The organism is Xanthomonas sp. (assembly GCF_017163755.1).
GTDB lineage: Bacteria > Pseudomonadota > Gammaproteobacteria > Xanthomonadales > Xanthomonadaceae > Xanthomonas_A.
Genome location: NZ_JAFIWC010000004.1, coordinates 110,611 through 167,273, shown reverse-complemented (window position 1 = coordinate 167,273; position 56,663 = coordinate 110,611). Strand labels below are relative to the sequence as shown.

Annotated in this window: 49 protein-coding genes, 1 pseudogene and 1 riboswitch (2 of these 51 only partly in view); of the genes and pseudogenes, 24 read left to right on the top strand and 26 right to left on the bottom strand. The window is 71.3% G+C overall.

Going from position 1 to position 56,663, the window contains the following annotated elements:
• Both JR065_RS04465 and JR065_RS04460 read left to right on the top strand, forming a co-directional pair.
• A protein-coding gene (locus tag JR065_RS04465) for a glycosyltransferase family 2 protein (RefSeq protein ID WP_206232471.1) crosses the window boundary here: on the top strand, positions 1-888 show its 3' portion. Its footprint begins 141 nt before the window's first position; the window shows 888 of its 1,029 coding nt (coding positions 142-1,029); its start codon lies off the left edge, out of view; the stop codon is at positions 886-888.
• Positions 848-1,276, top strand: a complete 429-nt coding sequence (locus JR065_RS04460; protein ID WP_206232469.1) for a CBS domain-containing protein — start codon at positions 848-850, stop codon at positions 1,274-1,276. Before JR065_RS04465 ends, JR065_RS04460 begins: the two co-directional genes overlap by 41 nt.
• A 96-nt stretch (positions 1,277-1,372) precedes the next feature.
• Here JR065_RS04460 and JR065_RS04455 read toward each other — a convergent pair whose 3' ends face one another.
• The 4 genes from JR065_RS04455 to JR065_RS04440 all read right to left on the bottom strand — a co-directional run bounded on the left by JR065_RS04455 (position 1,373) and on the right by JR065_RS04440 (position 6,896).
• Positions 1,373-3,346, bottom strand: a complete 1,974-nt coding sequence (locus JR065_RS04455) for an AsmA family protein (protein WP_206232467.1) — start codon at positions 3,344-3,346, stop codon at positions 1,373-1,375.
• 62 nt (positions 3,347-3,408) lie between these two features.
• Positions 3,409-4,071, bottom strand: coding sequence for a PAQR family membrane homeostasis protein TrhA (gene trhA, locus JR065_RS04450; protein ID WP_206232465.1), 663 nt, complete (start codon positions 4,069-4,071; stop codon positions 3,409-3,411).
• A gap of 118 nt (positions 4,072-4,189) precedes the next feature.
• Entirely contained in the window at positions 4,190-5,794 is a 1,605-nt protein-coding gene (locus tag JR065_RS04445) for a peptide chain release factor 3 (RefSeq protein ID WP_206232463.1), read from the bottom strand.
• 73 nt (positions 5,795-5,867) lie between these two features.
• Positions 5,868-6,896: a peptidoglycan DD-metalloendopeptidase family protein gene (locus JR065_RS04440; protein ID WP_206232462.1), complete on the bottom strand. Its 1,029-nt coding sequence runs from the start codon at positions 6,894-6,896 to the stop codon at positions 5,868-5,870.
• Between the two features lie 139 nt (positions 6,897-7,035).
• Positions 7,036-7,154, top strand: a riboswitch (SAM riboswitch).
• A 69-nt stretch (positions 7,155-7,223) separates the two neighbouring features.
• Here JR065_RS04440 and metX point away from each other — a divergent pair.
• The 3 genes from metX to JR065_RS04425 are packed head-to-tail and all read left to right on the top strand — an operon-like array spanning position 7,224 to position 10,557.
• Positions 7,224-8,258: a homoserine O-succinyltransferase MetX gene (metX, locus tag JR065_RS04435; protein ID WP_206232460.1), complete on the top strand. Its 1,035-nt coding sequence runs from the start codon at positions 7,224-7,226 to the stop codon at positions 8,256-8,258.
• Positions 8,255-9,472 (top strand): O-succinylhomoserine (thiol)-lyase, encoded by a 1,218-nt coding sequence (locus JR065_RS04430; protein WP_206232459.1) that lies wholly within the window; start codon positions 8,255-8,257, stop codon positions 9,470-9,472. The genes metX and JR065_RS04430 overlap by 4 nt, the downstream gene beginning before the upstream one ends.
• A 26-nt stretch (positions 9,473-9,498) precedes the next feature.
• Complete coding sequence (locus JR065_RS04425) at positions 9,499-10,557, top strand: homoserine dehydrogenase (protein ID WP_241093384.1); 1,059 nt, start codon at positions 9,499-9,501, stop codon at positions 10,555-10,557.
• 105 nt (positions 10,558-10,662) lie between these two features.
• On the opposite strand, the gene JR065_RS21795 is transcribed toward JR065_RS04425, so the two are convergent.
• From JR065_RS21795 to JR065_RS04405, 5 genes and pseudogenes are all read right to left on the bottom strand, one after another.
• On the bottom strand, positions 10,663-12,246 hold the full coding sequence (locus JR065_RS21795) for a glycosyl hydrolase family 18 protein (RefSeq protein WP_429001838.1): 1,584 nt from the start codon (positions 12,244-12,246) through the stop codon (positions 10,663-10,665).
• Between the two features lie 12 nt (positions 12,247-12,258).
• Positions 12,259-12,717: pseudogene (locus tag JR065_RS21855) on the bottom strand (Ig-like domain-containing protein); the annotation flags it as partial.
• A gap of 364 nt (positions 12,718-13,081) precedes the next feature.
• Positions 13,082-14,077, bottom strand: coding sequence for an alpha/beta fold hydrolase (locus JR065_RS04415; protein ID WP_206232455.1), 996 nt, complete (start codon positions 14,075-14,077; stop codon positions 13,082-13,084).
• A 205-nt stretch (positions 14,078-14,282) separates the two neighbouring features.
• Entirely contained in the window at positions 14,283-17,276 is a 2,994-nt protein-coding gene (locus tag JR065_RS04410) for a ligand-binding sensor domain-containing diguanylate cyclase (protein ID WP_241093370.1), read from the bottom strand.
• Between the two features lie 214 nt (positions 17,277-17,490).
• Positions 17,491-18,873, bottom strand: coding sequence for an L-serine ammonia-lyase (locus JR065_RS04405; protein ID WP_206232451.1), 1,383 nt, complete (start codon positions 18,871-18,873; stop codon positions 17,491-17,493).
• Positions 18,874-18,962: 89 nt separating this feature from the next.
• On the opposite strand from JR065_RS04405, the gene JR065_RS04400 reads away from it, so the two are divergent.
• Positions 18,963-19,190 (top strand): glutaredoxin family protein, encoded by a 228-nt coding sequence (locus JR065_RS04400; protein WP_206232449.1) that lies wholly within the window; start codon positions 18,963-18,965, stop codon positions 19,188-19,190.
• Positions 19,191-19,415: 225 nt separating this feature from the next.
• Here the strand turns inward: JR065_RS04400 and JR065_RS04395 are convergent, their stop codons facing one another.
• Genes JR065_RS04395 through JR065_RS04385 form a run of 3 tightly spaced genes read right to left on the bottom strand, consistent with a single transcriptional unit; the run spans position 19,416 to position 21,207 of the window.
• The gene (locus JR065_RS04395; RefSeq protein WP_206232447.1) at positions 19,416-19,982 is read right to left on the bottom strand and encodes a YceI family protein; all 567 of its coding nucleotides are present in this window, start codon (positions 19,980-19,982) and stop codon (positions 19,416-19,418) included.
• A gap of 11 nt (positions 19,983-19,993) precedes the next feature.
• Positions 19,994-20,551, bottom strand: coding sequence for a cytochrome b (locus JR065_RS04390; RefSeq protein ID WP_206232445.1), 558 nt, complete (start codon positions 20,549-20,551; stop codon positions 19,994-19,996).
• Positions 20,548-21,207, bottom strand: a complete 660-nt coding sequence (locus tag JR065_RS04385) for a YceI family protein (RefSeq protein WP_206232443.1) — start codon at positions 21,205-21,207, stop codon at positions 20,548-20,550. The genes JR065_RS04390 and JR065_RS04385 overlap by 4 nt, the downstream gene beginning before the upstream one ends.
• Before the next feature lie 238 nt (positions 21,208-21,445).
• On the opposite strand from JR065_RS04385, the gene JR065_RS04380 reads away from it, so the two are divergent.
• Positions 21,446-25,036 (top strand): hybrid sensor histidine kinase/response regulator, encoded by a 3,591-nt coding sequence (locus JR065_RS04380; RefSeq protein WP_206232441.1) that lies wholly within the window; start codon positions 21,446-21,448, stop codon positions 25,034-25,036.
• 441 nt (positions 25,037-25,477) lie between these two features.
• The gene (locus tag JR065_RS04375; RefSeq protein WP_241093369.1) at positions 25,478-29,041 is read left to right on the top strand and encodes a hybrid sensor histidine kinase/response regulator; all 3,564 of its coding nucleotides are present in this window, start codon (positions 25,478-25,480) and stop codon (positions 29,039-29,041) included.
• A 77-nt stretch (positions 29,042-29,118) separates the two neighbouring features.
• On the opposite strand, the gene mdtD is transcribed toward JR065_RS04375, so the two are convergent.
• The 6 genes from mdtD to JR065_RS04345 form a co-directional block, all read right to left on the bottom strand.
• The gene (gene mdtD, locus JR065_RS04370; RefSeq protein ID WP_206232437.1) at positions 29,119-30,549 is read right to left on the bottom strand and encodes a multidrug transporter subunit MdtD; all 1,431 of its coding nucleotides are present in this window, start codon (positions 30,547-30,549) and stop codon (positions 29,119-29,121) included.
• Positions 30,550-31,022: 473 nt separating this feature from the next.
• Positions 31,023-32,093: a uroporphyrinogen decarboxylase gene (gene hemE, locus JR065_RS04365; RefSeq protein ID WP_206232436.1), complete on the bottom strand. Its 1,071-nt coding sequence runs from the start codon at positions 32,091-32,093 to the stop codon at positions 31,023-31,025.
• Positions 32,094-32,105: 12 nt separating this feature from the next.
• Entirely contained in the window at positions 32,106-32,360 is a 255-nt protein-coding gene (locus JR065_RS04360) for a WGR domain-containing protein (protein WP_206232539.1), read from the bottom strand.
• 538 nt (positions 32,361-32,898) lie between these two features.
• On the bottom strand, positions 32,899-34,005 hold the full coding sequence (gene aroB / locus JR065_RS04355) for a 3-dehydroquinate synthase (RefSeq protein WP_206232435.1): 1,107 nt from the start codon (positions 34,003-34,005) through the stop codon (positions 32,899-32,901).
• Positions 34,002-34,544 (bottom strand): shikimate kinase, encoded by a 543-nt coding sequence (locus JR065_RS04350; protein WP_206232433.1) that lies wholly within the window; start codon positions 34,542-34,544, stop codon positions 34,002-34,004. Before JR065_RS04350 ends, aroB begins: the two co-directional genes overlap by 4 nt.
• 93 nt (positions 34,545-34,637) lie before the next feature.
• Positions 34,638-35,462: a kinase gene (locus JR065_RS04345; protein WP_206232431.1), complete on the bottom strand. Its 825-nt coding sequence runs from the start codon at positions 35,460-35,462 to the stop codon at positions 34,638-34,640.
• Between the two features lie 41 nt (positions 35,463-35,503).
• On the opposite strand from JR065_RS04345, the gene pdxH reads away from it, so the two are divergent.
• The 9 genes from pdxH (at position 35,504) to JR065_RS04300 (ending at position 41,854) form a co-directional block, all read left to right on the top strand.
• Positions 35,504-36,103, top strand: coding sequence for a pyridoxamine 5'-phosphate oxidase (pdxH, locus tag JR065_RS04340; protein ID WP_206232429.1), 600 nt, complete (start codon positions 35,504-35,506; stop codon positions 36,101-36,103).
• The gene (gene aac(6'), locus JR065_RS04335; protein ID WP_206232427.1) at positions 36,100-36,546 is read left to right on the top strand and encodes an aminoglycoside 6'-N-acetyltransferase; all 447 of its coding nucleotides are present in this window, start codon (positions 36,100-36,102) and stop codon (positions 36,544-36,546) included. The genes pdxH and aac(6') overlap by 4 nt, the downstream gene beginning before the upstream one ends.
• A 1-nt stretch (position 36,547) precedes the next feature.
• Positions 36,548-37,336 (top strand): ABC transporter substrate-binding protein, encoded by a 789-nt coding sequence (locus tag JR065_RS04330; RefSeq protein WP_206232537.1) that lies wholly within the window; start codon positions 36,548-36,550, stop codon positions 37,334-37,336.
• A 295-nt stretch (positions 37,337-37,631) separates the two neighbouring features.
• Positions 37,632-38,048 carry a YjfI family protein gene (locus JR065_RS04325; protein ID WP_206232426.1) on the top strand — a complete coding sequence of 139 codons (417 nt, stop codon included), beginning with the start codon at positions 37,632-37,634 and terminating at the stop codon, positions 38,046-38,048.
• A 10-nt stretch (positions 38,049-38,058) separates the two neighbouring features.
• Positions 38,059-38,850, top strand: coding sequence for a PspA/IM30 family protein (locus JR065_RS04320; RefSeq protein ID WP_206232424.1), 792 nt, complete (start codon positions 38,059-38,061; stop codon positions 38,848-38,850).
• A 129-nt stretch (positions 38,851-38,979) separates the two neighbouring features.
• Positions 38,980-39,648, top strand: coding sequence for a YjfK family protein (locus tag JR065_RS04315; RefSeq protein ID WP_206232422.1), 669 nt, complete (start codon positions 38,980-38,982; stop codon positions 39,646-39,648).
• Positions 39,649-39,712: 64 nt separating this feature from the next.
• Positions 39,713-40,117 (top strand): DUF350 domain-containing protein, encoded by a 405-nt coding sequence (locus tag JR065_RS04310; protein WP_206232420.1) that lies wholly within the window; start codon positions 39,713-39,715, stop codon positions 40,115-40,117.
• Positions 40,118-40,128: 11 nt separating this feature from the next.
• Entirely contained in the window at positions 40,129-40,686 is a 558-nt protein-coding gene (locus JR065_RS04305) for a DUF1190 domain-containing protein (protein WP_206232418.1), read from the top strand.
• Between the two features lies 1 nt (position 40,687).
• Positions 40,688-41,854 carry a glutathionylspermidine synthase family protein gene (locus tag JR065_RS04300; RefSeq protein ID WP_206232417.1) on the top strand — a complete coding sequence of 389 codons (1,167 nt, stop codon included), beginning with the start codon at positions 40,688-40,690 and terminating at the stop codon, positions 41,852-41,854.
• A gap of 177 nt (positions 41,855-42,031) precedes the next feature.
• Here JR065_RS04300 and JR065_RS04295 read toward each other — a convergent pair whose 3' ends face one another.
• Positions 42,032-43,450: an MFS transporter gene (locus JR065_RS04295; RefSeq protein WP_206232415.1), complete on the bottom strand. Its 1,419-nt coding sequence runs from the start codon at positions 43,448-43,450 to the stop codon at positions 42,032-42,034.
• A gap of 95 nt (positions 43,451-43,545) precedes the next feature.
• Here JR065_RS04295 and soxR point away from each other — a divergent pair, with 95 nt between their 5' ends.
• A complete protein-coding gene (gene soxR / locus JR065_RS04290; protein ID WP_206232413.1) occupies positions 43,546-43,983 on the top strand; it encodes a redox-sensitive transcriptional activator SoxR in 438 nt (145 codons plus the stop codon).
• A gap of 43 nt (positions 43,984-44,026) precedes the next feature.
• A complete protein-coding gene (locus JR065_RS04285; RefSeq protein WP_206232412.1) occupies positions 44,027-45,034 on the top strand; it encodes a 2-hydroxyacid dehydrogenase in 1,008 nt (335 codons plus the stop codon).
• Between the two features lie 12 nt (positions 45,035-45,046).
• Here JR065_RS04285 and JR065_RS04280 read toward each other — a convergent pair whose 3' ends face one another.
• The 3 genes from JR065_RS04280 to JR065_RS04270 form a co-directional block, all read right to left on the bottom strand.
• Positions 45,047-45,499 carry a DUF4426 domain-containing protein gene (locus tag JR065_RS04280; RefSeq protein ID WP_206232410.1) on the bottom strand — a complete coding sequence of 151 codons (453 nt, stop codon included), beginning with the start codon at positions 45,497-45,499 and terminating at the stop codon, positions 45,047-45,049.
• A gap of 14 nt (positions 45,500-45,513) precedes the next feature.
• On the bottom strand, positions 45,514-46,404 hold the full coding sequence (gene proC / locus JR065_RS04275; RefSeq protein ID WP_206232408.1) for a pyrroline-5-carboxylate reductase: 891 nt from the start codon (positions 46,402-46,404) through the stop codon (positions 45,514-45,516).
• A gap of 74 nt (positions 46,405-46,478) precedes the next feature.
• Positions 46,479-47,186: a YggS family pyridoxal phosphate-dependent enzyme gene (locus JR065_RS04270; protein WP_206232406.1), complete on the bottom strand. Its 708-nt coding sequence runs from the start codon at positions 47,184-47,186 to the stop codon at positions 46,479-46,481.
• 86 nt (positions 47,187-47,272) lie between these two features.
• On the opposite strand from JR065_RS04270, the gene JR065_RS04265 reads away from it, so the two are divergent.
• The 4 genes from JR065_RS04265 to JR065_RS04250 all read left to right on the top strand — a co-directional run bounded on the left by JR065_RS04265 (position 47,273) and on the right by JR065_RS04250 (position 51,152).
• Positions 47,273-48,310, top strand: a complete 1,038-nt coding sequence (locus JR065_RS04265; protein WP_206232404.1) for a type IV pilus twitching motility protein PilT — start codon at positions 47,273-47,275, stop codon at positions 48,308-48,310.
• Between the two features lie 163 nt (positions 48,311-48,473).
• The gene (locus JR065_RS04260; protein WP_206232402.1) at positions 48,474-49,604 is read left to right on the top strand and encodes a PilT/PilU family type 4a pilus ATPase; all 1,131 of its coding nucleotides are present in this window, start codon (positions 48,474-48,476) and stop codon (positions 49,602-49,604) included.
• Between the two features lie 55 nt (positions 49,605-49,659).
• Positions 49,660-50,244 (top strand): hypothetical protein, encoded by a 585-nt coding sequence (locus JR065_RS04255; protein WP_206232400.1) that lies wholly within the window; start codon positions 49,660-49,662, stop codon positions 50,242-50,244.
• 197 nt (positions 50,245-50,441) lie between these two features.
• Entirely contained in the window at positions 50,442-51,152 is a 711-nt protein-coding gene (locus JR065_RS04250) for a YitT family protein (protein ID WP_206232399.1), read from the top strand.
• A 10-nt stretch (positions 51,153-51,162) separates the two neighbouring features.
• On the opposite strand, the gene JR065_RS04245 is transcribed toward JR065_RS04250, so the two are convergent.
• The 4 genes from JR065_RS04245 to JR065_RS04230 form a co-directional block, all read right to left on the bottom strand.
• A complete protein-coding gene (locus tag JR065_RS04245) occupies positions 51,163-52,092 on the bottom strand; it encodes a DUF72 domain-containing protein (protein WP_206232397.1) in 930 nt (309 codons plus the stop codon).
• Between the two features lie 462 nt (positions 52,093-52,554).
• On the bottom strand, positions 52,555-53,829 hold the full coding sequence (locus JR065_RS04240) for a hypothetical protein (RefSeq protein WP_241093367.1): 1,275 nt from the start codon (positions 53,827-53,829) through the stop codon (positions 52,555-52,557).
• Positions 53,826-54,365: a DNA-3-methyladenine glycosylase I gene (locus JR065_RS04235; protein WP_206232395.1), complete on the bottom strand. Its 540-nt coding sequence runs from the start codon at positions 54,363-54,365 to the stop codon at positions 53,826-53,828. Before JR065_RS04235 ends, JR065_RS04240 begins: the two co-directional genes overlap by 4 nt.
• Positions 54,362-56,185, bottom strand: a complete 1,824-nt coding sequence (locus tag JR065_RS04230; RefSeq protein ID WP_206232393.1) for a DUF4153 domain-containing protein — start codon at positions 56,183-56,185, stop codon at positions 54,362-54,364. The genes JR065_RS04235 and JR065_RS04230 overlap by 4 nt, the downstream gene beginning before the upstream one ends.
• A 75-nt stretch (positions 56,186-56,260) precedes the next feature.
• Between JR065_RS04230 and JR065_RS04225 the strand changes: the two genes are divergently transcribed.
• Positions 56,261-56,663, top strand: partial view of a YqgE/AlgH family protein gene (locus tag JR065_RS04225; RefSeq protein ID WP_206232391.1) — the 5' portion only. 164 nt of this gene lie beyond the right edge of the window; the window shows 403 of its 567 coding nt (coding positions 1-403); its start codon is at positions 56,261-56,263; the stop codon falls past the right edge of the window.

The window sequence follows — 56,663 nt, the reverse complement described above, 5'->3', positions numbered from 1 at the left end:
CGCGATGCGACCTGGGAGGTGATGCGCGCGCTCGCCGCGCAGGACGAGCGCGTCGGCGTGCTGCGGCTGTCGCGCAATTTCGGCAAGGAATCGGCGCTGACCGCCGGGCTGGATTTCGTCGAGCACGGCGCGGCGATGATCCTGGACGCCGACGGACAGGATCCGCCGGAGCTGATCCCGCAGTTCGTCGCGCGCTGGCGCGCCGGTTTCGACGACATCTACGGCACGCGCGTGGCGCGCGAAGGCGAGAGCTGGCTCAAGCGCAGCACCGCCTCGTTGTTCTACCGGGTGATCGGGCGGCTGTCCAAGACGCCGATCCCGGCCGATACCGGCGATTTCCGCCTGCTGTCGCCGCGCGCGTTGGGCGCGTTGAAGCAGCTGCGCGAACGCCACCGCTTCATGAAGGGCCTGTTCGGCTGGGTCGGTTTCCGCCAGGCCGCGCTGCCGTACCGGCGCGCGCCGCGGCTGGCCGGGCGCAGCAAGTTCAGCCTGTGGCGGTTGTGGAATTTCGCGCTGGAAGGCATCACCAGTTTCTCCACCGCGCCGCTGCGCGTGGCCACCTATCTGGGCCTGCTGACGGCACTGTGCGCGTTCGTGTTCGGCACCTGGGTGGTGGTCAAGGCCGCGCTGTGGGGCGATGCGGTTGCCGGCTGGCCGACGATGATGGCGGTGATCCTGTTCCTCGGCGGGGTGCAGCTGATGGCGCTGGGCCTGATCGGCGAGTACCTGGGCCGGCTGTACGAGGAGTCCAAGCAGCGCCCGTTGTACCTGGTAGACAGCTGGCACGCGCCGGCGTCGGCGGGAGGAGTATCCTCGGGCCTACGAACCAGCGAACCGGGAGGCAGTGATGCGTACGGTGAGACAGCTGTTGGGCGAGAAAGGGCGTGACGTGCATACGGTGCCGCCCGACGCGGCGGTGGTGGACGCGCTGCGGCTGATGGCCGACAAGGGCATCGGCGCGGTGCTGGTGATGGACGACGAGCGGCTGGTCGGCATCCTGTCCGAGCGCGACTACGCGCGCAAGGTGGTGCTGCAGGACCGCTCGTCGGCGACCACGCCGGTGCGCGACATCATGAGCGCGAAGGTGTTCACGGTGGACCCGTCGCAGACCGTGCAGCAGTGCATGGAGCTGATGACCGGCCAGCGCATCCGCCACCTGCCGGTGGTGCAGTCCGGCGCGGTGGTCGGGGTGATCTCGATCGGCGACCTGGTCAAGGCGGTGATCGAGGAGCAGCAGCAGGAACTGGATCAGCTGCAGCGCTACATCACGAGTTGACGGGGCCGGGACTGGGGACTCGGGACCCGGAAAAGCAAGGGCGCGACATGGGCTTTTGATTTTCCGGGTCCCGAGTCCCCGGTCCCGAGTCCCGGCTCATTTCGCGTATTTGCCGCCGCAGTCGCTGTCTTCGCCGGGGCCGGTTTCCAGGGTCGCCAGCAATGCCGCCGGCGGCGCGATGGCGCCCAGCGCCAGCGCCAGCGCGCCACGTGCGCCGAGCGCCTTGAAATCGGGACGGAACGAAGGATCCTTGAAACTGCCGCCGACGCGTAGCGGCGAACGCAGCGACAGGATGCTGCGGTCCTTCGGCCGCGGCCTGAGCAGCAGGTCCAGCTGCTCCTGCTTCAGATCGATGGTGCCGCTGCCGATGATCAGCGTATCGGTGCTGTCGAACGCCAGTGCGCGCGAGTTCATCACCCCGTCCCGGACCCCGAAATCGCCGAATGCGCAGCGCACCGGGATCTCGCGATCCTTGGTGATCAGGTATTTCAACGACTCGGCGATATCCAGGCCGGCCAGTTCCATGATCAGGTTGCCGACGTGGCCCTTGCCCATGCCGATGGCGATGTTGCCGTCGGCGGTGCCGAGCATCTGCGCGATCGAGTTGCCGGTGCCGGCGATGGCGATCTCGCCGCCGATCGCGCCGGACGCCTGGTTGGCCAGCTGGGAATCCGGGAACAGGCGGCCCAGCTGCATGCCGCGCACCGAGATCTTGGCGCGCGTGGCGATGGTCGGCGCGCGCGCGTCCATGCGGATGTCCGAGCGGATGTCGCCGCCGGCGACGCCGAAGTTCAACGGTTGCAACTGCACCACGCCGTCGTTGAGCTTCAGGTGCGCGTCCATGTCGTCCAGCGGCAGCTTCTGCGCGTTGATGCGCTTGGCCTTCCAGCGCACGTCCGCATCCATCGAGCGCAGCTTGCTCAGGTTGTAGGGCGTGTTCGGCAACACCTTGTCGCTGGCCGCCAGCTTCTGCGCCTGGGCCTTCTGCTCGGCGTTGGCGGTCTCGTTGCTGCCGGTGCGCGGCGGCGCGCCGACGAAGCCGGCCAGGTCGTCGAAGTCCAGGCGCTGCGAATACAGGTCGGCGCGCAGGAACGGACGCTGCCCGCCGACATCCACCTGCACGGTGCCGGACAGGTCGCTGTCGCCGGCGCGGCCGGTGAACTTCTCGTAGCGCCAGATCTCGCCGTTGCGCTTGAGCCGGCCGTCGAGCTGGTAGGGCGGCGTGGACGGCATGGCGATGCCCAACAGCGGATAGAGGTCTTCCATGTCCGCGCCGGACAGGGCCATCTGCAGGTCGAACACGCGCAGCTGGAACGGATTGGTCAGGGTGCCGCGCATGTGCGCGCGGGTCGCGCCGGCGCTGCCGCGCAGGTCGATGCGGAACGGGTGGTCGCTGTCGCTCAGTTCCAGCGGCGAGGCGGTGCTGCCCTTGAGCGTGAACGGATTGCCGCGCCAGCGGCCCTTGCCGGCCACTTCGATCGGCGGCGCGGCATCGCCGCGGGTGCGCCGCGAGGTCAGGCTGTCGACGCTGACGTCGATATCGGTGCGGCCGGGGGCGTCGGTGAACTTCAGCCTGCCGCGCTCCACCAGCAGGCGCCCGAGCGCCGGTGCGCTGCCGCCGTCGTTGCTGCCGAAGCTCCAGTTGCCGGGCTGGCCGTCGGGGCCGGTTTCCAGCAACAGGTTCGGCTGGGTGAGGCGGATTTCGGGAATGCGCACGTTGCCGCGCAGCAGCGGCCATACCGCGAGGTCGATTTCCGCGCGCTGCGCGGTGGCCATCTGCGGCTGCTTGGCCCACGGTGCGTTGGCGAAGCTCAGGCCATCGCCGCGGATGGTGGTGATGCGTCCCAGGTCCACGTCCAGGTTGCCGGCGATGTGGAACTCGCGTCCGGTCCTGGCCTGCACCGCGCGCTCCACCGGGCCCTTGAACCAGTTCCAGTCGAACAGCAGGATGACGATCAGCAGGATCAGGACCAGCGCGCCGAGCACCAACGGCCAGCGGCGCAGGCGGCCGTCGGCGCGGCGCCAGGGCCAGGAGCGTCGGGTGGGTGGCGTTTTGGGATCGTGATCCATGCCGGCCATACTTGGGCGTTGGCTGTGCACAGGGCGCGAAAAAGCGGCCGGCGACCGCGCCGCTACAGCACCTGCGCGGTCACCGAGACGAAGTGGCAGACGCTGCCGCCGAGCACGAACAGATGCCAGATCGCATGCGAATAGCGGATCGATTCGCGGTGATAGAAATAGGTGCCCAGGGTGTAGAACAGGCCGCCGGCGAGCAACCAGCCCAGCGTCCAGTAGTCCAGCGAGGCGAGCATCGGCTTGATCGCGACCACGACCGACCAGCCCATGCCGACGTAGATGACGGTGGACAGCAGCGGGAAGCGCCCGGTGTAGAACAGCTTGAAGATCACCCCGGCGATGGCCAGGGTCCAGATCATCGCGAACATGCCCCAGCCCCACGGGCCGCGCAGCGCGATCAGGGTGAACGGGGTATAGGTGCCGGCGATCAGCAGGTAGATCGCGCAATGGTCGAAGACCTTCAGCCGGCTCTTGGCCCGCGGATGCTGGATCGCGTGGTACAGCGTGGAGGCGGTGTACAGCAACAGCAGCGCCACGCCGAACACGATGGCGCCGGCCAGCTGCCAGCCGTCGCCGTAGATGGCCGCCAGGGTGATCAGGACCGCGCCGCCGGCGAGGGCGGCGATCGCGCCGAGCCCATGGGTCACCGCGCTGGCGACCTCGTCGCGCAGGTCCAGTGTCGAGGACGCGTTCGATGAAGGAGACGAGTCTGCGTTCATGGCGAGGACGACGGGTCTGCAGTCATCCCCGCAACTTACCCCAATTGCGAGACATTCGCATCCGCGGCGCGGGTGCCGGTTGGCGCGCCGTTCAAGCGCGCCGAGCGGAAGTGTGGCTTCAGTCCAGCGCCACGCTGTGCGCGTGCTCGCGGGTCGCGGCGAAGCGCACGTCCGGCGCGCGTTCCTGCGCCAGCTGCAGGTTGACCCGGGTCGGCGCCAGGTAGACCAGTTCGCCGGCGGCGTCGATGCCCAGGTTCATCGCGTTCTTCTCGCGGAACTCCTCCAGCTTCTTGGCGTTGTCGCAATGCACCCAGCGCGCGGTGACCACGCCCACCGGCTCGAAGCTGGCATCCACGCCGTACTCGTCCTTGAGCCGGTAGGCCACCACGTCGAACTGCAGGGTGCCGACCGCGCCCAGGATCAGGTCGTTGCTCATCAGCGGGCGGAAGAACTGGGTGGCGCCTTCCTCCGACAGCTGAGCCAGGCCCTTCTGCAGCTGCTTGAGCTTGAGCGGGTCGCGCAGCCGCGCGCGGCGGAACAGCTCCGGGGCGAAGTTGGGGATGCCGGTGAACGACAGCGCCTCGCCCTCGGTGAAGGTGTCGCCGATGGAGATGGTGCCGTGGTTGTGGATGCCGATCACGTCGCCCGGATACGCCTCGGCGGCGATCTCGCGGTCGCTGGCCATGAAGGTCAGCGCGTTGGCCAGCTTCACTTCCTTGCCGGTGCGCACGTGCAGGGTCTTCATGCCGGCGCTGAAGCGGCCCGAGCACACGCGCATGAACGCGACGCGGTCGCGGTGCTGCGGGTCCATGTTGGCCTGGATCTTGAACACGAAGCCGGTCAGCTTTTCCTCGGTCGCCTGCACCTGGCGGCCGGTGGTGGCATGCGGCTGCGGCGGCGGCGCGTGTTCGGCGAAGAAGTCCAGCAGCGGCTGCACGCCGAAGTTGTTGACGCCCGAACCGAAGAACACCGGGGTCTGCTTGCCGGCGCGGTAGGCGTCCAGGTCGAACGCGTGGCTGGCGCCCTGCACCAGTTCCAGTTCGCCGCGCAGCTCGGCCAGCATCTGCTCGCCGATCCGCTCGGCCAGCCCGGGCGCGTCCAACGACGGGAAGATGGTCGAATCCTGGCGGGTGAAGTTGCGGCCCTGCTCGTACAGGTGCACTTCGCCGCTGATCAGGTGCACCACGCCCTTCAGGCGCTGGCCCATGCCGATCGGCCAGGTCACCGGCGCGCACTGGATGCCGAGCACGGTCTCCACTTCGTCGAGCAGGTCGATCGGGTCCTTGCCCTCGCGGTCGAGCTTGTTGATGAAGGTCATGATCGGCGTGTCGCGCAGCCGGCACACCTCCATCAGCTTGATGGTGCGCTCTTCCACGCCCTTGGCCACGTCGATCACCATCAGCGCCGAGTCCACCGCGGTCAGCACCCGGTAGGTGTCCTCGCCGAAGTCGGCGTGGCCGGGGGTGTCGAGCAGGTTGATGATCTTGCCTTCGTACGGGAACTGCATCACCGACGAGGTCACCGAGATGCCGCGCTCCTTTTCCAGCGCCATCCAGTCGGAGGTCGCATGGCGCGCGGCCTTGCGGCCCTTGACCGAGCCGGCCATCTGGATCGCGCCGCCGAACAGCAGCAGCTTCTCGGTCAGCGTGGTCTTGCCGGCGTCGGGGTGGGAAATGATGGCGAAGGTGCGGCGGCGCGCAGCTTCCTGGACAACATCGGACATGGCAACGGCGCCCACTGGGCGATCACGGCTACAGGGAAGGGCGGAATTATAGCGCCGCGGCGGCGGGCGCGGGTCAGCGCGCGGCGTCGGCCGGCGCCGCGGCGGCGCCCTCGCGGGCGAACTTCAGCTCGCCCAGCGTGCCGAACATGCGGAACGGGATCGATTCCAGGCGCATGCCGCGGTTGACCTGGAGCACGAAATGCAGGTGCGGCGCGGTGCTGTAGCCGGTATTGCCGGACAGCGCGATGCGCTGCCCGGAGCGCACCCGCTGCCCGGTGCGCACCTGCACGCCGTCCCACTTCAGGTGCGCGTAGACCGCCATCGTGCCGTCGTCGTGGACGATGCGGATGAAGTTGGCGCGGCCGCCGAACTTCTCCCGGTTCAGCCCGGCCTTGTCGAAATCCGACTCCACCTGCATCACCCAGCCGTCGCGTACCGCCAGCACCGCGGTGCCCTCGGGCACGGCGAAGTCGAGCGCGTAGTAGTTCTGCGCGTCGTTGTGGCTGAAGCTGCCGCCGAAGCCCTGGTCCACGCGCACCCGGCCGTATTCGAACGGCAGCCGATAGGCGTAGTCCTGCGGCTTGGCCGCGGGGTCGCCCGGCAGCGCGTCCAGCACCAGGTCGAAATGGCTGCCGTGGCGCGGGTCGTTCACGTACAGGCGCGAGACCAGCGCGCTGCCGCGCGCGGGCAGCACCGCGCGCGCGGGCAGCGCCGGCACCGCGGTGACGTTGTCGGCGCGGCGGTAGCGCAGCTCCACCTGCACCGGGCCGTACAGGCGGTTCTCGGCCCAGGCCAGCTGGCGCGCGCCCTGGCTCTCCAGGCGCAGCTGCGCCAGCGCGCCGGGCGGGTTGCGGTAGGGCAGCACGCTCGCCTGCACCGGGCCGGCCAGCTGCGGGTCCGGCGGATGGTCGGCGTAGTGGGTCACGCCATCGGCGTCCTTCCAGGCGTACAGCTTGGCCGCGGTGGCGGGCGGCGCCAGCCACAGCAGCGCGCTCGCGCCGAGCAGCCAGCGCAGGGCATGCAAGGGGCGGGACGGGGCGGCAGCCCGGCGCGCGGTCGGGCCGCGGCCGGCGCTGGCCGGGGTCGGGGGCTGGCCGGGCATCGCGGGGCTCCTGGAGCGGTGGGGTCGGGCGACGGCGGTCGCGAGGCGGGATTATGCGTCAGCCGCGATCCGTGATCCTTTCATCGCTTTATCCGAATAAAGAGATTTGACATCGGCGAACAACGCTGGCATCGTGGGGTCACCATCGAGACCGGCGGAGGGACAGGCCCTTTGATGCCGGGGCAGCCAGCGGGCGCGCAAGCGCACGTGTAGGTGCCAAATCCTGCGGGGACCACCGCGTCCGCCGAAAGATGGTTCGATCAGTGCCTTCGCACGTCGAACGCGAGCTCCGCGAAGCTCGATGGCCGTTCCTCCCCGGATACCGCCATGAGCCTCGTGAACACGCCCAGCCGCCCTCCCGTCCCCGATCCGTACGTCGCTTCCGCCGCGCCCGACGACAGCGTGATCGCGTTGCGCGGCGAAACCGCGATTGCGCTGCCGCTGCGCCATGCCGGCGTGCAGTTGCTGCGCCTGCGCTACGAACTCACTGGCCCGGCCGAGGCGCCGGTGGTGTTCGTCGCCGGCGGCATCTCCGCGCACCGCCACCTGGCCGCCAACGCCGCCTTCCCCGAGAAGGGCTGGGCCGAGGGCCTGGTCGGCGGCGGCCGCGCGCTGGACCCGGCGCAGCGGCGGCTGCTCGCGTTCGACTTCGTCGGCGCCGACGGCAGCCTGGACGCGCCGATCGATACCGCCGACCAGGCCGATGCGATCGCTGCGCTGCTCGACGCGCTGGGTATCGCCCGGTTGCACGGTTTGGTCGGCTATTCCTACGGTGCGCTGGTCGGTTTGCAGCTGGCTGTCCGCCACCCGCAGCGGCTGGGCCGGCTGGTGGCGGTCAGCGGCGCGCACCGCGCGCATCCGTACGCGGCCGCCTGGCGCGCGCTGCAGCGCCGCGCGGTGGCGCTGGGCCAGCTGCAGTGCGCGGAAAGCCACGGGCTGTCGCTGGCGCGGCAGTTCGCGATGCTCAGCTACCGCACCCCGGAGGAATTCGGCGAGCGCTTCGACGCGCCGCCGGAAGTGATCAATGGCCGCGTCCGCGTCGCCGCCGAGGACTATCTCGACGCCGCCGGCGCGCAGTACGTGGCGCGCACCCAGGTCAACGCCTACCTGCGCCTGTCCGAATCGATCGACCTGCACCGCATCGACCCGGCGGCCGTCGCCGTGCCCACCGTGGTGGTCGCGGTCGAAGGCGACCGCCTGGTGCCGCTGTCCGACCTGGTCACCCTGGTCGAGGGCCTGGGCCCGCGCGGCAGCCTGCGCGTGCTGCGTTCGCCGTACGGCCACGATGCCTTCCTGAAAGAAACCGACCGCATCGACGCGATCCTCGCCACCGCCCTGCGCACCACCGGAGCTACCGCATGAGCACTGCCCACGACAACGAACTGCCCTGTAGCGCCGCCACCGCCGCGGTGCGCGCCGGCATCGACCGCGACAGCGCCTACGGCGCGGTGACCCCGCCGATCGTGCTGTCGTCAAATTTCAGCTTCGACGGCTTCGGCAACAAGCGCCAGTACGACTACACCCGCAGCGGCAACCCGACCCGCGACCTGCTCGGCGAAGCGCTGGCCGAGCTGGAAGGCGGCGCCGGCGGCGTGGTGACCGCGACCGGCATGGGCGCGATCAACCTGGTGCTCAACGCGCTGCTGCAGCCGGGCGACCGGCTGGTGGTGCCGCACGATGCGTACGGTGGCAGCTGGCGCCTGTTCAACGCGTTGGCCAACAAGGGCCACTTCGAGCTGATCACCGCCGACCTGACCGACCCGCGTTCGCTCGCCGACGCGCTGGCGCAGGCGCCGAAGCTGGTGCTGATCGAGACCCCGTCCAACCCGCTGCTGCGCATCACCGACCTGCGCTTCGTCATCGATGCCGCGCACAAGGCCGGCGCGCTGGCCGTGGTCGACAACACCTTCCTGTCGCCGGCACTGCAGAAGCCCATCGCCTTCGGCGCCGACATCGTCATCCATTCCACCACCAAGTACGTCAACGGCCACAGCGACGTGGTCGGCGGCGCGGTGATCGCCGCCGATCCGGAACTGCACCAGCAGCTGAGCTGGTGGGCCAACGCGCTGGGCCTGACCGGCTCGCCGTTCGACGCGTTCCTGACCCTGCGCGGGCTGCGCACCCTGGACGCGCGGCTGCGCGTGCACCAGGAGAACGCGCAGGCGGTGGTGGCGCTGCTCGACGGCCATGCGGCGGTCACCCAGGTCTACTACCCGGGCCTGGCCGCGCATCCGGGGCATGCGGTCGCCGCGCGCCAGCAGCGCGGCTTCGGCGCGATGATCAGCTTCGAACTGGCCGGCGGCGAGCCGGAAGTGCGCGCCTTCGTCGACGGCCTGCGCTATTTCACCCTGGCCGAGTCGCTGGGCGGGGTGGAGAGCCTGATCGCGCATCCGGCGACGATGACGCATGCGGCGATGAGCGCCGAGGCGCGCGCGCATGCGGGCATCTCCGATGGCCTGTTGCGGCTGTCGGTGGGCATCGAGTCCAGCGAGGACCTGCTGGCCGATCTGCGGGCGGGCCTGTTGCGCGCGCAGCAGGCCGGCGAGGCGGTGGCGCGCAAACGGGTGGACGCGTGAGCCGGCTCGCCGACGACGAACTCGCGTTGCCGGCGCGCGCTGCGCCGGCCGCGCACGCGCCGCGGCTGGCCCTGCTCGGCACCGGCACCGTCGGCCGGGCGTTCGTCGCCCGCTACCAGGCCTTGCAGCAACGGCGTGCGGGCTTGCCGGCCTTCGCCTGGCTGGCCAACTCGCGCACGCGCCAGGCATGCCTGGCGGTCCCGGCGCACGCGCTGGACGCGGCCAACGCCGCGCCGCGCGGCACGCAGGCGCAGGCCCTCGAACCGGACGACCTGCGCCGCGGCGACGTGCTGGTCGATGCCACCGCCAGCGACGCCGTCGCGCAGCGGCATGCGCAGTGGCTGGCGCGTGGCGTGCACGTGGTCACCGCCAACAAGCTCGGACGCGGCGCAGCGCTGGCGCGCGCGCAGCAGATCGAGGCGGCGCGGCACGCCGGCGCCACCCACTACGGCGACAGCGCCACCGTCGGCGCCGGCCTGCCGCTGCTGAGCAGCCTGCGCGCGCTGGTCGCCGGCGGCGACCGCATCCATGCGGTGGAAGGCGTGCTGTCGGGCTCGTTGGCGTGGCTGTTCCACCGTTACGACGGCGCCCGCGCGTTCTCCGACTGCGTGCGCGAGGCCGCGGCGGCCGGCTATACCGAGCCGGATCCGCGCGAGGACCTGTCCGGCGAGGACGTGCGCCGCAAGCTGCTGATCCTGGCGCGCGCCGCCGGGCTGCCGCTGAGCGCCGAACAGGTGCAGGTGGACTCGCTGCTGCCGGCGGCGCTGGCGGCGGCTGCGCCTGCCGGGGTGGACGCGGCGCTGTCGACGCTGGATGCGCCGCTGGCCGCGCGCCTGGCGCAGGCGCGCGGCAACGGCGCCTGCCTGCGTTTCGTGGGCCGTTTCGATGCCGACGGGGCGTCGGTGGCGTTGCGCGAACTGCCGCTGGGCCATCCGCTGGCCAGCGGCGCCGGCACCGACAACCGCGTCGCCCTGCACAGCGACCGCTATCTGCGCCAGCCGCTGTTGATCCAGGGGCCGGGCGCCGGCGCGGAAGTCACTGCCGCGGCGCTGCTCGACGACGTGTTGCGCATCGCCGCCGACTGAGCGGCCGCGTGCGCCGCGGCGCGCCCGACCTCGTGTCGGAACGGGCAAAGAGAAACGCCGGCTTGCGCCGGCGTTTCGTTTTGGTGGATGGCGTTGTCGCGCCGCCTATTGCAGGCCGTTGCTGACCGCCTTGACCAGTTCCGCCTGCGGCGCATCGCCGCTGAACTCCCAGAAGAAGGCGCCGCCCAGACCCTGCGCCTTCACGTAGCCCATCTTCTGGGTGATCACGCCGGGCGTGTCGTAGCTCCAGAAGGTGCTGCCGTTGTACTTCCAGTGCGCGCCGGCGGCGTTGTCGGTATGCGAGGTGCCGGCCGCGTTCTTGAGGATCTTGTAGTCCTCGATGCCGGCCTCGTAGGTGCCCGGCGCCGGGCTGCCGCTCTGGTACAGGCCGTTGTTGACGTTGGGCACGTTGGTCCAGCCGCGCCCGTAGAAGCCGATGCCCAGATTGAGCTTGGCCGCGGGCACGCCGGCATCCAGGAACGCCTGCATCGCATCGTTGCTGTTGTAGTAGCGCTGGTCGCCGGTGGAAGGATCGGCCGGCGAATCGAACAGCGCCGAATGGTGGTTGGTGATCGGCTCGAACGCGCCGTGGAAGTCGTAGGTCATGACGTTGATGTAGTCCAGGTACGGGTGGTACTGCGCCGGATCGGTCGCGCGGATCTTGTCCACGCCGGCGCCCACCGCCACGGTCAGCAGCAGGCCGGGACGGACCTCGTTGAGCTGGCGCCGGAACTCGGCCATCAGCGCGGTGAAGTTCTGCCGGTCCTCGGCGCTGCCGCAGCTGATGCCGCAGGCGTTGGGGTATTCCCAGTCGATGTCGATGCCGTCGAACACGCCGGCCGCGGCCGCCGCGCCGCCCGCGCCATCGGTGACCGGCAGGTTGCCGCGGATGTAGGCGTCGATGCACGAGGCCACGAAGGCCTGGCGGTTCTCCGGACGCGCGGCGCTGGAGAAACCGCGCGACCAGGTCCAGCCGCCCAGCGAGATCAGCACTTTCAGGCCGGGATGCTTGGCCTTGAGCTTCTTCAGCTGGTTCCAGTTGCCGCGCAGCGGCTGGTCCCAGGTGTCGGCCACGCCGTCGACGCTCTGCGCGGCCGCGAACGACTTGGTGTAGTCGGCGAACGCATCGCCGCCGGCGCCGGTGTTGGGGTCGGACGGCTGCACCACGCCCACTTCGCAGCGGTTGTTGCGCACGTTGCCGAAGGCGTAGTTGATGTGGGTCATGTAGTTGGCCGAGCCGCTCTTCTCGATGTCGGCGACCTGGTAGTTGCGGCCGTAGATGCCCCACTGCACGAAGTAGCCGATGACCCGCTTGCCGCCGCCGCCGCCGGACGGCCGGGTGCGCACGCTCAGCGCCGCGCTGCTGGCCGAGGCGTTGCCGGCGTTGTCGCGCGCGGCGACCTGGTAGCTGTAGCTGGTGTCGGCGGCCAGCGCCGAGTCGGTGTAGGCGGTCGCGGTCGGCGAGCCGACCAGCGCGCCGTTGCGGTAGACGCGGTAGCCGGCGATGCCGCTGCCGCCGGCGTTGTCGCTGGCCGCGTTCCACGACAGGGTGACGCTGCTGCTGGTCTGCGTGGCCGAGGCCAGGCCGGTGGGGACGCTCGGCGCGGTGGTGTCGGTGGGCGGGGTGCCGATGACGGTGATGCTGCGCGCCGCCGAGGTCGCGTTGGCGCCCTGGTTGTCGGTCGCCACGGCGGTCAGCTGATGGCTGCCGGCGCTGGCGTTGCTCCAGGTGACGCCGTAAGGCGCGCTGGTGTCGCTGCCCAGCGAAGTGGCGCCGCGGAAGAACTCGACCTTGGCGATGCTGCCGTCCGCATCCGCTGCGTTCGCCGACACGGTGATCGCCGCGCCGCTGGAGAAGCTCGCGCCGCTGGCCGGTGCGGTCAACGCCACGGTCGGGGGCTGGTTGCCGGTGGCGCTGCAGGTGCCCAGGTCCTGATACCAGCCGCAACTGGTGCAGTAGGTGGGCGCGGCGTTCCATATCTGCGTGGTGGCCTGGTACAGCTTGCCCTGGAAGACCAGCTTGTCGCCGCTCTGGTAGATCCTGGCGGCGTCCCATTGGGCGATGCCGCTGCAGGACACGGATTGCGCCCGTGCCTGGCTCGCGAATGCGACAAGGGCGGTACAGCACAACAACCACGGTAGAGCGAATTTCACGTTCATGGTGAAACCTCCTGTCCTGTGCGATGTGGCCAACGGATCTTCGGAAAGCAGCCGGAAAGCCCCGTACTGGCTGCATTCCAGCGCCACTGGTGGGTGGCCGGCGCCATGGGTGCGGGCCGCCTCCTCTGCGCTGGAGAGGGGACCGTCGACTGCGGTGATAACGTTGTCAATTGCCCGCGAGAAACAACCGGGGTTGCTATCACAGTAATAGTTGACAACGTTGGGTCCGGCGCGCCTGCACGGCGGCCGATGGCGCCATCAATGTTGCAGGGCGCAAGCGCAGCGCGCGCCCGGCAGGCGGCGCAGAGCCGCTCGGCGGGTCACCGGCGGGCACAGGCGGGCCTTGCCCTTCTGCGCAGGGACCTCAGCGCGACAGCGCGTCCAGCAGCGCGGCGTTGAACCGACGCGGGTCCTGCACCTGCGGCGAGTGGCCGAGTTCGGCGAATTCGACCAGCCGCGCGTTGGCGATCGCCGCCGCGGCGCGTTTGCCCAGCGCCGGGTAATCGCCGAGCCGCGCCTTCACCGCGTCCGGGGCCAGCGCCTTGCCGATCGCGGTGTTGTCCTTCTGGCCGATGAACAGCGTGGTGGCCACCTTCAGTTGCGGCAGCTCGTAGACCACCGGCTGGTTGAACACCATGTCGTAGGTCAGCGCCTGGTTCCAGGCCACGGCCTGCTTGCCGGGGCCGGCGTACATGCCGGCCTGCATGCGCGCCCAGCGCTCGAATGCGGGCGTCCACTGGCCCGCGTAGTAGGTGCGGAGCTGGTATTGCTTGATGCTGTCGAAGCTGGTCTTCAGTTCGCTCTGGTACCACGCGTCCACGCTTTGCCACGGCACGCCCAGCGCCTTCCAGTCCTCCAGCCCGATCGGATTGACCAGGGCCAGGTGTTCGGTCGCCTGCGGATACATCAGCGCATAGCGGATCGCCAGCATGCCGCCCATCGAATGGCCGACGACCGCCGCGCGCTCGATGCCGAGCTGTTGCAGCAACGCACGGGTGTTGGCGGCCAGCTGCGCGAACGAGAACTGGTAGGCCGCCGGCTTGCTCGACTTGCAGAAGCCGACCTGGTCCGGCGCGATCACCCGGTAGCCCTGCGCGTGCAGCGCGGCGATGGCGTCCTCCCAGGTCGCGGCGCAGAAGTTCTTGCCGTGCAGCAGCACCACCGTGCGTCCGTTGGGCCGCTGTGGGCGCACATCCATGTACGCCATCTGCAGCGTCTGCTGCTGCGAGGTGAAGCGGTATTGCTGCACCGGATGCGGATAGTCGAACCCTTCCAGTTGCGGACCGTAGGTGGCCGGCTGCGCCGCGGCCGACCACGGCAGCATGGCGAGGGCGGAGGCGAACAGGGCGTATGGGCGCATGGCGAAAAGGGGCGGTGTGAGGGGGGAGCCCGCACTCTAAGCCATCGGCGCCGGGCGCCGTCAATGCGCCGGCGTTTTCCTACGCAAGCGTTGCGGCCGGCGAAGCGGTGGGAGCAGTTTCGGTCGCGACCGGGCCACCGATGGGGCCCATCGCCACCGATGCCGCCGGCGACGAGCGCCATCTCGGACGTGCATCGCCTAGCGCCTAGCGGTGCATCAGGGTCAGGCAGGCATGGTGCTGCATGCGGTCGGCCGGTTCCTGCAGCGCCGCCAGCACCTGCTCGACCTGGGCGCCGAGCACCGGGCGGTACGCGGCCCAGCCGTTGCGTCCGTTGGCCTTGGCCTGGTACAGCGCGCGATCGGCGAGGATCAGCAACTGCTCCCAGCCCAGCTTGTGGTCCGGGTCGTGCACGAACGGGAACTCCGCCAGGCCGATCGAGCAGGTGACCTGGCCGATGCGACCGTGGTCGAATTCGAACGGATGCGCGGCGATCGCCCGGCACAGGCGCTCGGCGGCCACGCCGAGGTTCTCGCGCGGCGCCGAGCGCAGCACCAGCAGGAATTCCTCGCCGCCCCAGCGCACCACGTAGTCGCTTTCGCGGGTCAGGCTGACCAGCAGCCGGGCCATCTGCTGCAGTACCGCATCGCCGGTGTGGTGGCCGCCGCTGTCGTTGATCGCCTTGAAATGGTCGACGTCGATCAGCGCGAACACCATGCCCGCCGCCAGCGTGTCCTGGTCGTTGGCGGCCATGCGCCGGTACAGCGCGATGTCGCTGGGGATGTGCAGCGACAGGTAGCGTCGGTTGCGCAGCTGGGTCAGCTCGTCGGTGAAGCTGGCTTCCTGCAGGCGCTGGTTGGCTGCCTGCAGGGCTTCGGTGCGTTCGTGCACCAGCCGCTCCAGCCCTTCGCGCTGGCGCCGGTTGACGATGCGCGCCACGCGGACGCCGAGCAGCACCAGCGCAACCAGGCCCAGTCCGAGCAGCAGGCGCGAATACAGCGTCTCGTGGAAGCGCGGCCGGATCCGGAACGGCAGGCGCGCCGGGCTGTCCGCCCATACGCCGGCATTGTTGCTGCCGGTGACCTCGAACACGTAGTCGCCGCCGGGCAGGTTGGTGTAGCTGGCGCTGCGCTGGCGGATGTCCTCGGGCATGCGCCAGTCGGTGTCGTAGCCGAGCAGGCGGTATTTCAGCTCCACGTTCTCCGGCGCCTGGAACGAGGCGGCGGTGAACTCGAAATCCAGGTCGCGCGCGTCCACCGGCAGGGGCTGGCCGAGCAGCGCCTGCGGCAGCTGCCAGCGGCCCTGCACGCGCACCCGCTCCACCCGAGGCCGCGGAGGCACGGCGTTCTTGACGATGCTGGCGGTGTCCATCGCCACCACGCCGTCGCGGCTGGGCAGCCATAGCGTGCCGTTCTCGATGAAGCCCTTGCCGTTGCCGGCGCCGTTGCAGCACAGGCCCTGCACGCCGCCGTGGCGCTGGCCGCGCTCGTTGAGCAGCAGCTCGGCATGCAGTTCGGTCGCCGGTGCGCGGATGCGCGCGAGCAGGTTCTTCAGCGGCATCCGGTACACGCCGCGCATGCCGGCGACCCAGACGGTGCCGCGGCCATCGTCGGTGATGAAGAACGCGGTGTTGCCGGGCAGGCCGTCGGCGTCGTCGAACATGGTCCAGCGTTGGCCGTCGAACACCCACAGCTGCTCGGACAGGGTGCCGACCAGCAGCTGGCCGCCGGGCAGTTCGTGCAGGGCGGTGATGTCGGCGTCGGCCAGCGGCGAACCGGGCGCGCTCAACGCATGCATGCGCTCGCCGCGCAGTTCGTACAGGCCGGACTGCGAGCCGACCAGCAGGCGCCCGTCGCGGGTTTCGCGCAGCAGGCGCACGCGCGCGTCGCGCAGCCCGTCGGCGGTGCCGTAGCGGCGCAGCCGCGCGCCGTCGGCGCGGAACACCCCGTCGCTGGTGGCGAACCACAGGCGCTGCGCGCGGTCGCGGACGATGCCGTTGACCTGCAGTTCGCGCAGCGGCGCGAGCAGCGGCGGCGTAGTGGCCTTGCCGTCGCGGTACAGCAAGGCGCCGCGGCGGGTGCCGATCCACAGCTGCCCGCGCTCGGCCAGCAGCGTGTAGGCGTCCTCCTGCGGCAGCTGCTCGCGGCGCAGCACCTGCTCGAAGCGGCCGTCGCGCAGCCGCGCCACGCCGCTGGCGGTGCCCACCCACAGCGAGCCGTCGGGATCGCGCGCCAGCGACCACGCCAGCGCGTCGTGCAGGCCTTCGTAGCGGCTGTAGCGGCGGGTCCAGCCGTCCCACAGCCGGATCACGCCCTTCCAGCGGCTGCCCAGCCACAGGTTGCGCTCGCGGTCCTCGAAGATCGCGCTGACTCCCAGGCCGCGGTCGCTCTCGGCATAGCGTTCGACGATGCGGCCCTGGCGCAGGCGCAGCAGTTCTTCGGGCAGTCCCACCCACAGGTTGCCGTCGCGGTCCTGGAACAGGGCTTCCACCGGCCGGCGGTTGGCGTCGGCGGCGCCGGCCAGGCGCTGCCAGCGCTCGCCGTCGCGGAACAGCAGCCCGTCGCGGGTGCCGGCCCACAGCCGGCCCTGCGCATCGAGCAGCTGCCGCACCGGCGCCTGGCGCGCGTCCTCAGGCAACGGCAGCGACTGGCCCTGCCCGCCGCCGGCGGGGTAGCGCAGCACCGCGCCGCGGCTGCCCACCCACAGGCCGTCGGCGCGCGGCAGCAGCGCGTACGCGCCGTCGGCGAGCCGGTGGCGCAATTGCAGTTGCTCGCCGACCACCGCATAGACGCCCTGTTGCGCGGCGACCAGCACCGTGCCCTGGTCGTCGATGGCGATGGATTCGATGTTGAGCAAGGGCGCCTGCGGGTCCTGCGGGCGCAGCGTGCTGAAGCCGCCGTCGCGGTAGCGCGCCAGCCCGCGGTAGGTGCCGATCCAGAGGCTGCCGTCCGGGCCCACCCGCAGCGCCTTGATCATGGTGCCGGGCAGGTGCGCGGGCGCGCTTTCGCTGAACGAGGTCATGCGCACGCCGTCGAAGCGCGCCAGCCCGCCCATGGTGCCGATCCACAGATAGCCGTCCGCGTCCTGCGCCAGCGCCGCCACGCTCAGCTGCGGCAGGCCCTGCTCCAGGCTCCACTCGTCGCGCTCGTAGTGGTTGAACTGCTTGTCCGGCTGCAGTGCGGCGGCGGGCGCGGCGGCCAATAGTCCTGCGCCCAGGAACAAGCCTAGCTTGAGCGCGAGCGTGCACCAGAAAGCAGGACGAGGCGGCGAGGGCATTCCAGTGCCGGGTTGGCGAGTTGGCAAACCTGCTATCGGCACGGAACGGCGGATCTTTATCCGGAGCGGGCCGCGCAGGGTCGTCTGCGCGCCGCAACGCCGCCGTGAAGGCGGGCCGGGCGCCCGCGGCGGACGCCGGTCAGCATTCGATGACGTTGACCGCCAGCCCGCCGCGGCTGGTTTCCTTGTACTTGTCCTGCATGTCGCGGCCGGTGTCGCGCATGGTCTTGATCACCTTGTCCAGCGACACCTTGTGCTTGCCGTCGCCGCGCATCGCCATGCGGCTGGCGTTGATCGCCTTCACCGCGCCCATCGCGTTGCGCTCGATGCACGGGATCTGCACCAGCCCGCCGATCGGATCGCAGGTCAGGCCGAGGTTGTGCTCCATGCCGATCTCGGCGGCGTTCTCGATCTGCCCGGCGGCGCCGCCGAGCGCGGCGACCAGGCCGCCGGCGGCCATCGAGCAGGCCACGCCGACCTCGCCCTGGCAGCCGACCTCGGCGCCGGAGATCGAGGCGTTCTCCTTGTACAGGATGCCGATCGCCGCGGCGGTCAGCAGGAAGTCGAAGATGCGCTGCTCGCTGCTGCCCGGGCAGAAGCGGTCGAAGTAGTGCAGCACCGACGGGATGATGCCGGCCGCGCCGTTGGTCGGCGCGGTGACCACGCGGCCGCCGGCGGCGTTTTCCTCGTTGACCGCCAGCGCGTACAGGTTGACCCAGTCCAGCGTGGTCAGCGGATCGCGCATCGCCGCTTCCGGCTTGGACGACAGTTCGCGGTACAGCGCCGGCGCGCGCCGCGATACGTTCAGCCCGCCGGGCAGGGTGCCCTCTTCGCGGATGCCGCGCGCCACGCAGCTCTGCATCGCGTTCCAGAGCTCGCGCAGGCCGTCGCGGATCTCGTCCTCACTGCGCCAGCATTTCTCGTTCTCGAACATCAGTTCGGCGATGCTCAGGCCGCTGCGCGCGGCCTGCGCCAGCAGTTCGTCGCCGCTCTTGAACGGGTAGGGCAGCGGGGTCTCGTCGGCGACGATGCGGTCGTCGGCGGCGTCGTCCTGGTTGACCACGAAGCCGCCGCCGACCGAGTAGTAGTCGCGCGTGGCGATCACCGACTCGTCGGCGGCGTAGGCGGTGAAACGCATGCCGTTGGTGTGGTAGGGCAGCTTCTGCCGCTTGTTCATCGCCAGGTCGCGCTTCTCGTCGAAGGCGATCTCGTGCCGGCCGAGCAGGCGCAGGCGCCTGTCGGCGCGGATGCGCTGCAGCGCCGCAGGAATGATGTCCGGATCGATCTGGTTGGGCAGGTGCCCTTCCAGGCCCATCAGCAGGGCCTTGTCGGTGCCATGGCCGCGCCCGGTCAACGCCAGCGAGCCGAACACCTCCGCGCGCAGCCGCACCACCTCGTGCAGCCGCCCCGCATCGTCCAGCCAGCGCTGCACGAAGCGCGCCGCGGCGCGCATCGGTCCGACGGTATGCGAGGAACTCGGCCCGATGCCGATCTTGAACAGGTCGAACGTGCTGACTGCCATGCTTGCCGAAGGGTGAGCGTAAAGACCGCTATTCTAAGCTTCCGCTCGTTCGCACATGACCCGCAGTGCAGCATTGGGAGTCCACGTTCATGCTACTGACCCTGTTCCAGCGCGACGACTGCCATCTGTGCGACCTGGCGCTGGCGGTGCTGGCGCAGGCGCGCGCGCCGGAGTTCGACAGCGTGTTCATCGATGGCGATCCGGCGCTGGAAGTGCGCTACGGCGAGCGCGTGCCGGTGCTGCGCGATGCCGGCGGCCGCGAACTGGAATGGCCGTTCGATGTGGCGCGGCTGGGCCAATGGCTGGCGCCGCGATAGCGCAGCGCGGGCGCCTCGCCCGCGGCGCGACGCCCGCGTGGCTGCACGGACGCTTGCGCGGTGTGGTCGCGCCGGACCGTCGCCTGCATGCCGGGGCGCTCCGGTCCGGGTCGCTGCAATGCCCGCCGCGACGAATCCCTGCCTTCTGCGCGCATAAAAAAAGCGGCGGACCCGACGAGTGGTCCGCCGCCCAGCGGCCGGGCGTTCGCGCCGGCCAGTGGCGACTCACTTCGCCTTGAACACGACCTTGGTGCTGATCGCGGTTTCGTTCGGGATGGTGCCGGTGTCGGCCCAGTCGCCGCCGCCCACGCCGAAGTCCAGGCGCTTGACCACCGCCTTGCCGGCCAGCACCGGTTGCGCCCCCGGGGTCCAGGTGAAGGTCAGGGTCACCGGCTTGCTGACCCCGCGCAGTTCCAGGGTGCCATCAGCCGCGTACTGGTTGCCGCCCAGCGCGCGGAACTTGCTGGCGCTGTAGCGCGCGGTGGCGAACTTGGCCACGTTGAAGAAATCCGCGCCCTGCAGCGTGGAGTCGCGGTCGGCATTGCCGCTCTTGGCGCCGGCCAGCGGGATGGTGACGTCGAGCTTGGAGGCGGCCAGGTTGGCCGGGTCGAAGCTGAGCTTGGTGTCGAAGCCGGGGAATTGGCCGGTGAACACCTCGCCGTCGTACTTGCTGGCGAACACCAGGCTCGAGCCCGGCGCCTGCACGTAGTCGGCGGCCAGCGCCGGCGCGGTGGCGAACATCGCCACCAGGCTGGCGGCGACGGCGGCGGGGGAAGCGAAACGGGACGACATCGGACGACTCCTCAGGATTTGGGGGAAAGCCAGCCGCGCGGCAGCATCCGCGCCAGCGTGGCATCGCGTTGGAACAGGTGGTGGTAGAACGCGGCGGCCGCATGCGCCACCACCACCGCGATCAGCAGCCAGAAGCCCCATTCGTGCACGCCGTGCGCCAGGTCGCGCAGGCGTTCGTCGGGGGCGCTGAGCTTGGGCACGGCGACCAAGCCGAACCAGCGGAACGGGCGCAGCCCGCTGGCCGAGTCGTACAGCCAGCCGGACAGCGGCATGGCGAAGATCAGCACGTACAGCAGCACATGGGTGGCGCCGGCGATGCGCTCCTGCCAGCGCGGCGTGCCCGGCACCGGCTGCGGCGCGCCGGCGTACAGGCGCCAGCCCAGCCGCGCGATCACCAGCGCCAGCACCGACAGGCCCAGCGACTTGTGCGCGGTGTACACCCAGAAGTACTTCGGCGTCTTCGGCAGTTCGCCCATGACCAAGCCGACCACGCCCAGCAGCAGGATCAACAGGGCGATCAGCCAGTGCAGGGTCTGGCTGACGCCGCCCCAGCGTTCGGTGTTCTTCATGGCGACGGCTCCTGCGTGGGGTCCGGTGCAACCGGCGGATCGGTGGGGGCGGCTTGGGCCGGATCGTCGCGTTCGGCGCGGCCCTGGCGGGTGGCCTCGGCTTCGATACGCAGCTCCACGGTGGCGCCGATCATCGACGGCCAGGCATCGATGCCGAAGTCGGCGCGCTGCAGCGTGGCGGTGGCGGAGAAGCCCACGGTGCGCCGGAACGGCGGCAGCGGATGCCGCTTGAGCGCGTTGAGGGTCACCTCCAGCGCGATCTCGCGGCTGACCCCGTGCAGGCTCAGTTCGCCGAACACGCGCGCGTGGGTGGCGTCGATCGGCTCGATCCGGGTGGAGACGAACCGCGCCTCGGGGTAGCGCTCGCCGTCGAGCAGGTTGCGCGCCAGCGCGGCGCGGTTCCACTTCTCGTCGCCCAGGTCGAGCCGCTGCAGCGGCACCTGCGCCTGCAGGCGCGCGCTGGTCCAGTCGTCCGGATCGAACACCAGGGTGCCGCTGCTGCCGGAGACCGTGCCCAGCGCCTTGGAGAAACCGGCGTGCTCGATCGCGAACAGCACGCGGGTGTGCACCGGGTCCAGCGCGTACTGCGCCGGCGCGGCCAGCGCGGTGGCGGACGGCAGCGTCAGCAGCAGGGCGAGCGCATGGCGCTGAAGCATCGGAAGGGGCCGCGGAAGAGGTAGGCGGATTCTAGGCCCAGTCGGGGCGCTTGCGCCGGCGCGGGACGCAACGGTTCGTTGCGCGGCGCGCGGCGAGTGATTTTGCAGGCGCCTCCGCGGTATAAGGACGCTGCCGCGACAGGACGCCGGCGCGATCGGCGCGTGCGCGCGGTGCGTTGCCGGCGGTGTGCCGGCGTTCACCCGCGCCGACCGGCCAACGCCCCAGGAGTAGCTACCGATGCACACACCCCGTCCCCGGCGCCTGCGGCGCGGATGGACGCTCGCGCTCTGCCTGCTGGCCGGCTGGTATGCGCTGGCCGCCGCCGCGGTGCCGGAACTGCCGCGGTTCCGCGTGCTCGGCGCCGAGCAGGGCCTGCCGTCCAGCGAGATCTCGCGGCTGGGGCTGGATCGGGACGGCTACCTGTGGGTGGCCAGCGGCGACGGCCTGGCGCGCTACGACGGCCGCGAGTTCCGTACCTGGCGCCACGAGCCGGACGACCCGCAGTCGCTGCGCTGCAACTACGTGCAGGAACTGCACGTGGATGCGCGCAACCGGGTCTGGGTCGCCTGCGAAGGCGGCGGGCTGAGCGTGCTCGACGCCGAGCGGCGCGGCTTCCGCCATTTCAACATGGCCACGCAGCCGGCGATGCGCAGCGACGAGGTGTTCGCGATCGCCAGCCGCGGCGAGGACGTGTTCTTCGGCACCTACAGCGGCGGCCTGTACCGGGTACGGGACGGTGGCGGGCTGCAGCGCGTGCGCGCTGGCGAGCCGGCGGTCGATGCGATGCTCGACAGCGCGATCGTGACTCTGGCCTTCGATCGTGCCGGGGTGCTGTGGGTGGGCACGGTCAAGGGCCTGGTCCGCTACGACGGCAAGCGTGCGCTGGCGTACCGGCTCGCCGACGGCACCCAGGCGCGGCAGGCGATCATCTCGATCACCGCGTTGCACGACGGCCTGTGGGTCAGCGCCAACACCGGCCTGTTCCGGCTCGATCGCGCCGGCCGCTGGCACCGTGCGGACTGGATCGGCCCGCTGCAGCGGGCGGTGCTGACCATCGGCGAGGACGGCGCCGGCGGCTACTGGGCCGGCAACGGCGAAGGGCTGTGGCACAAGCCGGCCGATGCGGCGATCCGGCGGATCAGCGAAGGCGATGCGGCGGTGTCCGGCGCCAACGTGGTGGCCAGCCTGCTGCGCGACCGGGAAGGCGGGCTGTGGGTGCCGCTGCCCACGCGCGGCCTGGGCTACCTGCGCCCGGACTGGCGGCGGCTGGCGGTGCTCGGCCCGGCGCAAGGGCTGCCGGCCGACATCTATGGCGGGCTGGCGCCGGCGCAGGGCGGCGGGGTCTGGCTGGGCGGCGCCGGCGGTAGCGTCTACCGGCTGGACACGCGCAGCGGCGCGCTGACCGCGCCGGCCTGGGATGGCCCGATCGGCGACCGGCTGATGTCGCTGCTCGAGGACCGCAACCGGCAGCTGTGGCTGGGCGGCAGTTCGACGCTGGCGCGCGGGCCGGCCGCGGGCGGTGCGCTGCGGCGCTGGGGCCGCACCCCGGGCAGCCCCGATCCCACGCCCGAGCTCGGCAACAACGCCTGGCTGCGGCAGGGCGCCGACGGCACGCTGTGGGACGCCGCGCCGGGCTTCGGCGTGCAGCTGCGCGCCACCGGCGATGGCCGGGTGCTGGACAACATCCCCGCCGGCCAGCGTGGCCTGGCCGGCGCCGACATCGCCGCCTTCGAACTGAGTCCGGACGGCGTGCCGTGGCTGGCGGCCGAGCGTTTCCAGTACTGGGACGCCGGCGCCGGGCAGTTCCGCACCCCGGCCGAGTTCGGCCAGGAGCGGGTGCAGTCGTTCGCCTTCGCCGACGCGCGCACGCTGTGGCTGCACCGCCGCTCCGGACTGGAGCAATGGCGCCGCGACGGCGGGCGCTGGCAGCGCGTGCGCCGCTATGCCGGCGCCGACGGCGTGCCGGCCACCGAGTCCAGCGGCCTGGCCGTCGATGCGCAGGGGCGGGCCTGGCTGGCGATGCGCCGCGGCCTGTTCCGGGTGGATCCGCGGCAGGCGGTGCCGGTGCGCGGGTTCGGCACCCGCGACGGCCTGGGCAGCCAGGAACTGGTCAATCGCGGGCTGCTGCTGGGCGCCGACGGCGTGCTGGTCGCCGCCGCCGCCGACGGCACGGTGGCGCTGCTGGACACGCAGCAGCCCGATCCGCCGCCGGTGCCGCTGGCGCTGAGCGTGGAGAGCGTGCAGGTGCGGCGCGGCGAGACGCCGGTGACGCTGCCGCGCGATGGCGGCTTCGTGCTGCGGCCGCAGGACCGCGACCTGCGCGTGGTCGCGCGGCTGCTGTCGTTCGTCGATCCGGAAGGGCACGCGTACCGCTTCCGCCTGCACGGCTACGACCGCGACTGGGTGATGGTGGGCGCAAGCGGCGAGCGCACGCTGCCGCAGCTGCCCGCCGGCGACAACGTTTTGGAGATCCAGGCCCGGACCCGCGACGGTGCCTGGTCGCCGTCGCTGCGGATCGATTTCCGCATGCGCCCGCCGTGGTGGCGCAGCGCCTGGGGCGTGGCCGCGCTGGCGGTCCTGCTCGCGCTGTCGTTGCTCGGTTCGCTGCATGCCTACCGCCGGCGCCTGCGCCGGCAGCACGCCTGGCAGCTGGCGCTGCACAAGCAGGAAGTGGCCGAGCAGGCGTCGCTGGCCAAGACCCGCTTCCTGGCCATGCTCGGCCACGAGGTGCGCACGCCGATGACCGGGGTGCTGGGCATGAGCGAACTGCTGCTGACCACGCCGCTGGATGCGACCCAGCGCGGCTACACCGAATCGATCCGCCGCGCCGGCACGCACCTGCTGCATCTGGTCAACGACGCGCTGGACCTGGCGCGCATCGAAGCCGGCCGGCTGCAGCTGGACCCGCACCCGTTCGACCTGCAACTGCTGCTGGCCGAGGTGGTGAACCTGATGGCGCCGCTGGCGCAGGCGCGCGGGCTGCACTTCCAGTGCCAGGACGCGATGCCCGGCGCGTGCATGGCCACCGGCGACGTGGTGCGGGTGCGGCAGATCCTGCTCAACCTGCTCGGCAACGCGATCAAGTTCACCGACAGCGGCGGCGTGATGCTGCAGCTGGCGCCGCTGCACGCGCCACCGGCGCAGGGCCTGTGCTTCGAGGTGATCGACACCGGCCCGGGCATCAGCGCCGAGCAGCAGACGCGGCTGTTCAAGCGCTTCGAGCAGGGCGAAGGGCCGCGGACCGCCGCGCGCTATGGCGGCAGCGGACTGGGCCTGGCGATCAGCCAGGAGCTGGCGGCGGCGATGGGCGGGCGCATCCAGGTCGACAGCCGGCTCGGCCACGGCGCGCGTTTCCGCGTCGAGCTGCCGTTGCCGTGGCAGCCGCGCGACGGCGCCGAGGCCGGCGACGCCGTGCCCGCGCCGCGGCCGCAGGCGCCGCTGCAGATCCTGCTGGTCGAGGACGAGCCCACCGTCGCCGAGGTGATGAGCGCGCTGCTGCGCGCGCGCGGGCATCGCGTGGTGCACGCCGCGCACGGGCTGGCGGCGCTGACCGAGGCCACGCAGGCCACGTTCGACGTGGCGCTGCTGGACCTGGACCTGCCGGGCCTGGACGGCCTGGCGCTGGCGCGGCAGCTGCGCGGGCTCGGCCACGATTTCGCGCTGATCGCGGTGACCGCGCGCTCGGACGCCGAGGCCGAGGCGCAGACGCGCGCGGCGGGCTTCGTCGGCTTCGTGCGCAAGCCGGTGACCGGCGACATGCTCGCCGAGGCGATCTACGCCGGCCTGGCCGCCGCTTCGGCGCCGCCGGCATCCGCCGCCGATCGCTAGCGGAGCTGACGGCTTCGGACACCGTCGGGGCTGAAGCCCCTCCCACAGTGCACCCGGCCGGGCGCACCGCGAGTCCCTGTGGGAGCGACTTCAGTCGCGACGAACGCAGCGAGAGACCCGACGGCTTCGGACACCGTCGGGGCTGAAGCCCCTCCTACAGTGCACCCGGCCGGCGCACCGCGAGTCCCTGTGGGAGCGACTTCAGTCGCGACGAACGCAGCGAGAGACCTGACGGCTTCCGATACCGTCGGGGCTGAAGCCCCTCCTACAGTGCACCCCGGCCGGCGCACCGCAATCCCTGTGGAGCGACTCCAGTCGCGACGAACCCGGCGATAGACCGCTGCACGGCGCTCGCACGGCGGTTGCCAGCGGGCGCGGTTATCGCCGACGATGCCGCCTGGGCGCCGGGGTGGCTGACCCGGTACGCACAGGGAGATGACGATGCGGTCAGGGGGGATCTGGTTGTGGCTGCTGCTGCTGTGCGCCGGCAGCGCCGGGGCCACCGTGCCGCTGACGCCGCAGCCGCGCCAGCTCACCGTGGCCGACGGACTGCCGTCCAACAGCATCAACGGCTTCGCCGAAGACCAGCTCGGCTACCTGTGGCTGGCCAGCAGCGACGGGTTGGCGCGTTTCGACGGGCGCGGCTACCGCATCTGGCGGGTCGAGGACGGCCTGCGCGACAACAAGATCTGGACCGTGCACGTGGATGCGCAGAACCGGGTCTGGATCGGCACCCAGAACGCGGGCATGGCGATGCTGTCGGCGGACCGGCGCACGTTCCGCTTCTACGACCGCACCGACTATCCGCAGATCGGCGGCAGCACGGTCTGGGCGATCACCTCCACGCCCGACGGCAGCATCTGGTTCGGCACCTCCAGCGGCGGGCTGCACCGCCTGCTGCCCGATGGCCGCATGCAGCGCTTCATGCCGATGCCGGGCGACGAGCGCAGCCTGCCGTCGGCGATGGTCACCCATCTGGCGGTGACCAGCGACGGCACGCTGTGGGTCGGCACCCGCGGCGGCGCGGCGCGCTGGACCGGGCGCGATTTCCAGCGCCTGCCGGCATCGGCGCTGCCCGAGCAGAAGGTCAACGGGCTCACCCCCGAGCGCGAGGGCAACCTGTGGGTCTCCACGCTCAGCGGCGTGCGCCTGGTCCGCCGCGACGGCCACGTGATCGCCCCGTACTGGCACAACATGGCCAGCGAGAACGTGCTGGCGATGCTGGTGCACGACCGCAGCGGCAACCGCTGGTTCGACACCAACGACGGCCTGGGCCGCGAGAGCGAGGGCGCGCAGATCCGCAACGTGCCGCTGTACAGCGCTTCGGCGCACGGCCTGGTCAAGCCGAACTGGGCGCTGGCGTTCGAGGACCGCGAAGGCGGCCTGTGGTTCGCCAGCCCCAACACCGGGTTGTGGTACTTGCCGGCGAACTGGCGCCAGTTCTCGGTGCTGTCCTACCGCGTCGACGATCCCGGCACGGTGGCCAATCCCTACGTGCTGGCCACCGCGCCCTCGCGCGACGGCGGCATCTGGCTGGCCGGCACCCGCGGCGTGCTCGACAAGCTGGACCCGGCCACCGGCGCGGTGCGCCACCACATCATGGCGATGTTCGGGCGCAACTGGTCGCGCGCGCTCACCGAGGACCGCAACGGCCGGGTGTGGGCGGGCAGCCAGGGCGCGCTGCTGCGCTACGACCCGGTCAGCGGCGAGGTCCGGCGCTGGAACACCGGCGATGCGGTCGATGCGCCGATGCCCGGCGACGTCGATGCGGCGATGCTCAGCGGCGACGACCGGATCTGGTTGTTCAGCGATGTCGGCGGCGTGCAGGTGCGCGACCTGGAAGGGCGCGTGCTGCGTACCATCCCGCCTGGCGCCGATGGCCTGCCGCTGTCGACGACGATGGAGGAGGCCAAGGTCGGACCGCTCGGCCAGCCCTGGCTGCTGGGACTGCATGGGGTGCTGGCCTGGAATCCGGCCGCGCAGCGTTTCGAGCCGGTGCCCGGCGCGCCGGTGCGCCCGCTGAGCACCTTCACCATCACCGAGGGCAACGTGATCTGGCTGGGCAGCGTCGGCCAGCTGGAACGCTACCTGTGGGACGGCAAGCGCCTGAACCTGCTCGACCGCATCGACGGCGAACAGGAGTTCCCGGCGCTGGCGCCGAACAGCCTGGTCGTGGACGGCCACGGCGTGGCGTGGATGGGCAGCGTGCGCGGGCTGATCCGGCTGGAGCCGGCCAGCCGCGCGATCCGCCTGTACGGCGTGCACGACGGCCTGCCCAACCAGGAGTTCTATCCGCACACGCTGGCCCAGGCCAGCACCGGGCAGATCGTCGGCGGCACCCCGGACGGGCTGGTGCTGTTCGAGCCGTCGCAGGTGGTGCCGTCCAGGCGGCAGCCGCCGCTGGTGGTGGAACGGGTCGGGGTGCGGCGCGGCGAGCGCGCGCTGGACCTGACCCACACCAGCGAGATCGCGCTGCAGGAAGGCGACCGCGACCTGCACATCGTGGCGCGGCTGCTGTCCTTCTCCGACACCGAGGCCAATAACTACCGGTTCCGGCTCAGCGGCTACGATCCGGAATGGGTCGACGTCGGCGCCAGCGGCGAGCGCCTGTTCTCGCGCTTGCCGGCCGGACGCTACACGCTGGAGATGCAGGCGCGCACCGCCGACAAGGTGTGGTCGAAGGTGACCGTGCTGCGCTTCCGGGTGCTGCCGCCGTGGTGGCTCAGCCCCTGGGGCCTGGCCGGCCTGGCGCTGCTGGCGGCGCTGGCGCTGTGGCTGGCCTCGCACCTGTACCGGCGGCGCCTGCGCCGGCGCAACGCCTGGCAGCTGGCCTTGCACAAGCAGGAACTGGCCGAGCAGGCGTCGCTGGCCAAGACCCGCTTCCTGGCCACGCTCGGCCACGAGGTGCGCACGCCGATGACCGGGGTGCTGGGCATGAGCGAACTGCTGCTGGCCACGCCGCTGGATCCGAAGCAGCGCAGCTACACCGAATCGATCCGCCGCGCCGGCGCGCATCTGCTGCGGCTGGTCAACGACGCGCTGGACCTGGCGCGGATCGAGGCCGGACGCCTGGAGCTGGACCAGCAGCCGTTCGACCTGGGCCAGCTGATCGCCGAGCTGGAGGCGATGATGGGGCCGATGGCGCAAAGCCGCGGCCTGTACTTCGAACTGGACAACGCGATGCCGGCCGAGGTCTCGGCCAGCGGCGACGCGACCCGGGTGCGGCAGATCCTGCTGAACCTGCTGAGCAACGCGATCAAGTTCACCGACCATGGCGGGGTCACCTTGCGCATCGCGCCGCAGCACGAGGCCACCGGCGTGCGTTTCGAGGTCGCCGACACCGGCCCGGGCATCAACGCCGAGCAGCAGGCGCGCCTGTTCCAGCGTTTCGAGCAAGCCAATGGCCCGCGCACCGCGGCGCGCTACGGCGGCAGCGGCCTGGGCCTGGCGATCTGCCAGGAGCTGGCGGTGGCGATGGGCGGGCGCATCGACATCGAGAGCAAGCTCGGCGTCGGCACCCGCTTCGTGGTCGAGCTGCCGCTGCCGTGGGTGGAATCGGCGCCGGGCCGCGGCGCGCGCGCCGAGCGCGACGTGGTGGCGACGCGGCCGCTGCGGATCCTGCTGGTCGAGGACGACGCCACCGTGGCCGAGGTGATCAGCGGCCTGCTCAGCGCGCGCGGCCACCAGGTCACGCACGCGGTGCACGCGCTGGCGGCGCTGACCGAGGTCGCCGGCAGCCCGTTCGACGTGGCGCTGCTGGACCTGGACCTGCCGGGCCTGGACGGCCTGGCGCTGGCGCGGCAGCTGCGCGTGTTCGGCTACGAGATGCCGCTGATCGCGGTCACCGCGCGCGCCGACGCCGACGCCGAGCCGCACGCGCGCGCCGCCGGCTTCGACGGCTTCCTGCGCAAGCCGGTGACCGGGGACATGCTGGCCGAGGCGATCGAGGAGGCGCTGAAGGGGCCGGGACTCGGGACCGGGGACTCGGGACTCGAAAAAGCGTGATGTCGCGGCTGATCGTTTCGTGACTTCGTAGACCAGCCGGCGCGGCGCTCCTACGGGTCCCGAGTCCCGAGTCCCGGCTACTCCGCCACTTCCTCCACCTGCTTCGGATGCGGCCGGGTATCGGGCAACTGCCAGAAGATCAGCGTGGAGGTCAGGGTGATCGCGCCGACGCAGACGAAGGTGGCGTGCAGGGCGGCGGTGGCGCCGTGGCCGTCGCCCAGGTGGCTGTTGAACGCGGCCAGCAGGCTGCCGGCCGCGGCTGCGCCGAAGCCGGTGGCCAGCATCATCACCATCGACAGCAGGCTGTTGCCGGCGCTGGCCTGGTCGCGGTCCAGGTCGCGCAACGTCACCGTGTTCATCACGGTGAACTGCAGCGAGTTCACCGCGCCGAACAGCGCCAGTTGAAGCAGCCGCCAGCCCAGCGCCTGGCCGGCGTCGAACAGCATGAAGCTGGACATCGCCATCCCGACCAGCACCGTGTTGGTCATCAGCACCTGGCGATAGCCATAGCTTTCCACCAGCTTCACCGCCGCGCGCTTGGCGGCCATGCCGGCCAGCGCCACCGGGACCATCATCAGCCCGGCATGCATCGGGCTCATGCCCAGGCCGACCTGCAGCAGCAGCGGGATCAGGAACGGCATGCTGCCGCTGCCCACGCGCGCGAACAGGTTGCCGAGGATGCCGATGCGGAAGCTCACCACCTTGAACAGGTGCAGCGGGAACAGCGGCGCGGCGGCGTTGGCCGCGTGCAGCCAGTAGCCGATCAGCGCGGCCAGGCCGGCGATCGCCAGCAGCATCACGAACGCGTGGCGCAGGCCCAGCTCGGAGATGCCGTCCAGCGCCAGCGACAGCGCGACCATGCCGAAGGCCAGCATCGCGTAGCCGACCAGGTCGAAGCGCACGCGCTGCTCGCCGTGGAAATCCGGCATCACCTTCAGCGCGGCGACGAAGCCGATCGCGCCGATCGGCAGGTTGATCAGGAACACCCAGTGCCACGACGCCACCTGCACCAGCCAGCCGCCCAGGGTCGGCCCGACCAGCGGCCCGATCAGCGCCGGGATCGCGATGAAGCTCATCGCGCGCAGGAACTGCTCGCGCGACACCGAGCGCAGCACCGCCAGCCGCCCGACCGGCAGCAGCATCGCCCCGCCAATGCCCTGCAGCACGCGCGCGGCGACCAGGTAGGGCAGGCGCGGCGCCGCCGCGCACAGCAGCGAGCCGAGGGTGAACAGCACGATCGCGGCCAGGAAGGTGCGGCGCGTGCCGTAGCGGTCGGCGATCCAGCCCGAGGCGGGGATGAACATCGCCACCGCCAGCGCGTAGCTGAACACCACCGACTGCATCTGCAGCGGGCTCTCGCCCAGGCTGCGCGCCATCGCCGGCAGCGCGGTGTTGACGATGGTCGCATCCAGCATCTGCATGAAGATGGCCAGCGACACCAGCCACAGCAGCGGGCGGAAGCTGCGGTAGTTCGGAACGGACAACGGATCGGGGGAGGGCGCGGACATCGGCACGCACGGCAACGCGGGGGCGCCCAGGATCGCGCATATCGCGTCGCGGTGTCGTGCAGCAGCGAGCGGTTGTGGCGCGTGGTGAACAGCGCAACTCCGCTGCGATGGCGGATCGACGCGCATTGCGCACTTCCTGTAGGAGGGACTTCAGCCCCGACCGCGTCCGGAGTGTGGAGGCTATCCGTCTTCGCTCGTCGCGACTGAAGTCGCTCCCACAGGGATTTGCGGTGCGCCCGGCTGGGTGCACTGTAGGAGGGGCTTCAGCCCCGACGGGTATCCGAAGCCGTCGGGTCCACTACTTCGTTCGTCGAGGTTGAAACCGCTCCTACAGAGAGCTTTCGGCACGGCGACCGGGTGCACGGTGGGAGGGACTTCAGTCCCGACTGCAAGATGGCGGAAGCGCGCGTTGCCTCGCTCCGCGCATCCGATGAGCGAAAGGCGCCCATCGCTTGCGACGGCTCGGTACGCGGCTATGCCTGCGCGCGGCGGCTGTGCCGCTGCACCGCGGCGACCAGCGCGCCGACGTGCTCGGGCTGCATGTCCGGCGACAGGCCGTGGCCGAGGTTGAACACATGCCCTTCCGGCGAGCCGTTGCCGTCGGCGTAGCTTTGCAGCACGCGCTGCACCTGCGCGTCGATCGCCTGCGGCGAGCCGTACAGCATCGCCGGGTCCAGGTTGCCCTGCAGCGCGACGCGCCCGCCGGTGCGGCGCGCGGCCTCGGCCAGGTCGACGGTCCAGTCCACGCCGAGGCCTTCGGCACCGGAGGCGGCCAGTTCCTCCAGATACGGCGCGTTGCCCTTGCCGAACAGGATCAGCGGGGTGCGCTCGGCGCCTTCGCCGCGCGGCAGTTCCCGGGCGATGCGCTGCAGGTAGGGCAGCGAGAACTCGCGGTACATCGCCGGGCTGAGCACGCCGCCCCAGGTGTCGAACACCTGCAACGCCTGCGCGCCGGCCGCGCGCTGCGCGGCCAGGTAGGCGATCACCGCGTCGGTGTTGACCGACAGCAACCGGTGCAGCGCCGCCGGCTCGTTCAGGGCCAGCGCCTTGATCCGCGAATAGTTGTCGCTGCCGCCGCCTTCGACCATGTAGCAGGCCAGCGTCCACGGGCTGCCGGAGAAGCCGATCAGCGGCACGCGGCCGTCCAGTTCGCGGCGGATCACCCGCACCGCGTCCATCACGTAGCGCAGCTCGGTCTCCATGTCCGGCACGCCGAGCCGGGCGATCGCCGCCGCATCGCGCACCGGGTGCTTGAACTTGGGGCCTTCGCCTTCGACGAAGTACAGCTCCAGCCCCATCGCGTCGGGGATGGTCAGGATGTCGGAGAACAGGATCGCCGCGTCCAGCGGGAACCGCGCCAGCGGCTGCAGGGTGACCTCGCAGGCCAGCTCCGGGGTCTTGGCCATCGCCAGGAAGCTGCCGGCGCGCGCGCGCGTGGCGCGGTATTCGGGCAGGTAGCGCCCGGCCTGGCGCATCAGCCATACGGGGGTCTGGTCCACGGGCTCGCGGCGCAGCGCGCGCAGCAGACGGTCGTTCTTCAGCATCGGGGGGTTTCCTCAGCGCGGCGCGTCGGCACCGCGGGTGAACATGACCTGGAAGCCGCGCTTGAGTTGCGCGTCGCGGGCTTTCTCGAAGGCGGCGTGGGCTTCGTCCTGCAGCAGGTATTGCTCGCGCTTGAGCTGCGCGCGGCCGCCGATCTGGCCGGTTTCGCGCAGCAGTTCCCAGCCGCCGAACAAGTCCGGTTGCAGGGTCAGCTGGATGTAGCGAGGCGGCTCGTTGCCGCCGGGACGTTGCTGCAGGAAGACGCGCATGGGCCGATTGTACCGATTGCCGGGCGCGGCGACGTCGACGCGGCGTGCGCCGTTCGGGCGCGGGCAGGGCAGCGGCGGGGTGTGGCAGGGCGGTGGCAGGGTGGCGGCGTTCGCCAGGGCCGCTTCGACGAGCGTGCAGGGGGTGGCGAACCATGAAGCTACTACCCACTGCAACGCGGCCGCCGGAGCGGGGCTGAAGTCCTCCACGGTGCATCCGGCCGGCGCCCATGCAGGAGCGACTTCGGTCGCGACCGGCAAACTGCAAGACATCCGGCTTCGGAAGCGGTCGGGGCTGAAGCCCCTCCTACAGTGCCGTCCGTAACTCCTGCAGGAGCGACTTCGGTCGCGACCGGCGAAGCGGCGAGGCATGGGGCCTCCGAAGCCGTCGGGGGCCGAAGCCTCGCCATGTACCGGCCGGGGCAATGCAGGAACGACCCTCGAAGACCTCGGCATCAGCGCACGCATGGCGCGCCGTGCAATCGCATGGCCCGCCAGTGCACGGCCCGCCACGGCCGGCCCGCGCCCAGCGCCGTCGCCGTCAGCTTCCCAGGATCGCCAGCACCTGCGCCTCGTCCACGTCCGGCACCACCACGGCCTGGCCGATGCCGTGCCACAGCACCAGGCGCAGCCGGCCGGCGACGTTCTTCTTGTCCAGGCGCATCCGCGCCAGCAGCGCCTGCGGCGCCAGCCCGGCCGGCATGGCGGTGGGCAGGCCGTAGCTGTCCAGCAGGTCCTTCAGCGCCGCGGTGTCGGCGTCGGTCGCCATGCCCAGCGCCGCCGACAGCCGCGCGGCCAGCACCATGCCCACCGCCACCGCCTCGCCATGGTTGAGGTTGTCGTTGCCCGGCGCGCCGTAGCCCTGCTCGGTCTCGATCGCGTGGCCGAAGGTATGGCCCAGGTTCAGCAGGGCGCGCTCGCCCTTCTCCAGCGGGTCGCGCGCCACGATCTCGGCCTTGTGCTCGCAACTGCGCGCGATCGCCTGCGCCAGCGCGCCGGCATCGGCGTCCAGCAGCGCGCGGCGCTCGGCGTGCAGCCATTGGAAGAACAGCGGGTCGCGGATCGCGCCGTACTTGATCACCTCGGCCAGCCCGGCGCGCAGCTCGCGCGGCGGCAGGCTGTGCAGCGCGGACGTGTCGGCGAGCACGGCGCGCGGCGGGTGGAACGCGCCGACCAGGTTCTTGCCCTGGGCGATGTCCACCGCGGTCTTGCCGCCGACCGACGAGTCGACCATCGCCAGCAGCGTGGTCGGCAGCTGCACGCAGTCCACGCCGCGCATCCAGCAGGCGGCGGCGAAGCCGGCCAGGTCGCCGACCACGCCGCCGCCCAGCGCCAGCACGCAGGCGTCGCGGGTGGCGCCGAGTTCGGCCAGCGCGTCGATCGCGCCGCCGAAGCTGGCCAGCGTCTTGGACGCCTCGCCGGCGGCGATGACGAATTCGCCGATGCGCAGCTCCGGCCGCGCGGCCAGCAGCGCCTGGCGCACCCGCGCCGCGTACAGCGGGGCGACGCGGCTGTCGCTGAGCAGCAGCACGTGGCGGCCGCGCACGTGCGCGGCCAGGCGCGCGCCGTCGCCGAGCAGGCCGGGGCCGATGTGGATGGTGTAGGCGGGGTCGCCGCCGACGTCGACGGTGCGCAACGCAGCATTCATGCAGAGGGTTCCGGAAGCTTCCATAGCGAGGCCAGGCGCACGACCAGCTGCGCGGTGGCTTCGGCGGGGGTGAGGTGGTCGGTGTCCAGGGTCAGGTCGGCGACCTCGCGGTACAACGGCTCGCGCCGGGCGTTGAGTTCGCGCAGCACCTGCTCGCGGTCGCCGCGTTGCAGCAGCGGACGGCTGCGGTCGCGCTGCAGCCGCTGCAGCTGCGATTCCACGCCCACGCGCAGGTACACCACGAAACTGTGTTCGCGCATCTGCCGGCGGCTGTCGGCGTCGAGCACCGCGCCGCCGCCGGTGGAGATCAGGTGCCCGGGCGCGGCGAGCAGGGTCTGCAGCACCGCGCGCTCGTGCTCGCGGAAGCCGGCTTCGCCGGAATGCTCGAAGATCGAGGCGATGGTCGCCCCGGCGCGCTCGACGATGGCCTGGTCGGCATCGACGAAGGCCAGGCTGAAGCGCTCGGCCAGGCGGCGGCCGATCACGCTCTTGCCGGCTCCCATCGGGCCGACCAGCACGAGATTGGAGGCGGGATTCATCCGCCGATGCTAGCAGACGGGTACCGGACGAACGCCGGCGGCCGATAGCGGCCGCGCACATGCGTGCGCCGGCAGCCGGGTTGGACGCGCGCGCTACTGCGGCGGCAGCAGGCGCCGCTGCGCGTCCAGCGCGACGACCCGGTCGGCGATCGCCGGCAGGGTGCGCAGCGCCTGGCGGCTGACCCGCTCGAAGTGCTGCACGAAGCGCTCGAGCCGGGCCCGGTCCATGCCCGGGCGCTGCGGATCGTCGGCCTGCAGCGCCTGTTCCTGCTGCCAGCGCCACTGCGGCACGATGTCGAAGCCGGGCGGCTGCAACAGCCACAGCTGGTCGATGCGCTGCCACAGCGGCGGATAGTCGCGGCGCAGCGCGGCATTGCACCAGCGGCGCCAGCGGCCGTCGGCGTCCTCGTCGCGCTCCAGCGCGTTCAGCGGCGCGGCCAGCGCCGCGTCCGCTTCGGCCGGCGTGCCCAGGCACCAGCCTTCGAACACCAGCAGGTCCAGGCGCGCGGCCACCGTCGGCCAGTCGCGCACCGGCCGGCGGTCGTCGCCGAGCTTGTCGAAGCGCGGCAGCGCGGCGCGGCGGCCGGCGCGCAGCGCATCGAGGGTCTGCAGCGCCAGCGCCAGGTCGTGGGTGCCGGGCGGGCCGCGCGTGGCCAGCAGCGGATGCACCTGCTGCGCCAGCGCCTGGCGCTGGCCGCGGGTGAGGTAGACATCGTCCAGCGACAGCAGCGCCGCGTTCAGTCCGCGCGCCTGCGCCGCGGCCACCAGTTGCGCGGCCAGGGTCGATTTGCCGCTGCCCTGCACGCCGCTGATGCCGAGCACCGGCGTGGCCTGCGGCAGCGCCAGGGCCTGTTCCAGCGCGGCATCGACCCAGGCGGCGGGGAAGCCGTGCGGCGGCGCGTGCGTCGCGTCGTTCATGGCGCGACAATAGCGCATCGTCCGCCGAGTGCCTTGCCGCCATGCCCGATCTCCACGCCGAAGCCCTGTCCACGTTCGCCGCGTTGTTCGCCGAGGCCAGGACCAGCGACGAGGCCGAGTACAACGCGATGGTGGTCTCCACCGCCGGGCTCGACGCGCGGCCGTCGTCGCGGGTGGTGCTGCTGAAGGACTTCGACGAGCGCGGCTTCGTGTTCTACACCCACCTGGACAGCCAGAAGGGCCGCGAACTGCAGGCCAATCCGCAGGCGGCGCTGCTGTTCCTGTGGCGGCGAATGCGCCAGGACGGGGTGCAGGTGCGCATCGACGGCGACGTGCAGCTGGTCGCCGCGGCCGAGGCCGACGCCTATTTCGCTTCGCGCCCGCGCATGAGCCAGATCGGCGCGTGGGCCTCGGCGCAGTCGCAGACCCTGGCCTCGCGCGAGGAATTTGCCGAGCGCGTGGCCAAGGTAGAAGCCAGCTTCGAAGGCCGCGAGGTGCCGCGGCCGGAAGGTTGGGGCGGCTTCCGCGTGGTGCCGCGCACGTTCGAGTTCTGGTACGGCGCGCAGTACCGCCTGCACGAGCGCTGGCGCTACGACGCCGATGCCGCCGGTCACTGGTCCAAGCGGATGCTGTTCCCGTGAGCGAGGCGTTTTCGGTGCGCGCCGCCGCGGCCGCCGACCTGGACGCATGGAGCGCGCTGCGCGCGGCGTTGTGGCCGGACCAGGACGAGGACGAGGACCTCGCCGCCGAGCTGCAGCGCGACGACGCGGCCAGCTTCCTCGCCTTCGCCGACGGCGTCGCGGTCGGTTTCGCCGATGCGGCGCTGCGCCGCGACTACGTCAACGGCACTGACAGTTCGCCGGTCGGCTTCCTCGAGGGCTGGTACGTGCGGCCGGCATGGCGCGGTCGCGGCGTCGGCCGCGCGCTGCTGCGCCAGGTGCTGGACTGGACCGGCGCGCGGGGATGCAGCGAGTTGGCCTCCGACGCGCTGCTCGACGATTTGCCGGCGCAGGCCGCGCACCGCGCCTGCGGCTTCGAGGAGACCGAGCGCGTGGTGTATTTCCGCATGCCGGTGCGTGGCTGACGTGGGCCCACGGCGCATCGTCTGCCTGACCGAGGAGCCGACCGAGACGCTGTACGCGCTCGGCGAGCAGGACCGCATCGTCGGCATCAGCGGCTTCACCGTGCGCCCGCCGCAGGCGCGCCGCGACAAGCCCAAGGTCAGCGCCTTCACCAGCGCCAAGATCGGCGAGATCCTCAAGCTGCAGCCGGACCTGGCGATCGGCTTTTCCGACATCCAGGCCGACATCGCCGCCGAGCTGGTGCGCAACGGGGTGGAGGTGTGGATCGCCAACCACCGCAGCGTCGAAGGCATCGTCGACTACATCCGCCGGCTCGGCGCGCTGGTCGGCGCGGCCGCGCGCGCCGACGCCTACGCCGATGCGCTGCAGCGCGGGCTGGACGCGGTCGCGGCGCAGGCGGCGGCGTTGCCGCAGCGGCCGCGGGTGTATTTCGAGGAGTGGGACGAGCCGATCATCACCGGCATCCGCTGGGTCGCCGAACTGGTGCGCATCGCCGGCGGCGACGACGTGTTTCCCGAGCTGTCGGCCGAACCGCTGGCCAGGGCGCGGATCCTGGCCGATGGCGACGAAGTGGTGCGGCGCGCGCCGGACATCATCCTGGGCTCGTGGTGCGGCAAGCGCTTCCGTCCCGAGCGCGTGGCCGCGCGGCCCGGCTGGGCGGCGATCCCGGCGGTGCGCGACGGCCAGCTGTTCGAGATCAAGTCGCCGCTGATCCTGCAGCCGGGCCCGGCCGCGCTGAGCGACGGCGTGCGCGCGATCGCCGACATCGTGCAGGCCTGGGCGCGGCGCTGAGCGGTTGGCCGCAGCCCGCATCCGGCAGCGCAGACGTGCCGCCTGCATGAACGGTGGGTAATCGCGCCCTCCGCCGCAACCTGCAGCGGCAATGGGCCGTAAAGCGCGTGCCCGACGGTCGATGCACGAGTCCCCTGCATCCGCCGCTGCCGGCACAGCGCCTTGCTTTAACCAATCCCCATCCCCACCGTCCAATCCAGGCGTCCCGCCGCTGACGAGCGTAACGCGCAGTCTGTACTATGGCGCCTCGCGGTTCGCGCCGCCCTCTGCCGAGTTCTAAGGACCAGGAGTCTGCATGTCCCCGTTGACCACCACCGCACTGTACGCCCTGCTGGCCGAACGCTACCGCGATGCGCCGATCGATATCGAGCTGTTCGAGGGCGTCGAGCCGGCGATCAACCTGACCCTGCACGACTATGGCGACATGGAGATCCAGGTGGCCGCGTCCGGTTCGCAGATCTTCGTGTCCACGGTGCTGGCGCCGGCCGACCAGGTCGCCGACCGCCACGGCCTCAACGACGCATGCATGCGCCTGAACCCGCTCAACCCCCTGTCCAACCTCGGGCTGATCCAGCACGAGGGCAAGGACACCTACATCATCTTCGGCGAACTGTCGGCGTCCTCGTCGATCGACGAGGTCGACGAGGAAATCCAAGTGCTGGCGGCCAATACCCTGGACGCCGCCGAATCCCTGAAGCCGTTCTTTGCCTGAGGCGTTTCCTGTGAGCATATTCTCCAAACTGCTGACCCTGTTCCGCGGCACCGCCCACGAAGTGGGGCAGAAGGCCGTGGACGCCAACGCGCTGCGCATCCTCGACCAGGAAGTGCGCGACGCCGGCGCCGAGCTGACCCGCTCGCGCGAGGAGCTGACCAAGCTGATGGCGCAGAGCAAGCTGGCGCAGCAGAAGATCGACGCGCGCAGCGGCAAGATGGCCGAGTACGTGCGTTACATCGAAGGCGCGCTGGCCAAGGGCGACGAGGCGCTGGCGCACGACGTGGCGGCCAAGCTGGCCGCGCTGGAGACCGAGGACAAGGCCGACCAGGCCACCAAGGTGCAACTGGACCAGTCGATCGTGTCGCTGAAGGCGGCGATCCACAAGGCCGAAGGCCAGCTGCGCGGCATGCGCCAGCAGATCGACACGGTCAAGGCCACCGATGCGGTGCAGCGCGCGCAGGCCACCATCGCCGCGCGCCACGCCGGCGCCAACAGCCGCATGGGCTCGGCGCTGGAGTCGCTGGACCGGATCAAGGCGCGCCAGGCTGAAACCTCGGCACGGATCGAATCGGCCGAGGAACTGGAAAGCAGCAGCGGCGACGGCGACCTGAACAAGCGTCTGGCCGCCGCCGGCCTGCTGGCCGGCGATGCGGACGCGGCCTCGGTGCTGGCGCGGTTCAAGAAGCCGCTGCAGCTGAGCGCGGACAGCGCGCCGCCCGCGCTGGCGCCGCCGACCCCGCCCACCGCCACCCTGAGCGATGTGCACGAAGTCGGTGTGCGGCGCGACTCCAACAGCTAGGCGCGCACGGCACACGATGCCCATGCCGTTCGCCGCTGTGTTCCGGCGCGTGGGCCGCGCCGCGATCGCCCGCGCTGACGTGGCGCCGGCCGACGCGTTCCCTTCCAATGCCTGCGTGGAGCTGTGCGGATGAGCCTGTTGGGAAAGCTGTTCGGTAGCAAGCCCGCCGCGCCGGCGCCCTCGGCCGGCGGCCAGATCCCGCATGCGCTGCCGCTGGGGCTGCGCATCGGCGGCCAGGTGCAGTTCGACACCACGATGTTCCGCGTCGCGCCGGGCGCGATGACCGCCGAACTGCCCGGCGGCTACCAGGGCATTCCCTGCTACGGCCATATCGACCTGGGCGACGGCTACGCGCTGCACCGCTTCTACGTCGACGACGACGCCTACATCCAGGTCAGCACCTGCGCCGGCGACGTGGAGGCGATGAAGGGCTTCGTGTTCGTGGAGACGGTCAATCCGCCGACCAAGGACGCGTTCCAGCAGTTCGTCCTGCACAACGACCACCTCGGCGCGCCGAGCATCGACTACGCCGGCCGGCGCTGGTCGCGCAGCACCCAGTCCACCGAGCAGGGCGGGCGCATTCCCGCCATCGCCTACGACGAGGTGCTGTACCGGCACATGCCGCCGCGCCGCGACGGCGACCTGACCCACTACGCGATGCTGTACAGCCGCCACGTGCCGGAACTGGACCGGGACGAGTTCCTGCTGGTCACCGGCGAGGACTCCGGCCCGAACGAATTCTGCATCACCTACGCGATCGGCGTGGACCTGAGCATCGCCGATCTGGACATCACCTGACCGCCGGCGCTGCGCCGGACGGCGCGGCACGGTTCGCTCCCTTCGCCATTGCCGAGGCTTTCGCATGCATGCCATCACGCTCCAGAGTTTCATCGCGTTCCTGTCCTACGTCGGCGTCGGCCTGGGCGTGCTGATCGCCGCGGTGGTGGTGGTGGCGCTGATCACCCCGCACCGCGACTTCACCCTGATCCGCAACGGCAACGCCGCCGCGGCGACCGCGATGAGCGGCACCCTGATCGGCATCGCGCTGCCGCTGCACGCGGCGATCAGCTACTCGGTGAGCCTGCTGGACGCGCTGATCTGGGGCGCGGTGGCGGCCGCGATCCAGGTGGTCGCCTACCTGCTGGCGCGCCTGGTCACCGGCCGCATCTCGCACCAGATCACCGACAACGTGGCCGCGGCCGGCATCTTCTCCGCGGGCGTATCGATCGCGGTGGGCCTGATCAACGCCGCGGCGATCACGCCGTAAGGGGAGGGCAGATGAAGCGATCGACCAATCTCAAGCTGAGCCTGATGGCGGCGACGCTGTCGGTGCCGCTGCTGGCCTGCGATTCAGGAGAACCGACTGGGCAGGTGCTTGCTTCGCCCGACCAGTGCGCGGCGCAGAAGGAAGTCAGCGTCGAGGAATGCAACGCGGCCTACCAGAAGGCGCAGCTGGACCACCAGAAGGTGGCGCCGCGGTTCCAGGACCAGGCGCAGTGCAACGAGCAGTTCGGCAGCTGCACGCAGGCGCACGACGAGCGCGGCCAGGTCAGCTGGATCCCGCCGATGGCCGGGTTCCTGATCGGCTACGCGCTGGGCAACGCCGGCGGGCGCTCGGTGATGGGCGCCTCGCCGCTGTACCGCGACTACCGCGACGGCGGCTACTACAAGCCCAACGGCGACCTGGCCGGGCGCAACCCCGGCACGGTGACCGGCAAGGCCGGCCTGCCGCCGCCGCCGAGCCGCGCGATCACCGTCTCGCGCTCGGGCTTCGGCTCCAGCGCCGCGGCGCGCAGTTCGTTCGGCGGCGGCCGCAGCAGCGGCTTCGGCGGCTGACGTGCGCCGCATCCGCATCGACGAGCGCCCGGACTGGCGCGCGCAGGCCGAGCAGCTCGGTTTCCACTTCCACACCATCGACGGCGAGCCCTACTGGGACGAGACCGCGTACTACGCCTTCGACCTGCGCCAGGTCGAGGACGATATCGAGGCGCCGACGCAGGACCTGCACGACATGGCGATGCAGCTGGCCGGCGAGGTGGTCGAGTCGGAGGAATTGCTTTCGCGGCTGGGCATTCCCGCGCATTACTGGGACTGGGTGCGCGAATCGTGGCGCAACCGCGACGCGCATCTGTACGGGCGCATGGACCTGGCCTACGCCGGCGACGGCCCGGCCAAGCTCTACGAGCTGAACTACGACACCCCCACCTCGCTGTACGAATCGGCGTACTTCCAGTGGCTGTGGCTGGAGCAGCAGCTCGCCGCCGGCCGCCTGCCCGCGGGCGCGGACCAGTACAACCGCATCCAGGAACTGCTGTGCGAAGCGCTGGCGTCGCTGGTGCAGGCCGGACGCCTGGTCACGCCGATGCATTTCTCGGCGGTGCGCGAATCGGTGGAGGACCGCGCCACCGTGCAGTACCTGCGCGACTGCGCGCACCAGGTGGGCATCGCCACCGAGGAGGTGGCGATCGAGGACATCGGCATCAGCGCCGAGGGCTGGTTCACCGATGCGCAGGACCGGGTGATCCGCAGCATCTTCAAGCTGTATCCGCTCGAATTCATGATGCAGGAGGAGTTCGGCCCGCACCTGGTGTCGAACAAGATGCAGCTGCTGGAGCCGGCGTGGAAGTCGGTGCTCAGCAACAAGGGCATCCTGCCGCTGCTGTGGGAGCGCCACCGCGGCCATCCGAACCTGCTGGAAGCGCATTTCCAGGCGCCGGGGCAGGCGCTGGCGCCCGGCTGGGTGCGCAAGCCGCTGTTCTCGCGCGAGGGCGCGAACATCGACGTGCTGACCGCGCAGGGCGAGCTGATCCAGTCGCCCGGTCCCTACGGCGACGGCCCGGCGATCGTCCAGGCCTACCATCCGCTGCCGCGGTTCGAGGGCAATTATCCGCTGGTCGGCAGCTGGGTGGTCGCCGACCAGGCCGCCGGCATGGGCCTGCGCGAGGACGCCGGGGTCATCACCCGCGATACCTCGCGCTTCGTGCCGCACGCGATCGTCGGCTAGCGCCGCTTCTCGCCTGCCCGCGGCAACGGATGCCCGCGCGCGGGAGCGACGCCGGGCGGCCGCCGGCCGTCGGTCGCGACGGGCGTTGCCGACGGGCCTGGTGCGACTGCGAAGCGCCCGTACGTCCGTGGCCCGGCGCGCTCGCCGGAACGCCTCCATGCGTATCCGCGCGCCGCCTCACGCCGGCGCACGCGTGCGCCCGGCGATCGCCAGGCCGAGCAGCGCCAGCAGCGAGGCGACCGCGAAGGTCGACAGGTAGGCCAGCGTCGCCGAGCGCGCCAGCAGCGCCGCGAACAGCGAGCCGCCCACCGCCAGCGTGGTCGCCACCGCGATCGCCTCGCTCAGCTGCAGCGCCGAACTGTTCTCGCCCTGCTGCGCCGGCGGCGACAGGGTCAGCGTCAGCACCGACAAGGTGGGGTAGATCAGGCCCATGCCCAGCCCGGCGGCGGTCCAGCCGAGCATCGCCAGCGCCGGCGGCACCGACGGATGCAGGGCCAGAGCGGTGCCGGCGATGCCCGACAGCATCAGCGCGCCGCCGATGCGCAGGCGGCGCAGGCGCGAGCCGCGCTGGCCGTAGTGGCCCTGGTACCACGAGCCGGCGAACCAGCCCAGCGCGCCGATGCTCAGCGCCACGCCGGCCCAGGTCGGCGACAGCCCGCGTTCGCGCGACAGCAGCAGCGGCAGGAACGCCTCGCAACCGAAGAACGCCGAACCGGCCAGCCCGCGCAGGGCGATCACGCTGGGCAGGCCGCGCGCGGCGCGCAGCGTGCCGGCCGGCAGCAACCGCCACGCGCACAGCGCCAGCAGCGCCAGCGCGGGCACTACCATGGCCAGCGCCAGCGCGCCGCGTTGCTGGCCGCCCAGGTACAGCAGGCACACGCCGGCCGCGGCGCCGGCCGACCACAGGACCGGCCCCGGCCGGCCGCGTCCCGGCGCCGGACGCGGCGGCAGCCTGCGCAGCGCCGGTTGCAGCAGCAGCGCCGCCGGTAGCGCCAGCAGCGGCACCGCCAGGAACACCCAGCGCCAGCCCACGTGCTCGACGATCAGCCCGCTGATGCTCGGCCCGATCAGCGACGGCACCACCCAGCCGGCGGAGAACGCGGCGAAGATGCGCGGCCGCATCGGCTCCGGATACAGCCGCGCGACCAGCACGTACAGCGCCACCGAGATCGCGCCGGCACCCAGCCCCTGCACCAGGCGGCCGGCCAGCAGCATCGGCATGTGGGTGGCCCAGCCGGCCAGCAGCAGGCCGCAGACGAAGCACGCCAGCCCGCTCCACAGCGGCGCGGCCGGGCCGCGCGCGTCGCTCCAGCGCCCGGCCACGCTCATGCCGATCACGCTGGTGGCCAGGGTGCCGCCGAACGCCAGCGCGTACAGCCGCAGCCCGTCCAGTTCGCGCGCCACGGTCGGCATCGCCGCGGCCACCGCCAGCGCCTCGAAGGCGATCAGCGAAACCAGCGCGACCATGCCCAGCGTGGTCGCGCGGTAGCGCGGCGCGAGCACGGATTCGGCGGGAGCGGGGGCAACGGCGGGCGATGGCATCGCCGCCAGCGTGGCATCGCCGCGGTCTGGCGAAGGTGAAGCGTCGTAGTTCATCCAATCGACCTTTGTGCACGCGCGCGCCGACGCGGGCTTGCGCGGTGCTGGACGCCGGTGCAGCATTCGACCTCAACCACAGTTGAGGTCAACCGATGCGCGAGGAGTTGAGCGTGGGCCAGGTCGCGCAGCGCAGCGGCGTGGCGGTGTCGGCGCTGCATTTCTACGAGAAGAAGGGCCTGATCCGCAGCCTGCGCACCGCCGGCAACCAGCGCCGCTATTCGCGCGACGTGCTGCGCCGGCTGGCGGTGATCCGCGTCGCGCAGCGCGTGGGCGTGCCGCTGGACAGCGTCAAGGCCGCGTTCGCGCAGTTGCCCGATGCGCGCACGCCCACGCGCGGCGAATGGGCGCGCATGTCCGCCGCCTGGCGCGAGGAACTGGACGCGCGCATCGTCCAGCTGAGCCAACTGCGCGACCAGCTCACCGACTGCATCGGCTGCGGCTGCCTGTCGCTGCGCCGCTGCCGCCTGAGCAATCCCGCCGATGCGCTGGGCGCGCAAGGCGAAGGAGCGCGGCGCTGGACATCGCCCTGAGCGGCGCCGATGCTGGGCGCCACGTGACGGCGGAAGCGATGCGATGAAGGTGGCGGTGTACAGCGCGCGGCGCTACGACATGAAACTGCTGGCGCAGGCCAATGCCGCCCATGGCCACGAGCTGGTGTTCGTGCAGGACGCGCTGAGCGCGGCGACGGTACCGCTGGCCGTGGGCTGCGGCGCGGTGTGCGTGTTCGTCAACGACCGGGTCGACGAGGACGTGCTCGCGCCGCTCGCCGCGCTGGGCGTGGGCCTGGTCACCACCCGTTCCACCGGCTTCAACCACATCGACGCGCTCGCCGCGCAGCGCCACGGCATCGCCGCCACGCGGGTCAGCGACTATTCGCCGTATTCGGTGGCCGAATTCGCGGTCGGGCTGCTGATCGCGGTCAACCGCCGCATCGCGCGCGCCAGCCAGCGCACCCGCGACGGCAACTTCGAACTGGACGGGCTGATGGGCTTCGACCTGCATGGGCGCAGCGTCGGGGTGATCGGCACCGGCAAGATCGGCCGCATCTTCGGCCGCATCATGGCCGGCTTCGGCTGCCGCATCCTCGGCTACGATCCGTACCCGCACGCCGAGTTCCAGGCGCAGGGCGGGGCCTATGTGGACCTGCAGACGCTGCTGGCCGAAAGCGACGTGGTCTCGCTGCATTGCCCGCTCACGCCCGCCACCCAGCACCTGATCGACGCGGCCGCGTTGCAGCGGATCAAGCCCGGCGCGCTGCTGGTCAACACCAGCCGCGGCGGCCTGGTCGATACCGAGGCGGCGATCGGCGCGCTCAAGTCCGGGCGCCTGAGCGGGCTGGCGATCGACGTGTACGAACAGGAAGCGGACCTGTTCTTCCAGGATCTTTCGGCCACGGTCATCACCGACGACGTGATCCAGCGCCTGGTGTCGTTCCCCAACGTCATCGTCACCGGCCACCAGGCGTTCTTCACCGAAGAGGCGATCGGCCAGATCATGGCCGCCACCGTGGACAACATCAGCGCGTTCGAACGCGGCGAGCCGTTGCCGAACCGGATCCCGCTGCCGCAGGCGCAGGCCTAGCGGATTTTCCGGCTAGAAGGTGCGGCTGAAGCGCACCGTGCCGGCGCCGTCGGCGCTGCGCACCGCCAGTTCGAAGTTCAGCTGGTCGTGCGCGCTGATGCGCACCGTGCCGACGTGGTCGGTGTAGTCGCCGGTGACCGCGTCGCGCAACGCGATGTGCTGGCGGCGGCCGCTGAGGTCGCTGGCGCTGGCGTCGACGCGGCCGCTGGCCGGCAGTTCGTCGCCGGCCTGCACGCGGCGCAGCGCGACCATCACCAGCGCGGTGTCGGCGGAACGTTCGATGCCGTAGCTGCGCGCCACCGCCTCGCTCATCGCCAGCGTCGGCAGCGCGTTGTAGTGCACGCGCAGCGCGCCGAAATCGGCCTGCGCCGGGGCCGGCGCCAGCGGCGCGGCCGGGCGCGGGGCTTCCTGCGCCGAACAGGCGGCCAGGGCCAGGCACAGCAGGAGGGTGGGCAGGCGACGCATCGGCGGCTCCGGAGTCAGTCGTTGGCGGCGGACAGTTCGCGGCCGCGCTGCGCCGCCGCGGCGACGGCGCGCGCGGTCAGCGCTTCGAAGCCTCCCGCCTGGAAGGTCTCGATCGCCGCCTGGGTGGTGCCGTTGGGCGAGGTCACCCGGCGGCGCAGTTCGGCCGGCGCCTCGCCGGCCTCGGTGAGCATGCGCGCCGCGCCGAGCACGGTCTGCAGCACCAGGGTGCGCGCGGTGTCGGCGGGCAGGCCCTGGACGATGCCGGCCGCCTCCATCGCCTCGGCGAGCAGGAACACGTAGGCCGGGCCGCTGCCGGACACGGCGGTGACCGCGTCGATCAGGCCCTCGTCGTCGACCCAGACGGTGCGGCCGGCGGCGGCCAGCAGCTGCTCGGCCTGGGCGCGTTGCGCGGCGCTGGCGCCGGCGCTGGCGAACAGGCCGGTGACGCCGGCGCCGAGCAGCGCCGGGGTGTTGGGCATCGCCCGGATCACCGCGCAGTTCCCGCCGAGCCAGCGGTCCAGCTGCGGCACGGTGATGCCGGCGGCGATCGACAGCACCAGCGGCGGCCGCGCCTGCGCCAGCGCGCCCAGGTCGGCGCAGACGCTGCGCATCACCTGCGGCTTGACCGCGAACACCCACACCGCCGCGCCCTGGGCCGCATGCGCCGCCTCGGCGAACGCGCTGATGCCGTACTCGGCCTGCAGCGCCTCGCGCAGCGCCGGCACCGGCTCGGCGACGCGGATCGACGCCGGCGGCGTGCCCTTGGCGACCAGCCCGGCGATCAGGCTGCGCGCCATGTTGCCGCCGCCGATGAAGGCGATCGCAAGGCCGGGACTCGGGACTGGGGACTCGGGACTCGGAGGGCCGGGACTCGGGACTCGGGACTCGGGACTCGGAGAGGTCATGGCGGTCGGCCGTTGCGGGGGAAGGAAAGTGTAAAGATAGCAACTGTGCAGGTCGCGGACGCCCAGGCCCGCTTTTACCGAGTCCCGAGTCCCGAGTCCCGAGTCCCGGCCGCATCGCGGCTTCCGAACAACGCCGTACCGATCCGCACCATCGTCGCGCCCTCGGCGATGGCCGCGGCGAAGTCTCCGCTCATGCCCATCGACAGGGTGTCGGCGCCGGGATGCTGCGCGGCCAGGCGCTCCAGCAGTGCGCGCATGCGCTGGAACGCGGCGCGGCGAAGCGCCGGGTCCGGGAACGGCGCCGGGATCGCCATCAGCCCGCGCAGCTTCAGCGCCGGCTGCGCGGCGACGGCCGCGGCCAGCGCGTCCACGTCCTGCGGCGCGCAGCCGTGCTTGCTGGCCTCGTCGTCGATGTTCACTTGGATCAACACGTTCAGCGGCGGGCGCGGCGGCGCGCGGTGGCGCGCCAGCGCGGCGACCAGCTTGGGCCGGTCCACGGTCTGCACCCAGTCGAACAGGTTCGCCGCCGCCTCGGCCTTGTTCGACTGCAGGTGGCCGATCAGATGCCATTGCAGTCCCAATGCCGCCAGTTCGGCGATCTTCGGCGCCGCCTCCTGCACGTAGTTCTCGCCGAACGCGCGCTGCCCCTGCGCGGCCAGCGCGGCGATCGCCGCCGCCGGCTGGGTCTTGGACACGGCCAGCAACTGCGCCGGCGCGCGCCCGGCGGCGCTGGCGGCGCGGTCCATGTCCAGGCGGATCTGTTGCAGCGGAGAGAGCGTCACGGCGGGCTTCTGGCAGGGGGGAAGGGCGTTATACTGCCGCCCGGGGCATCATCCTTCCAGTCGCAGCCTAAGGGGAAAAGCAGCGTATGGATATCGCTGAACTATTGGCGTTTTCGGTCAAGAACAAGGCGTCCGACCTGCACCTGTCGGCCGGCCTGCCGCCGATGATCCGGGTCGATGGCGACGTGCGCCGCATCAACATCCCGGCGCTGGACCACAAGCAGGTGCACGCGCTGGTGTACGACATCATGTCGGACAAGCAGCGCCGCGACTACGAGGAATTCCTCGAGGTCGACTTCTCGTTCGAAATCCCCAGCCTGGCGCGCTTCCGCGTCAACGCGTTCAACCAGAACCGCGGCGCCGGCGCGGTGTTCCGCACCATCCCCTCGGAAGTGCTGACGCTGGAAGACTTGGGCTGCCCGCCGATCTTCCGCCAGCTGATCGACCAGCCGCAGGGCCTGATCCTGGTCACCGGGCCGACCGGCTCGGGCAAGTCGACCACGCTGGCCGGCATGATCGACTACATCAACAAGAACGAATACGGCCACATCCTCACCGTCGAGGATCCGATCGAATTCGTGCACACCTCGCAGAAGTGCCTGATCAACCAGCGCGAAGTGCACCGCGACACGCACGGCTTCAACGAGGCGCTGCGCTCGGCGCTGCGCGAGGACCCGGACATCATCCTGGTCGGCGAGTTGCGCGACCTGGAAACCATCCGCCTGGCGCTGACCGCCGCGGAAACCGGCCACCTGGTGTTCGGCACCCTGCACACCAGCTCGGCGGCCAAGACCATCGACCGCATCATCGACGTGTTCCCGGCCGGCGAAAAGCCGATGGTGCGCTCGATGCTGTCCGAATCGCTGCGCGCGGTGATCTCGCAGGCGCTGCTGAAGAAGGTCGGCGGCGGCCGCACCGCGGCGTGGGAGATCATGGTCGGCACCCCGGCAATCCGCAACCTGATCCGCGAGGACAAGGTGGCGCAGATGTACTCGGCGATCCAGACCGGCCAGCAGAACGGCATGCAGACCCTGGACCAGCACCTGCAAGACCTGGTCAAGCGCAGCCTGATCACCCGCCAGCAGGCGCGCGAGTACGCCAAGGACAAGCGGGTCTTCGAGTGAAGCCGGGACCGGGGACCAGGGACCGGGGACCCGGGAAGAACAACAGCGACGCTACGTGATTTTCCACATGAGTGGGCCGCGCACGGCCTGGGACAACGGGAACGGAGTCAGCGGTGGCTGATCCCGGTCCCCGGTCCCCGGTCCCCGGTCCCGGAGCCTGCAAATGAGCACCATCGACTTCACCTCGTTCCTGAAACTGATGGCGCACCAGAAGGCGTCGGACCTGTTCATCACCTCGGGCATGCCGCCGGCGATCAAGGTGCACGGCAAGATCACGCCGATCACGCAGACGCCGCTGACCGCGCAGCAGAGCCGCGACCTGGTGCTGAACGTGATGACCCCGGCGCAGCGCGAGGAGTTCGAGAAGACCCACGAGTGCAACTTCGCCATCGGCGTGGCCGGGGTCGGGCGCTTCCGCGTCAGCTGCTTCTACCAGCGCAACCAGGTCGGCATGGTGCTGCGCCGGATCGAGACCCGCATCCCCACCGTCGACGAGCTGAACCTGCCGCCGGTGATCAAGACCCTGGCGATGACCAAGCGCGGCATCATCATCTTCGTCGGCGCCACCGGCACCGGCAAGTCGACCTCGCTGGCGGCGATGATCGGCTACCGCAACCAGAACTCCACCGGGCACATCATCACCATCGAGGACCCGATCGAGTTCGTGCACAAGCACGAGGGCTGCATCATCACCCAGCGCGAGGTCGGCATCGACACCGACAGCTGGGAGAACGCGCTGAAGAACACCCTGCGCCAGGCGCCGGACGTGATCATGATCGGCGAGGTACGCACCCGCGAAGGCATGGACCACGCCATCTCCTTCGCCGAGACCGGCCATCTGGTGCTGTGCACGCTGCACGCCAACAACGCCAACCAGGCGATGGACCGCATCATCAACTTCTTCCCCGAGGACCGCCGCGGCCAGCTGCTGATGGACCTGTCGCTGAACCTGCGCGGCGTGGTCGCCCAGCAGCTGATCCCCACGCCCGACGGCAAGGGCCGGCGCGTGGCGATGGAGATCATGCTCGGCACGCCGCTGGTGCAGGACTACATCCGCGAAGGCGAGATCCACAAGCTCAAGGACGTGATGAAGGAATCCACCAACCTGGGCATGAAGACCTTCGACCAGAGCCTGTTCGAGCTGTACCAGGCCGGCGAGATCAGCTACGAGGACGCGCTGCGCCATGCCGACTCGCAGAACGAGGTGCGCCTGCGCATCAAGCTGGCCCAGGGCGGCGACGCGCGCACCCTGGCGCAGGGCATGGACGGGGTGGAGATCGCCGAGGTCCGCTGAGCAGTTCCGCGCCACTACCACCACCACCGCCGTTCGTCACCGACAGGAGTCATGCATGGAAATGGAATCCCACAACCCGTATCAGGCCCCCGCCGCGGCCATCGCCGACAGCGTCGCGGCGCCGGTGCCGGCGGCAGCGCGGGTATCCGGCAACGCGCATGCCGAGCTGCTGTTCGCCCCGTCCGGGGTGAAGCTCATCGTGATGTCGCTGTGCACCCTCAACCTGTATGCGGTGTACTGGTTCTATCGCAACTGGAAGGCGATCAGGATCGCCGACGGCGCGAACCTGATGCCGTTCTGGCGCGCGTTCTTCTCCCCGCTGTGGGCATACAGCTGCTTCAAGCGGCTGCGCGAGCTGGCGCAGACGCGCCGGCGCCAGCTGGCGTTCTCGCCCGGCACGCTGGCGTTGGCGTTCTTCCTGCTCAACGTGGTTTCGCGCGCGCCGGTGCCGTACGCGTTGTTGAGCTTCCTGTCGTTCATGCCGCTGCTGCCGGTCAATTCGCTGGTGCGCGACTTCCGGCGCGCCGAAGGCGCCGACCACGAGCGCGACGACCGCTTCGGCGTGGCCAACTGGCTGGCCATCGTGCTGGGCGGCGGGATCGTCCTGCTCGCCCTGTTCGGGCTCATGCTGGAGGGGTAGCCGGCGCTCGGGCGGCGGTCGCTGCAACGCCGACCACGGTAGCCACAGCAACGGCAACACATCCCAGGCGCCGAGGTGGCCGTGCGCGCGGTGGCGACGGCGAAACCCGTGCCGGCTCCGCGCCGGATCGGCGAAATCGCAGGCGCGCGCGGGCGCGATCGTGTCTAATACCGCGCCCCGCTTGCGATGCCGCCGCCGTGACCGCCCCCGACGCCGATCTGCACAACGAGAACGAAGCCGACGACGGCTCGGTGGTCACCGCCGGGCCGCTGACGCCGCCACCGGATTCGGCCGGCACCGCGCAGGACGCGCGGGCGCTGCGGCATACCGTGGCCGAGGACGTCCAGGGCATGGTCCTGGCCACGCTGGTGGCGTCGCTGGGCCTGGCGGTGTTCGCCTACGGCGGGCTGATGATCGGCGGCATGGCCGGGGTGGCGTTCCTGCTGCACTACGCGCTGGGCTGGAATTTCGGGCTGATGTTCGTGCTGGTGAACCTGCCGTTCTACTGGCTGTCGGTGCGGCGCATGGGCTGGGAGTTCACCCTGAAGACCTTCGCCGCGGTCGCCGCCTGCGGCGTGCTGACCGACCTGCTGCCGCGCTGGGCGCAGTACGCGTCGATGACGCCGCTGTACTCGGCGCTGGTCGGCGGCTCGCTGGTGGGGCTGGCGATTCTGTTCTTCATCCGCCACCGCGCCAGCCTCGGCGGCGTGGGTATCCTGGCGGTGTACCTGCAGCGCAGCCGCGGCTGGAGCGCAGGCAAGGTGCAGATGGGCTTCGACAGCGCGCTGATGCTCGCCGCGTGCTTCGTGCTGGCGCCGCAGAAGGTGCTGTATTCGGCGATCGGCGCGGTGATGCTGAGCCTGGTGCTGATGTTCAACCACCGCTCTGGGCGCTACATGGGCGTGTGAGCCGCGCCGCTCATTCTTCCTCGCCGCTGCCGGCGCCAGCATCGCCGCCCTGGCCGCGAGGCGGGCACGGCGTCGGCAGGCCGAGCCGGTGCGCCAGGCTGCGCGCGTCGAACGGCGCGTGCACCTTCATGTCGTTGTCGAAATAGCAGTACACGTCGCGCCGCGCGCGCCGCGGCGCGGCCGGGCCCACGCGCTGTGCGGCCCGCGGCTCGCCGCCTGCGTGCCAGGCATCGATGCGTGCGGCCCAGCTGTCCAGCGCGGCGTCGCCGTAGCCGCTGGCGTACAGCTGCGCGTCGCCGTGCAGGCGCAGGTACAGGAAATCGGCCGTCACGTCTTCCAGGTAGGGCCACTTGCCCGCGGTGTCGGCCTGCACCAGCGCCACGCGGTGGCGGCGCAGCAGCGCGATCGCCTCGGGCGAGGCGAAGCTGTCGTGGCGCACTTCCAGCGCATGGCGCAGGCGCCGGTTGCGGTCGATCCGCAGCCGGCTGCGGCCTTGCATGCGTTCGGCGTCGCAGCGTTCGGCCAGCGCCAGCGCCGCCTGGCTGCTGTGCGGCAGTTGCCCGAGGAAGTGGTCGAGCAGGTCGTGGTCGAACTTCAGCGACGGCGGCAGCTGCCACAGCAACGGACCGAGCTTGGGGCCGAGCGCGAGCAGGCCGGAGGCGAAGAAGTTCGCCAGCGGCTGCTCGCAATCGCGCAGGCGCTTGAGGTGGGTGATGAAGCGCGGGCCCTTGACCGCGAACACGAAGCCGCGCGGAGTCACGTCGTGCCACTGCGCGTAGCTTTCCGGGCGCTGCAGCGAGTAGAACGAGCCGTTGAGCTCGACCGTGCGGAAGCAGCGCGAGGCGTATTCCAGCTCGCGCCGCTGCGCCAAGCCCTTCGGGTAGAACTCGCCTCGCCAGCGCGGGTAGCGCCAGCCGGAGATGCCGATGCGCACTGTCATGCGGCCACGATGCCGGCCACGGCGTGGTGGTGTTGTGCAGGGCGTGCGCAGGCGGGGTGTAGGGACTCGGGACCGGGGACCGGGGACCCGGGACTCGAAGGCGCGGCTGCGATGTTGGAGTGCTTTGACGCATCGGCGCGCCCGTCGGTGGGTCTGCCGCCTGCAGCTGGTCCTTGATCCCTGGCTCTGCTTTGCCAGGTCTCCATTGTCGCCTGGATGCCGTCCCACTCGATGCGAATGCGGCCAGGTCCGGTTGCACGCGCCGGTCGGCGAGCAGGGACTTCAACTCAGTTCGTAGCTGGTCGGCATCGAGGCGTCCACCTTGGGCCTATGCCCGGAAGCGCCGCGTTCGGCCCGCTTGGTTGCGGTGGCCGAGGGGCCAACCGGCGCGGACGTGCGCGACGTGGCGGCGGCTCGCTGCGACCGCGCGCCAGCGGCCCAGGCTGGGGCCAGGGCCGGGCGTCACTGCTCGGCCGGCGGCGTGGCGACGATCGCCACGCCGTCGCGCTCGCGCCTGGAGCGCAGCGGCAGCTCGAACGCCTGCTGGCCGGGACCGTCGTAGGCCCACAGCACGCAACAGGTGTCGTAGGACGTGGTGTAGCTGCTGCGGAACGCGACGATGCTGGCGCCGTAGCAGCCGTGCCGGGTGCGCAGGCGCAGGTCGGCGACGTAGTCGAAGGTGTAGTGCCCGGCATCGCGCCACGGCCAGCGCTCACGCTCCTCCGCATCGTCGACGGCGGCCGGCGCCGGGCAGCGCGCAGCCGGGTCGGGCCGCCGCTGGCGGCCCTGCGCATCGAACTCCAGCGCCTGCAACTGCTGCTGCAGCGCCTGGCGCAGCGACGGATCCTGCGCCAGCAGGCGCGCGGCGGCCTGCGCCTGCGGCTCATCCTGGCTGCCGTCCTGCGGCGCATCGGCCAGCGTATGCCGATGGCGATAGCGCACCTGCAGCGCGTTCGGCCAGACGCGTTCGGCGGCGATCGCCGACAACGGCCTCGACAGGGTCAACGTATCCTGGAAATAGTCGCCGTCACGGTAGGCCGCATAACTGCGCCCGTCGATGCGCAGCCAGTACAGCGCCTGGTCGCCGCCGCGCCCGTTGATGCTGAACACGCCGGGCAACCCGGCGTCGGCCGGCGCTTCGGCGTCCGTCGCGCTGAAGCCGTGCGCCGGGTCGCGCCGGTACACCGCGATCTCGGTGAACAGCCCGGTGCCGCCCACGTAGGTGTCGGTGACCAGGTCGCGTTGCCCGTCCTCGTCCAGGTCGATCAGGGTGTGTTCGCGGCTGCCGCTTTCCGGCGGGTCGTCCTGCGCGCGTGCCGGTTCGGCCCAGTAGCGCTGCAACGCGCGCCATTCCCCGTCGGAGACGCCGGCCGGCCGGGTCGGCGCGGGTGCCGGCGCGTCGTCGTCGCGATCTGCGGATTCGACGGAGAAACTCGTGCCGGTGCGGTCGGCGTGGCGCTCGAGCACGGTGTCGATCGGGGTGGGATTGGAGGCCGGCTCGGCGGCGATCTCGCTGCGCAGCCGCTCCAGGACCTGGGCCATCGCCGAGGCGCCCGCCGGGTCCGCGCCGGTCGCGGCCGGCGCGGCTGCGGCGGGCAGGCAGGCCGCGGCCACCCACAGCAGTGCCGCCGCGCGCGATCGTGCCGCGGCCGGCCGCCTGCGCACGCTGCCGGACACCCCCGCTGCGGGGGCGATGGCCGGCGCGATGCGCTGCAGGCGCGGCGCGGCGGCGGTCATGCGCCGCGCATCCAGGCCGGGTCGAGCCGGGCGATGCGCGCGTACGCCGGGCAATCGGCATGATGCGCACCGGGCAAGTAGCCCAGGCTCATCAGGAACTCGCCGGTGATCTCGCCGCCGGTGAAGCGGAAGGTGCGCTTGAACAGCTTGATCCAGTCGGCCTTGTCGCGCGGATGGTGCGCGTCCAGCCACGCGGCGAAACCGCCGTGCGATTCGCGCAGCCCGCCGATCACCTGCGCGTTGTGGATCGCCGCGTGCACCTTGAGCCGGTTGCGGATGATGCCCGGGTCGGCGAGCAGGCGCAGCACGTCGGCCTCGCCGTACGCGGCCACGCGGTCCACGTCGAACCCGGAGTAGGCGGCGCGGAAGCCATCGCGCTTCTTCAGGATGATCTCCCAGCTCAGCCCGGCCTGGTTGATCTCCAGCACCAGGCGCTCGAACAGTTCGCGTTCCTCGCGCTGCGGGTACCCGTATTCGTGGTCGTGGTAGTGGCCATGCACCGGATGCCCCGGGGCGATGCTGCAGTAGGCGCTCATGGTTGTCTCGAAGGATTGCGGTCGCTGTAGGCAGGATCCACTTCCATCAGCGCGCCGGGCAATTGCAGGTTCGGCCAGCGCGGCCGCCGCGGCTGCCACTGGCCGTTGCGCACCGCTTCGCGCAGCTCGTCCTGGCTGTGATCGGCACCTAACAGCACGGACGTGGTGGCGGCGAAGTACCAGCCCCTGGCATCGCGCGCGTACAGCCTGCAGTCGATGCCGTAGCGCTGGCCGACGTCGCACAGCAGCACGTCGGGCTGGCCGTCGGCGTCGAGGTCGCCGGCGCTGACCACGCATTCGCTGTCCGGCTGCAGGCAGCGCTCGTCGTCGAGCGTGCCGGCGGCCAGGGCCGCCCACCAGTCCGGACCCGGTGCGGGATGGCCGTTCGCCAGCGGCACCTGCGCGCGGATCCGGGCCGGATCGCGCAGCCGGCTGCGGCGCAGGTCCTCGTCGGAGCGTTGTTCGCCGAAGCGGCTGGTCAGCGCCAGCACCCGTTCGAGCCTGCGCTTGCGCTGCGCGTCGGCGACGAAGGCCGGGTCGCTGCGCAGCGACTGCAAGGCGCGGTAGCCGCGGCGGCCGTTGTCGAAGCGCAGGAACTCCAGGTCGGCCTCGTCGGCGGCGACGGTGCCGTCGGCCAGCCGCTGCATCTGGCTGTTCACCACGATGCGGTAGGGATCGAGCAGCGGCGTGTTGACCAGCACCGCCAAGCCGATCAGCGCCCACGACAGCGCCTTGTTGCTGCCGGCCAGGTGCGGCAGCCAGCGCTGCGGGTCCGCGCGCGAGGCCCGCAGCACCGCCAGCGCGTAGCCGAACGCGTAGGCCAGCGCCAGCGCGGCCAGCAGCGCGCCCCAGAACCGGTCGCTGGTCCAGCCGTACTGGGCGACGCGCAATCCCATCGCGTAGGCGGCCAACCCCGCGTACAACGGCAGGCTCAGCAGCCCGGCTTCGACGATGCGCCGCAGCCAGCGCGGATACGGCGGCAGCGCGCCGCCGTCCTGGTACACCGCGTTGGCGAAGCCCACCAGCAGGAACACCACGCTCAGCAGGATCGCTGCCGCCGAACGCGTCTGCCACAGCGCCTGCAGGCCGGTGAACGGCAGCGTCAGCAGGAACAGCAGCGCGATGCAGGCCAGCAGCGGCAGCAGGCCGGTGCAGATCGCGAACAGGATCTGCCGCATCACCTGCACCGCGCGGTGCTGGGTGCGCCCGATCAGGATCCCCAGCCCGACCATGATGCCGGTGGCCAGGTAGACGAAGGCGTCCTCGCGGAACAGTTCCCGGAACAGCATGATCTTGACCAGCGCGAACAGGCTGGCCCACAGCGTCAGCACCGCCCAGCACACGCCGACGAACAGCAGCGCCAGCGCCAGTGTCAGCGCGTTCTGCCAGGCGTGCTCGAACAGCGCGCGATAGGCCGCGCGCCAGCGCCCCTGCGCCTGCCGGTGCTGCAGCCAGGGCAGGGCGACGAACAGGCCCATCGCCACGGTGACGCCGAACGGCCCGAGCACCTTGCCGCTGCGCAGGCCCGGCGCGCCGGTGGCGCTCCACGCGGCCCACGCGGCGAGCGCGGCGAACAGCGCGCCGACCGCGGCCACGTGCTGCCACAGGCGCCGGTCGCGCAGCTGCTGCACGCTCAACAGCAGCATGCTCGGCACGGTCATGACCAGGGTGTACCAGCACACCCGCCCGCCCAGTTCGGCGAACGGCCACAGATGGCGCTCGGCGCCCAGCTGCGCCAGGTACAACAGCCCGCCCTGCAGCAGGGCCACCAGGACGATGAACGCGCGGGTCTGGCGCGGCAGCGGCGAGTCGGCGGTCATGGCATCCGTCCTTGGGCAAAGCGCGATTATGGCAGCTCGCCAGCGCGGGCCGGGGAGGGACGATAGAATGGGGCCATGTCCGCTCTGCCCACGCCCCTGGCCAACCAACTCCTGATCGCGCTGCCGGCGCTGTCCGATCCCAATTTCGCGCGCAGCGTCGCGCTGATCTGCCAGCACGACGAGAACGGCGCGATGGGGGTGCTGGTCAACCGCGCCTCCGAGTACACGCTGGGCGAAGTGTTGGCGCAGATGGGCATCGATACCGTCGATGAGTCGCTGCGCGAGCAGGTGGTGCTCAGCGGCGGGCCGGTGCATCCGGAGCGCGGCTTCGTGATCCACGACGGCGACCGCGGCTGGGATTCGAGCCTGGCGTTCGGCGACGGCCTGTTCCTGACCACCTCGCGCGACGTGCTCGAGGCGATGGCGCGCGGCGACGGCCCGCGCCATGCCGTGGTCGCCCTGGGCTGCGCCGGCTGGG

Bases quoted from the DNA above. Each gene is read 5' to 3' on its own strand.
- JR065_RS04280 (WP_206232410.1), bottom strand. From the start codon at position 45,499: ATGCGTCGCCTGCCCACCCTCCTGCTGTGCCTGGCCCTGGCCGCCTGT.
- trhA (WP_206232465.1), bottom strand. From the start codon at position 4,071: ATGAACGCAGACTCGTCTCCTTCATCGAACGCGTCCTCGACACTGGAC.
- JR065_RS04315 (WP_206232422.1), top strand. From the start codon at position 38,980: ATGAGCCTGTTGGGAAAGCTGTTCGGTAGCAAGCCCGCCGCGCCGGCG.
- JR065_RS04285 (WP_206232412.1), top strand. From the start codon at position 44,027: ATGAAGGTGGCGGTGTACAGCGCGCGGCGCTACGACATGAAACTGCTG.
- soxR (WP_206232413.1), top strand. From the start codon at position 43,546: ATGCGCGAGGAGTTGAGCGTGGGCCAGGTCGCGCAGCGCAGCGGCGTG.
- JR065_RS04255 (WP_206232400.1), top strand. From the start codon at position 49,660: ATGGAAATGGAATCCCACAACCCGTATCAGGCCCCCGCCGCGGCCATC.
- JR065_RS04445 (WP_206232463.1), bottom strand. From the start codon at position 5,794: ATGTCCGATGTTGTCCAGGAAGCTGCGCGCCGCCGCACCTTCGCCATC.
- JR065_RS04350 (WP_206232433.1), bottom strand. From the start codon at position 34,544: ATGAATCCCGCCTCCAATCTCGTGCTGGTCGGCCCGATGGGAGCCGGC.
- JR065_RS04405 (WP_206232451.1), bottom strand. From the start codon at position 18,873: ATGGCAGTCAGCACGTTCGACCTGTTCAAGATCGGCATCGGGCCGAGT.
- JR065_RS04230 (WP_206232393.1), bottom strand. From the start codon at position 56,185: ATGACCGCCGACTCGCCGCTGCCGCGCCAGACCCGCGCGTTCATCGTC.
- JR065_RS04455 (WP_206232467.1), bottom strand. From the start codon at position 3,346: ATGGATCACGATCCCAAAACGCCACCCACCCGACGCTCCTGGCCCTGG.
- JR065_RS04395 (WP_206232447.1), bottom strand. From the start codon at position 19,982: ATGTCGTCCCGTTTCGCTTCCCCCGCCGCCGTCGCCGCCAGCCTGGTG.
- JR065_RS04345 (WP_206232431.1), bottom strand. From the start codon at position 35,462: ATGAACGACGCGACGCACGCGCCGCCGCACGGCTTCCCCGCCGCCTGG.
- JR065_RS04360 (WP_206232539.1), bottom strand. From the start codon at position 32,360: ATGCGCGTCTTCCTGCAGCAACGTCCCGGCGGCAACGAGCCGCCTCGC.
- aroB (WP_206232435.1), bottom strand. From the start codon at position 34,005: ATGAATGCTGCGTTGCGCACCGTCGACGTCGGCGGCGACCCCGCCTAC.
- pdxH (WP_206232429.1), top strand. From the start codon at position 35,504: ATGCCCGATCTCCACGCCGAAGCCCTGTCCACGTTCGCCGCGTTGTTC.
- JR065_RS04265 (WP_206232404.1), top strand. From the start codon at position 47,273: ATGGATATCGCTGAACTATTGGCGTTTTCGGTCAAGAACAAGGCGTCC.
- JR065_RS04325 (WP_206232426.1), top strand. From the start codon at position 37,632: ATGTCCCCGTTGACCACCACCGCACTGTACGCCCTGCTGGCCGAACGC.
- JR065_RS04430 (WP_206232459.1), top strand. From the start codon at position 8,255: ATGAGCACTGCCCACGACAACGAACTGCCCTGTAGCGCCGCCACCGCC.
- JR065_RS04235 (WP_206232395.1), bottom strand. From the start codon at position 54,365: ATGAGCGCCTACTGCAGCATCGCCCCGGGGCATCCGGTGCATGGCCAC.
- mdtD (WP_206232437.1), bottom strand. From the start codon at position 30,549: ATGTCCGCGCCCTCCCCCGATCCGTTGTCCGTTCCGAACTACCGCAGC.
- hemE (WP_206232436.1), bottom strand. From the start codon at position 32,093: ATGCTGAAGAACGACCGTCTGCTGCGCGCGCTGCGCCGCGAGCCCGTG.
- JR065_RS04390 (WP_206232445.1), bottom strand. From the start codon at position 20,551: ATGAAGAACACCGAACGCTGGGGCGGCGTCAGCCAGACCCTGCACTGG.
- JR065_RS04245 (WP_206232397.1), bottom strand. From the start codon at position 52,092: ATGACAGTGCGCATCGGCATCTCCGGCTGGCGCTACCCGCGCTGGCGA.
- JR065_RS04240 (WP_241093367.1), bottom strand. From the start codon at position 53,829: ATGACCGCCGCCGCGCCGCGCCTGCAGCGCATCGCGCCGGCCATCGCC.
- JR065_RS04440 (WP_206232462.1), bottom strand. From the start codon at position 6,896: ATGCCCGGCCAGCCCCCGACCCCGGCCAGCGCCGGCCGCGGCCCGACC.
- JR065_RS04415 (WP_206232455.1), bottom strand. From the start codon at position 14,077: ATGCGCCCATACGCCCTGTTCGCCTCCGCCCTCGCCATGCTGCCGTGG.
- JR065_RS04375 (WP_241093369.1), top strand. From the start codon at position 25,478: ATGCGGTCAGGGGGGATCTGGTTGTGGCTGCTGCTGCTGTGCGCCGGC.
- JR065_RS04310 (WP_206232420.1), top strand. From the start codon at position 39,713: ATGCATGCCATCACGCTCCAGAGTTTCATCGCGTTCCTGTCCTACGTC.
- proC (WP_206232408.1), bottom strand. From the start codon at position 46,404: ATGACCTCTCCGAGTCCCGAGTCCCGAGTCCCGAGTCCCGGCCCTCCG.
- JR065_RS04385 (WP_206232443.1), bottom strand. From the start codon at position 21,207: ATGCTTCAGCGCCATGCGCTCGCCCTGCTGCTGACGCTGCCGTCCGCC.
- JR065_RS04295 (WP_206232415.1), bottom strand. From the start codon at position 43,450: ATGAACTACGACGCTTCACCTTCGCCAGACCGCGGCGATGCCACGCTG.
- JR065_RS04400 (WP_206232449.1), top strand. From the start codon at position 18,963: ATGCTACTGACCCTGTTCCAGCGCGACGACTGCCATCTGTGCGACCTG.
- JR065_RS04305 (WP_206232418.1), top strand. From the start codon at position 40,129: ATGAAGCGATCGACCAATCTCAAGCTGAGCCTGATGGCGGCGACGCTG.
- JR065_RS04460 (WP_206232469.1), top strand. From the start codon at position 848: ATGCGTACGGTGAGACAGCTGTTGGGCGAGAAAGGGCGTGACGTGCAT.
- metX (WP_206232460.1), top strand. From the start codon at position 7,224: ATGAGCCTCGTGAACACGCCCAGCCGCCCTCCCGTCCCCGATCCGTAC.
- JR065_RS04380 (WP_206232441.1), top strand. From the start codon at position 21,446: ATGCACACACCCCGTCCCCGGCGCCTGCGGCGCGGATGGACGCTCGCG.
- JR065_RS04260 (WP_206232402.1), top strand. From the start codon at position 48,474: ATGAGCACCATCGACTTCACCTCGTTCCTGAAACTGATGGCGCACCAG.